Source organism: Sphingobium soli, from assembly GCF_020782245.1.
Classification (GTDB): Bacteria; Pseudomonadota; Alphaproteobacteria; order Sphingomonadales; family Sphingomonadaceae; genus Sphingobium; species Sphingobium soli.
Genome location: NZ_JAJGNP010000014.1, coordinates 1 through 57,671, shown reverse-complemented (window position 1 = coordinate 57,671; position 57,671 = coordinate 1). Strand labels below are relative to the sequence as shown.

54 protein-coding genes and 3 pseudogenes (1 of these 57 running past the window's edge) are annotated in these 57,671 nt (G+C 64.1%); 36 read left to right on the top strand and 21 right to left on the bottom strand.

The annotated features are described in order from the left end of the window. The 7 genes and pseudogenes from LL253_RS15040 to LL253_RS15010 form a co-directional block, all read left to right on the top strand. A protein-coding gene (locus LL253_RS15040) for a PRTRC system ThiF family protein (RefSeq protein WP_030090570.1) crosses the window boundary here: on the top strand, positions 1-50 show its 3' end. It extends 709 nt beyond the left edge of the window; 50 of the gene's 759 nt are visible here — the last part of the coding sequence; the start codon falls outside the window, past its left edge; it ends in the stop codon at positions 48-50. A 93-nt stretch (positions 51-143) separates the two neighbouring features. After that, on the top strand, positions 144-788 hold the full coding sequence (locus LL253_RS15035) for a hypothetical protein (protein ID WP_030090571.1): 645 nt from the start codon (positions 144-146) through the stop codon (positions 786-788). Between the two features lie 20 nt (positions 789-808). Further along, on the top strand, positions 809-2,092 hold the full coding sequence (locus LL253_RS15030; protein ID WP_228227685.1) for a hypothetical protein: 1,284 nt from the start codon (positions 809-811) through the stop codon (positions 2,090-2,092). Positions 2,093-2,110: 18 nt separating this feature from the next. Next, positions 2,111-2,947 (top strand): Mom family adenine methylcarbamoylation protein, encoded by an 837-nt coding sequence (locus tag LL253_RS15025; protein WP_030090573.1) that lies wholly within the window; start codon positions 2,111-2,113, stop codon positions 2,945-2,947. 56 nt (positions 2,948-3,003) lie between these two features. Then, a pseudogene (locus tag LL253_RS15020) lies at positions 3,004-3,360 on the top strand (hypothetical protein); the annotation flags it as partial. Positions 3,361-3,599: 239 nt separating this feature from the next. After that, complete coding sequence (locus LL253_RS15015; RefSeq protein WP_048939410.1) at positions 3,600-4,097, top strand: TIR domain-containing protein; 498 nt, start codon at positions 3,600-3,602, stop codon at positions 4,095-4,097. Positions 4,098-4,146: 49 nt separating this feature from the next. Continuing rightward, positions 4,147-4,701, top strand: coding sequence for a toll/interleukin-1 receptor domain-containing protein (locus LL253_RS15010; RefSeq protein ID WP_048939385.1), 555 nt, complete (start codon positions 4,147-4,149; stop codon positions 4,699-4,701). A 16-nt stretch (positions 4,702-4,717) separates the two neighbouring features. Here the strand turns inward: LL253_RS15010 and LL253_RS15005 are convergent, their stop codons facing one another. From LL253_RS15005 to LL253_RS14995, 3 genes are read right to left on the bottom strand one after another with little or no spacing between them, the layout of a single operon-like run. Further along, positions 4,718-5,374, bottom strand: a complete 657-nt coding sequence (locus LL253_RS15005) for an SLOG domain-containing protein (protein ID WP_048939386.1) — start codon at positions 5,372-5,374, stop codon at positions 4,718-4,720. A gap of 2 nt (positions 5,375-5,376) precedes the next feature. Next, on the bottom strand, positions 5,377-6,537 hold the full coding sequence (locus tag LL253_RS15000) for a toll/interleukin-1 receptor domain-containing protein (protein WP_048939387.1): 1,161 nt from the start codon (positions 6,535-6,537) through the stop codon (positions 5,377-5,379). A gap of 5 nt (positions 6,538-6,542) precedes the next feature. Then, positions 6,543-7,031 (bottom strand): TIR domain-containing protein, encoded by a 489-nt coding sequence (locus tag LL253_RS14995; RefSeq protein WP_020819452.1) that lies wholly within the window; start codon positions 7,029-7,031, stop codon positions 6,543-6,545. A 203-nt stretch (positions 7,032-7,234) separates the two neighbouring features. Between LL253_RS14995 and LL253_RS14990 the strand changes: the two genes are divergently transcribed. The 13 genes and pseudogenes from LL253_RS14990 (at position 7,235) to LL253_RS14930 (ending at position 17,000) form a co-directional block, all read left to right on the top strand. Next, on the top strand, positions 7,235-8,377 hold the full coding sequence (locus LL253_RS14990; RefSeq protein WP_048939388.1) for a tyrosine-type recombinase/integrase: 1,143 nt from the start codon (positions 7,235-7,237) through the stop codon (positions 8,375-8,377). Beyond that, positions 8,370-10,187, top strand: a complete 1,818-nt coding sequence (locus LL253_RS14985; protein ID WP_228227684.1) for a site-specific integrase — start codon at positions 8,370-8,372, stop codon at positions 10,185-10,187. Before LL253_RS14990 ends, LL253_RS14985 begins: the two co-directional genes overlap by 8 nt. Positions 10,188-10,191: 4 nt before the next feature. Further along, entirely contained in the window at positions 10,192-11,994 is a 1,803-nt protein-coding gene (locus LL253_RS14980; protein WP_048939390.1) for a site-specific integrase, read from the top strand. After that, positions 11,978-12,442: a hypothetical protein gene (locus tag LL253_RS14975; protein WP_048939391.1), complete on the top strand. Its 465-nt coding sequence runs from the start codon at positions 11,978-11,980 to the stop codon at positions 12,440-12,442. Before LL253_RS14980 ends, LL253_RS14975 begins: the two co-directional genes overlap by 17 nt. A 103-nt stretch (positions 12,443-12,545) precedes the next feature. Next, a pseudogene (locus tag LL253_RS14970) lies at positions 12,546-13,148 on the top strand (hypothetical protein); the annotation flags it as partial. Beyond that, positions 13,145-13,495 carry a DUF3768 domain-containing protein gene (locus tag LL253_RS14965; RefSeq protein ID WP_030090586.1) on the top strand — a complete coding sequence of 117 codons (351 nt, stop codon included), beginning with the start codon at positions 13,145-13,147 and terminating at the stop codon, positions 13,493-13,495. The pseudogene LL253_RS14970 and the gene LL253_RS14965, both read left to right, overlap by 4 nt. A gap of 45 nt (positions 13,496-13,540) precedes the next feature. After that, entirely contained in the window at positions 13,541-13,735 is a 195-nt protein-coding gene (locus tag LL253_RS14960; RefSeq protein ID WP_083216155.1) for a hypothetical protein, read from the top strand. Continuing rightward, positions 13,732-14,061 carry a hypothetical protein gene (locus LL253_RS14955; protein ID WP_062787874.1) on the top strand — a complete coding sequence of 110 codons (330 nt, stop codon included), beginning with the start codon at positions 13,732-13,734 and terminating at the stop codon, positions 14,059-14,061. The genes LL253_RS14960 and LL253_RS14955 overlap by 4 nt, the downstream gene beginning before the upstream one ends. Before the next feature lie 73 nt (positions 14,062-14,134). Next, positions 14,135-14,455 (top strand): DUF7673 family protein, encoded by a 321-nt coding sequence (locus LL253_RS14950; protein WP_228227683.1) that lies wholly within the window; start codon positions 14,135-14,137, stop codon positions 14,453-14,455. Positions 14,456-14,618: 163 nt separating this feature from the next. Further along, positions 14,619-15,131, top strand: coding sequence for a DUF736 domain-containing protein (locus tag LL253_RS14945; RefSeq protein ID WP_062787872.1), 513 nt, complete (start codon positions 14,619-14,621; stop codon positions 15,129-15,131). Between the two features lie 190 nt (positions 15,132-15,321). After that, on the top strand, positions 15,322-15,582 hold the full coding sequence (locus LL253_RS14940; RefSeq protein ID WP_037505398.1) for a type II toxin-antitoxin system Phd/YefM family antitoxin: 261 nt from the start codon (positions 15,322-15,324) through the stop codon (positions 15,580-15,582). Between the two features lie 3 nt (positions 15,583-15,585). Next, a complete protein-coding gene (locus tag LL253_RS14935) occupies positions 15,586-16,023 on the top strand; it encodes a hypothetical protein (RefSeq protein WP_030090590.1) in 438 nt (145 codons plus the stop codon). Between the two features lie 656 nt (positions 16,024-16,679). Continuing rightward, entirely contained in the window at positions 16,680-17,000 is a 321-nt protein-coding gene (locus LL253_RS14930; protein WP_062787869.1) for a single-stranded DNA-binding protein, read from the top strand. A gap of 32 nt (positions 17,001-17,032) precedes the next feature. Here LL253_RS14930 and LL253_RS14925 read toward each other — a convergent pair whose 3' ends face one another. Continuing rightward, positions 17,033-17,389, bottom strand: coding sequence for a hypothetical protein (locus LL253_RS14925; RefSeq protein WP_066703409.1), 357 nt, complete (start codon positions 17,387-17,389; stop codon positions 17,033-17,035). A gap of 512 nt (positions 17,390-17,901) precedes the next feature. On the opposite strand from LL253_RS14925, the gene LL253_RS14920 reads away from it, so the two are divergent. Together LL253_RS14920 and LL253_RS14915 are read left to right on the top strand one after the other, a co-directional pair. Continuing rightward, on the top strand, positions 17,902-18,876 hold the full coding sequence (locus LL253_RS14920) for a DUF2493 domain-containing protein (protein ID WP_150289887.1): 975 nt from the start codon (positions 17,902-17,904) through the stop codon (positions 18,874-18,876). Between the two features lie 211 nt (positions 18,877-19,087). Continuing rightward, positions 19,088-19,666 (top strand): hypothetical protein, encoded by a 579-nt coding sequence (locus LL253_RS14915; protein WP_030090593.1) that lies wholly within the window; start codon positions 19,088-19,090, stop codon positions 19,664-19,666. A 72-nt stretch (positions 19,667-19,738) separates the two neighbouring features. Here LL253_RS14915 and LL253_RS14910 read toward each other — a convergent pair whose 3' ends face one another. After that, positions 19,739-19,903 (bottom strand): hypothetical protein, encoded by a 165-nt coding sequence (locus LL253_RS14910; RefSeq protein WP_157077779.1) that lies wholly within the window; start codon positions 19,901-19,903, stop codon positions 19,739-19,741. A gap of 731 nt (positions 19,904-20,634) precedes the next feature. Here LL253_RS14910 and LL253_RS14905 point away from each other — a divergent pair. Continuing rightward, positions 20,635-20,862, top strand: coding sequence for a hypothetical protein (locus LL253_RS14905; RefSeq protein ID WP_062787863.1), 228 nt, complete (start codon positions 20,635-20,637; stop codon positions 20,860-20,862). Between the two features lie 113 nt (positions 20,863-20,975). Here the strand turns inward: LL253_RS14905 and LL253_RS14900 are convergent, their stop codons facing one another. Further along, positions 20,976-21,194: a hypothetical protein gene (locus LL253_RS14900; RefSeq protein ID WP_030090596.1), complete on the bottom strand. Its 219-nt coding sequence runs from the start codon at positions 21,192-21,194 to the stop codon at positions 20,976-20,978. 658 nt (positions 21,195-21,852) lie between these two features. Between LL253_RS14900 and LL253_RS14895 the strand changes: the two genes are divergently transcribed. The 7 genes from LL253_RS14895 to LL253_RS14865 all read left to right on the top strand — a co-directional run bounded on the left by LL253_RS14895 (position 21,853) and on the right by LL253_RS14865 (position 31,891). Then, positions 21,853-22,143, top strand: a complete 291-nt coding sequence (locus LL253_RS14895) for a hypothetical protein (protein ID WP_030090597.1) — start codon at positions 21,853-21,855, stop codon at positions 22,141-22,143. Beyond that, on the top strand, positions 22,133-24,427 hold the full coding sequence (locus LL253_RS14890; RefSeq protein WP_030090598.1) for a type IV secretion system DNA-binding domain-containing protein: 2,295 nt from the start codon (positions 22,133-22,135) through the stop codon (positions 24,425-24,427). Before LL253_RS14895 ends, LL253_RS14890 begins: the two co-directional genes overlap by 11 nt. A gap of 3 nt (positions 24,428-24,430) precedes the next feature. After that, a complete protein-coding gene (mobF, locus tag LL253_RS14885; RefSeq protein ID WP_150289886.1) occupies positions 24,431-27,490 on the top strand; it encodes a MobF family relaxase in 3,060 nt (1,019 codons plus the stop codon). 46 nt (positions 27,491-27,536) lie between these two features. Further along, positions 27,537-27,737 carry a hypothetical protein gene (locus LL253_RS14880; protein ID WP_066703418.1) on the top strand — a complete coding sequence of 67 codons (201 nt, stop codon included), beginning with the start codon at positions 27,537-27,539 and terminating at the stop codon, positions 27,735-27,737. A 268-nt stretch (positions 27,738-28,005) separates the two neighbouring features. Further along, entirely contained in the window at positions 28,006-28,419 is a 414-nt protein-coding gene (locus LL253_RS14875; protein WP_228227682.1) for a hypothetical protein, read from the top strand. A gap of 177 nt (positions 28,420-28,596) precedes the next feature. Continuing rightward, positions 28,597-30,255: a hypothetical protein gene (locus tag LL253_RS14870; protein ID WP_150289885.1), complete on the top strand. Its 1,659-nt coding sequence runs from the start codon at positions 28,597-28,599 to the stop codon at positions 30,253-30,255. A 13-nt stretch (positions 30,256-30,268) separates the two neighbouring features. After that, entirely contained in the window at positions 30,269-31,891 is a 1,623-nt protein-coding gene (locus tag LL253_RS14865) for a hypothetical protein (protein ID WP_139181863.1), read from the top strand. Here the strand turns inward: LL253_RS14865 and LL253_RS14860 are convergent. The 5 genes from LL253_RS14860 to LL253_RS14840 all read right to left on the bottom strand — a co-directional run bounded on the left by LL253_RS14860 (position 31,888) and on the right by LL253_RS14840 (position 38,116). After that, entirely contained in the window at positions 31,888-32,370 is a 483-nt protein-coding gene (locus LL253_RS14860) for an SOS response-associated peptidase family protein (RefSeq protein WP_240334147.1), read from the bottom strand. The two genes, LL253_RS14865 and LL253_RS14860, sit on opposite strands and share 4 nt — an antisense overlap. Before the next feature lie 35 nt (positions 32,371-32,405). Further along, a protein-coding gene (locus LL253_RS14855) for an IS3 family transposase (RefSeq protein ID WP_150289884.1) occupies positions 32,406-33,775 on the bottom strand; the annotation gives its coding sequence in 2 pieces (ribosomal slippage) (positions 32,406-33,421 and positions 33,421-33,775; 1,371 coding nt in all). Positions 33,776-33,814: 39 nt separating this feature from the next. Further along, positions 33,815-35,911 (bottom strand): PHP domain-containing protein, encoded by a 2,097-nt coding sequence (locus LL253_RS14850; protein ID WP_228227681.1) that lies wholly within the window; start codon positions 35,909-35,911, stop codon positions 33,815-33,817. After that, positions 35,908-37,350 carry a DUF6504 family protein gene (locus LL253_RS14845; RefSeq protein ID WP_456115076.1) on the bottom strand — a complete coding sequence of 481 codons (1,443 nt, stop codon included), beginning with the start codon at positions 37,348-37,350 and terminating at the stop codon, positions 35,908-35,910. Before LL253_RS14845 ends, LL253_RS14850 begins: the two co-directional genes overlap by 4 nt. 34 nt (positions 37,351-37,384) lie before the next feature. Next, entirely contained in the window at positions 37,385-38,116 is a 732-nt protein-coding gene (locus LL253_RS14840) for an ImuA family protein (protein ID WP_066701115.1), read from the bottom strand. Positions 38,117-38,404: 288 nt separating this feature from the next. Here LL253_RS14840 and LL253_RS14835 point away from each other — a divergent pair, with 288 nt between their 5' ends. Continuing rightward, on the top strand, positions 38,405-38,824 hold the full coding sequence (locus tag LL253_RS14835) for a hypothetical protein (protein WP_315850630.1): 420 nt from the start codon (positions 38,405-38,407) through the stop codon (positions 38,822-38,824). Here LL253_RS14835 and LL253_RS14830 read toward each other — a convergent pair. From LL253_RS14830 to LL253_RS14805, 6 genes are all read right to left on the bottom strand, one after another. Continuing rightward, positions 38,810-39,028: a hypothetical protein gene (locus tag LL253_RS14830; protein WP_066701117.1), complete on the bottom strand. Its 219-nt coding sequence runs from the start codon at positions 39,026-39,028 to the stop codon at positions 38,810-38,812. The two genes, LL253_RS14835 and LL253_RS14830, sit on opposite strands and share 15 nt — an antisense overlap. Positions 39,029-39,289: 261 nt before the next feature. Then, positions 39,290-42,526 (bottom strand): efflux RND transporter permease subunit, encoded by a 3,237-nt coding sequence (locus LL253_RS14825; protein WP_150289964.1) that lies wholly within the window; start codon positions 42,524-42,526, stop codon positions 39,290-39,292. Then, complete coding sequence (locus tag LL253_RS14820) at positions 42,523-43,671, bottom strand: efflux RND transporter periplasmic adaptor subunit (protein ID WP_150289963.1); 1,149 nt, start codon at positions 43,669-43,671, stop codon at positions 42,523-42,525. Before LL253_RS14820 ends, LL253_RS14825 begins: the two co-directional genes overlap by 4 nt. Beyond that, positions 43,668-44,936 carry a TolC family protein gene (locus LL253_RS14815; protein ID WP_066701120.1) on the bottom strand — a complete coding sequence of 423 codons (1,269 nt, stop codon included), beginning with the start codon at positions 44,934-44,936 and terminating at the stop codon, positions 43,668-43,670. The genes LL253_RS14820 and LL253_RS14815 overlap by 4 nt, the downstream gene beginning before the upstream one ends. Before the next feature lie 54 nt (positions 44,937-44,990). Then, positions 44,991-45,359, bottom strand: coding sequence for a hypothetical protein (locus tag LL253_RS14810; protein WP_066701121.1), 369 nt, complete (start codon positions 45,357-45,359; stop codon positions 44,991-44,993). 58 nt (positions 45,360-45,417) lie between these two features. Beyond that, positions 45,418-46,755 (bottom strand): MFS transporter, encoded by a 1,338-nt coding sequence (locus LL253_RS14805; protein WP_066701122.1) that lies wholly within the window; start codon positions 46,753-46,755, stop codon positions 45,418-45,420. A 91-nt stretch (positions 46,756-46,846) separates the two neighbouring features. On the opposite strand from LL253_RS14805, the gene LL253_RS14800 reads away from it, so the two are divergent. The 5 genes from LL253_RS14800 to LL253_RS14780 all read left to right on the top strand — a co-directional run bounded on the left by LL253_RS14800 (position 46,847) and on the right by LL253_RS14780 (position 50,808). Further along, on the top strand, positions 46,847-47,116 hold the full coding sequence (locus LL253_RS14800; RefSeq protein WP_066701123.1) for a metal-sensing transcriptional repressor: 270 nt from the start codon (positions 46,847-46,849) through the stop codon (positions 47,114-47,116). Positions 47,117-47,252: 136 nt separating this feature from the next. Then, positions 47,253-48,104 (top strand): chromate resistance protein ChrB domain-containing protein, encoded by an 852-nt coding sequence (locus LL253_RS14795; RefSeq protein ID WP_066701124.1) that lies wholly within the window; start codon positions 47,253-47,255, stop codon positions 48,102-48,104. Continuing rightward, a complete protein-coding gene (gene chrA, locus LL253_RS14790; protein WP_066701125.1) occupies positions 48,101-49,516 on the top strand; it encodes a chromate efflux transporter in 1,416 nt (471 codons plus the stop codon). The genes LL253_RS14795 and chrA overlap by 4 nt, the downstream gene beginning before the upstream one ends. Before the next feature lie 31 nt (positions 49,517-49,547). Continuing rightward, positions 49,548-50,273 (top strand): superoxide dismutase, encoded by a 726-nt coding sequence (locus LL253_RS14785; RefSeq protein WP_083216031.1) that lies wholly within the window; start codon positions 49,548-49,550, stop codon positions 50,271-50,273. A gap of 331 nt (positions 50,274-50,604) precedes the next feature. Next, positions 50,605-50,808, top strand: a complete 204-nt coding sequence (locus LL253_RS14780) for a hypothetical protein (protein ID WP_066701126.1) — start codon at positions 50,605-50,607, stop codon at positions 50,806-50,808. 8 nt (positions 50,809-50,816) lie between these two features. On the opposite strand, the gene LL253_RS14775 is transcribed toward LL253_RS14780, so the two are convergent. From LL253_RS14775 to LL253_RS14760, 4 genes and pseudogenes are all read right to left on the bottom strand, one after another. After that, positions 50,817-53,630, bottom strand: a complete 2,814-nt coding sequence (locus LL253_RS14775; RefSeq protein ID WP_066701127.1) for a conjugal transfer protein TraG N-terminal domain-containing protein — start codon at positions 53,628-53,630, stop codon at positions 50,817-50,819. A gap of 18 nt (positions 53,631-53,648) precedes the next feature. Continuing rightward, positions 53,649-55,103 carry a conjugal transfer protein TraH gene (locus LL253_RS14770; protein ID WP_066701128.1) on the bottom strand — a complete coding sequence of 485 codons (1,455 nt, stop codon included), beginning with the start codon at positions 55,101-55,103 and terminating at the stop codon, positions 53,649-53,651. Beyond that, positions 55,103-55,930 (bottom strand): conjugal transfer protein TraF, encoded by an 828-nt coding sequence (locus LL253_RS14765; RefSeq protein WP_083216030.1) that lies wholly within the window; start codon positions 55,928-55,930, stop codon positions 55,103-55,105. The genes LL253_RS14770 and LL253_RS14765 overlap by 1 nt, the downstream gene beginning before the upstream one ends. Positions 55,931-56,213: 283 nt before the next feature. Further along, positions 56,214-57,581 (bottom strand): annotated as a pseudogene (locus LL253_RS14760) (conjugal transfer protein TraN); the annotation flags it as partial. Positions 57,582-57,671 lie beyond the last annotated feature (90 nt).

Here is a 57,671-nt window from a genome sequence, read left to right as displayed (position 1 = left end):
ATATCGCCACCGGGCAGGCCGTGCCGATCCCGCTACCGATCGCTGCTTGAATCTTCGGTCGAGCCCGAGGCCGGCCACGGGAGAAAGGGGAGGGGGAGAGGGCCGTTTGAGCGGATTTTCGCTCAAGACCGGAGGGCCATCCCATGACTTACGACGTCGCCATGCGCCACCAGCAGGCGCTCGACCCCAGCGCGCTGATCACCGTCGGCACCACCCTCCACGCGATCGGAGCCGCGATCAAGGATTGCCGCAACGCCGGCAAAGACGCCGAAACCGATCCCGCCGTGATCCTGCTCGTTCGCCACCTCAGCGCAGTGTGCGAAGATCGTCCGTCCAATCTCGAGCTTCGGCGCACCTGCATGGACCAGATCGCCGAAATCCGCCGAACGCCGGTCCTGCGCAACCTCGCCTATCGGGGCGTGAGCCATGACGAGGCCGCCAAGCGGCTCTTCCATTCGGAGGGCCGCACCGCAATGCGGCGCCTCGCCGACGCGCTGGGCCTATGCGACGGAACCTATGACATCCGCTCCAGCAAGGGCGGCCCTGCGGTTTCCGGCGAAATCACGCTCCATGGCGAGGAAGCATGGGTGCAGCTCTCGCTTGGCTGTTCGGGCCCGGGCCGGGAAGTCCTCTATCGCCGGGTTCGTGGCCGCGATGATCACTGCGGCGCGCGCAATCACTGGGCATCGGTCAATGATCTCATGGCGCCCGACCGTTTCGCCGACCGTCTGCGGCGCGACCTTCGTCTCACGCCGCCGGTCGAACAGCCGATGCGCCTCTTCGCCTGATCTCGACCGAGGCCGACCACATGATCCATGTCGAAAAAATCCCGCAGTTCGACCCCTGTTCGACTGCCACCTGGCTGGCCCGGGGCCGCGCACCGGAACATGCCGAAGCGATCGCGAAAGCCTGGCGCGACTTTCCGGACCTGGCGCCGACGGCTTCACCTGAAGATCGCATGGCGCGCACCCGCGCGCGCGTCCAGGCGATGAAGCCCGTCAACGACGCGATTGCCGCGCATAGCGAGGCCGAGCGCCAGGCGCGCAATTTCAGCTTCACCGAGGAGCGCGCCGTCTCAGGACGCGGTGATGACCGCGATGCGGCGATCCTGCGTGGACGCGATCGTTATGGTTATGACTGGAATCTCGCGATCCGCTATGCCGATGGCTGGTACGCGGCCCATGTAGGTTGGAACCATTGTTCGCCGTCCAAGGCCGCAGAACGCCCGGCCTATGACTGCGGGTTCGCCGACGGCGGCGGCGACGTTGACGATCTCTTCGACGCGGCGCGCCGGGCCAATCGCGCTGCCGAACGAGCGCCCATCTCGATGCAGTCGCGGGGTGCGGTGCGATCGCTACCCTCGGACTGGCCGAAACCCAGCGACCGGCCCCGACCGACACCATGGTCGCGGCGGGTTATCATCCTGGGCGATCATCCGGCGGCGGCGCTCGGCCGAGGCGATATTTTGGAGCGCTATCGTAAGACAGGCGGCCGCTGCGGCGGTCACGCCATCATTCTCACCGCCACCAAGGGCTTCATATCCGGTGTGACCGCGCAGCCCGAGGCCGAGGAACTGACGGCGGAGCGGGCCGACGAGCTCATTGCCAGTCCCGAGCAGGAGGACCTGCTTCGCGCGCTCCTCGCCGGCATCGACATCGAGGATATCCTTGTCGCGCTGCACGGCGAATATCTGCGGGTTCTCGATACCCATTCGGCCGCATTGCCAACCTGTCGGAATCGCGAACGCACGCGCAACACGCCGCTGCAGGTCAAGGCGCACGCGAAACTCTGGATGGATCGAGGCCGCGAGGCCGGGAGCAATGTCGGCGCTGGCCACATCCGTTGGTCCAAGGCGACCAAGGGCCTGACTGCGAAGCTAGGCGAGCTGACGGCGCGCTATCAGGGGCCGGCGCCCGGCAAGGGGCATCTCGTCTCGATCGAACAGGACGGCACCCTCGCGCACGGCTTCATCGACCCCGGCGGGAAACCCCTCGCGCCGACGCTCATCGTCGGCAGCAAGGCCCGGTTGCGCGACGAGATGGCACGCGCGCTCCGCCTGTTCGGCGGGGCGACGAGATTTGCCGCCCGCTAACATTCGAGGATCCAAAACATGGAAACGAGCCGCAGCCAGCGCTGGCGCGAGCGCCGGGCGCTCTGGGCCCGCGATCTCACGGTCATCGATCCCAAATCCTATTCCGTCGAGATCATCGGACACGATGCCGCGCGCGCTTTCATTGCCCGCCATCATTATCTGCCGACCTATCCTGCGGCGCAGCTCGCGGTCGGGCTCTATGGCGCCGGGGCAGTCCTGGAAGGCGTCGCCGTCTTCGCCGTTCCGGCCACCGGAGCCGTAATCACGCGGCACACCGGCTTTGCCGATCCGCTACGCGGCTGCGTGCTCGCCCGCCTGATCCTGACAGACGCCGTGCCCCAGAACGGGGAGAGCTTCTTCGTCGCGCGGGCCTTTCGCCATCTGCGCCGCGAGAAGCCCGGAATCGAGGCCGTGGTTTCGTACAGCGACCCAAGCGCCGGACATATAGGCCGCGTCTATTGCGCGCTCTCGGCGGCGCACCGCGCCATTACGAGGCCGCGAACCGTCCTGCGCGCCGGCGACACAACGATCGCGGGGCGCACGCTCTCGAAGATCCGCCTTGGCGAGCGAGGCCATGCCGGCGCCATCGATCAGCTCGTTTCGCTTGGCCTGCCCAGGCCGGAGTTCGGGGAGATGCCTGCGACATGGCTTTGGCGGCTGCAACGCGAACGCCATCTCGTGCGCCATCAGCAGCCGGGTCTCTACGCCTATTGCTTCGAGCTCACCCGCGAAGCCCGCCGGCACGGCCGCGCACTGCCGCGACTTCCCTATCCAAAGGCCCTGCCGTTGGCGCACCCCACCTTTCAGTTCGATCTTCGCATCGAGGCCGAGAACCGCACAGCCGGCCGAGAATGAGGGGAGGGGGATCTTGAGGGTTGCGGCGATGGGCCGCGATCGAGGCCGAGAACTCCATGCACATCCCAAGCAACAGACGAGCGGTCGATACCATTCTGGTCGCCGCCCCGCCGCCCGTGGTCCTGGCCTATGGGATCGGTGTCGATTCCACGGCGCTGCTGATCGAACTCGAGGCGCGCGGCGAGGCGCCAGACCTGGTGCTGAGCGCCGATCCGGGCGCGGAGAAGCCCGAGACCTACGAATATCAGCGGATGATCGCCGCGTGGATGCACGCGCGCGGGATTCCCTATGAGATCGTCCGCTACGTGCCCAGGCGCTTCAAGCACTGGCCGCCCTATTATTCGATCCTCGCCAATGTCCTGACCAATGCGACTTTGCCGAGCATCAGCCTGGGACGGCATAGTTGCAGCTTAGGTCTACCCATTGAAACTGTCTCCTTTGCGCGCGATGAGGGACGGGCCGACCGCCGCGCTAACCCAAAGAGCTGGCGGTGGTCGGCCCGTCCCTCGCGTCGCGCAGCGACGCTTAAGCGTCGCATGAGGCGCCGCACAAAAATGCCGCGCTTGTTATTCAAGCCATTCGTTTCCGAATCGATTTCTCTAGCGGAACGATGGCCGCCTCTGTAGAAGGTCGGAGAACAAAAGGGGGCCTTATGGCGCGGCGCGTTTTCTTCAGTTTTCACTTCGCGAACGATTTTTGGCGTACTCAGCAGGTGCGTAACATCGGAGCCCTCGAAGGGCAGACTCTTTGCACTGCGAATGCTTGGGAGGAGGTCAAGCGGAAGGGCAAAGCCTCCATCGAAAAATGGATCGATGACAACATGTACGGCAAGAGTTGCGTGGTGGTGCTCGTCGGTTCGGAAACAGCGAACCGGCCATGGGTGATCCGCGAGATCGTCAAAGGTTGGGACGCAGGCAAAGGCGTGGTGGGTATCCGGATAAACAAACTTCTTGGTCACGATGGGAACTCGTGCGTGGCAGGCAGCAATCCATTTGATGAAATAGGCTACGCCAATACAGGGAAGAAGCTTTCTTCCATAGTGAAGCTCGTCTCTCCTTCCGGAGCAGATAGCAAAGCCGCCTATGACTCGATTAAGAATGGGATCGAGACTTGGATTGAAGAGGCCATTGCGATCCGAGCAAATAACTGAAGTGCAGAGAATCGGAGATTTTGCGCGGAATTAAGAGCGGGCGGCAAGAATGATAGAATATATTACCAAATCCGAGCTTCGTAATTTCGCTGGCAAATTGAACATCAACGAGCAGGTAAACCTCAGGAAATCTGCTTCTTCTCGGGCGCTGTCGGGTGCTACATTTCTTTCGCACTCAAGCAAGGACGATGATCTCGTCGTTGGCGCCATTCGTGTATTAGAAGGGCACGGCGCCAAGGTTTATGTCGATGAAATCGACCCGGAAATGCCCCCATACACGACGGAGGAAACGGCAGGGCTGTTAAAGAGCCGTATTCGTCAGACCAAGCGCTTTGTCCTTCTTGCAAGCAAGAACAGCAAGGACAGTCGTTGGGTGCCCTGGGAGTTGGGCGTCGCGGATGGGTATAAAGGGTTGACGAAGATCGCGCTGTTCCCGGCATCCGACAGCGCGCATGAGCAGGCATGGGCGTCGTGGGAGTATCTGGGATTATACCGCCGCATCGTCTGGGGGGATCTACAGGGTCATCAAAAGCGCGTCTGGATGGTCCTCGACGAGAAAAGGAACACAGCTACCGAGCTTAGCGAGTGGCTGGCTGGTGAATAACGAGTTCCCGTCCCGTTTAAGCAGTGGCAGGGGGTTGCCAAAATCGCTTCTCAACGACATCCGGTTGGAGAGTTGGACTTTCGAAGCGCTCCTCTCGGACGGAAACGTCAAGGTGGCGGTGAAATAACGCAACATAGTCCCGGTCTTCCGCTAGGTCGGGCGATAGAGATTCAACCTGCGCCCCAACTTCAAGCGTCGCGCCGCCCGTGGAGACTACTGGAATCACTGCAGCGTCCGGTTGCAGGCGTCGAAACATTTCATATTCCTGTACAATCCCGCCCATACCCCCAATGAAAACTGCCGCTTTGAACTTGTGTTCGGAAAACATACGCTCGCGCATGGCCAGCAAGCTCTTCTCCCGATCCTTCTCAATCTCGTCCGTATAAACCACGTTGTTGAACCGCTCATTATCCTCGGGATACTCGTCCTTGAAATGGCGAGACTGGTAGAGCCGGACCCAGTGTCCGTAATTTATTCCTATGTCTTGCGAGACCACCCAGATCATTGGTGTTATTGCGGGTTGACCACCCCAAACAAGCAGCCTGCGTCCTAGCGTGACGTGCACCAAAGCGGAGACTGCGGCTGTAATCGCGACACTGTCAGCGGTCGCCGCATATTGTGGGCCTCGCTTCGGATCCGGCACGCCTGCCGAAAGAAAAATGGCCTCAGTCATGGTCAGTTCTCCCATGCCGCAAGAGCCCATCCGGCTTCGGAAACTTTAATCGTGCGGACCGCGCGAATATGCTCCCCAAGCCATCGGAGATGAGCATTCCATGCATCACGGATGCCGATATGATCGTAGACCAGTACCGGTATCTCCTGCTGTTCCGCTCGTCGCGCCTTATCGGCCACATCGTTCAAAATTTCAGCCGTGGGGATTCCGACGATCGGATATGCCCAGATCTTTTCGCCGTCCAGCAACCGCACGGCGACGGCCCGATGTGCGCCGACGCCTTCCACTGACGCACCAATTTTCTCGACGTCAGCGCGAAGTTTGCCGGTAATCGACATATATCGAGATGCGATGCTCCGGCTTCGTAGCCGCTCGACCTCCAGGACGATTGTATCCGCCGTTTTGGCTACTATTGGGCCATCTGGCCCCTCGAGTTCCTCTGGATCAAGATATATAGTCTCTGCAAGATCGGTCAGCTTGTTTGGCGTATGCTCAGGCCAAATTACACGAAGGACCTGGATCTCTTTCGCGCGCGCTCTTCCTATTTCCTGTCGAGTCCAGCGGCTATCGAAATAGGTAGGCGTGTCGAGCATAACCATAACATCAGAATCGACGAGCCTATGCCAAAGCACATCTTGGAACGGATCGCCGGGCCTAATGTCGTGCGTGTCCAAGAATACGTCGAATCCGCGGGACGCAAGGAGATCGTGAAGTTGCAACGCTGCTGCTCGGGATTCCACGCGCCGATAGCTCACAAAAACCCGTCGCTGTCGACGAAGTAAGCCCACGCATTCCAGCATTGCTGACGCGAGTTCAGTCATATTTGGATCGTCAGCGCGCCGCGTTAGCCCATTGATGGGCTGGAGAAGCGGGGGGATGTGAGCATTGAAGTCTGCGCCAGCGGCAATCGTTGGAATGATGGGCGCACTGGCCCGGATCAGGTCTTGGGCCGCTTCGAGATCTTGCTGGGCATTTCCTCCAAAATACGCACACGCGAATGCTGCTGGCTTGTGCCGCTCACCCAGCGTTGCCGCATTATGCACAACTACATCGTCCCCCAACGTCAATCCGAAGTCGGAAACGATATCCGTGAGCGTCGCTGTCAGTGTTGCACGCTCCTCTGGCGTTGCCGCACCAAGTATGGCCAGTTCATAGATACTCATTGGTGTCAGCGACCGGCCGCTTTTGCCGCAGTTTCGATCCAAGCCGGCATGTTGGCATAGCCGTTATCCCGGACCCAATCATATGTCCCGTATAGGTTCGACAGCGGAATATCTCGGCCATTCTGCTTTATTGTAAAATAACTGAGAGGGTTGGTCCCCTGTCGATCAGTTCCAAGTTGCGGATCTTTTACGCTATGGATGTCGATGGCCAATAGGCCTTTCCCAAGCTCGTAACTTCTCTTGATCTCGTGCCGGACCCATTCGCGATCATACGTCTCTGCGCCGAACAGCACCACAGTCACGGACGTGCCTTTGAGCTGCTCTTCGATCCATTTTTCTATGCCGCCCGCGCGTCTTTTTGCCTCTTCGAACTCTGCCTTGTCATAGAAAGGCTGCGCTTCGCCACCTGGACGAACCACCCAGGAATTGCGGACTTGCACGACCCGTCGAACGTCACGGTCATAGTGAAAGCTAAAGAATACCCGACGCGCCACCGCTTCCCCCCTCGATCATCGTCCACTCATATCAAGGCGGACGCCAGGTGTCAGCAGGCGCGGTGAGTGCTTGGGGTAGGCTGGTCGAAGCGACACCCTTCGGCATGGCGAGGAAAGCGCCCATTCCATCGAAATGCGTCGGCCAAATCGAGCATGTTGCGCTACTTTCGAAATCGCACCTGTGCGGGCGAGGGAGATGGCCCGTGGTATCAGTGATTCGGGCTGCCTCTGGCGTGCCCAATGTCCCCGCTGGCTTCCCGATTCTGTTCGACGCCGACATGGCGATCATCGAGCCGGCCTTCGTCTGGCTCATGGAGCATGCAGAGCTAAGCGGCCGTGCCCACGCCTCCGAAACCGTGCGGACCTACGGCGAGCATCTCCACGACTGGTTCGACTCGCTCGAACAATCGGGGATCGAATGGCGCGAGGCCGACGAACGCGTCATCGCCGCCTATCGCAACCGGATGCTGGAGAATCCCAGCACGCATACCGGGCGGCCCTATGCCCGGACCACGATCAATGCGCGTGTCTCGACCGTCTGCCGCTTCTATGGCTGGGCGCTCGATAAGGGGCTGATCGACCACTGCCCGTTCCGGTTGACCGAGAAGATGACGCTGATGCTCGACGGCGCCTATCGCCCAGGCTTGCAGCGGCGCCAGGTCAATGAGCTGATCGTCTCACGCCCGGAAAAACTGCCGCGACCGCTGCGTGCCGACGAACTGGCACGGCTGTTCGCGCATCTGAGGCCTACCGCCCGACTTGCCGCGCAATGGGCGCTTGGGGCGGGTCTGCGTCGCAAGGAGCTTTGCGCGCTCGCCCTCGACCAGATCCCGGATAGCTGGCCACTCTACCTCGACAGCGATCCACTTGTCGGCGTGCCGCTCCATATCACCAAGGGCGACCGGCCAAGGACGGTCTATCCGCCGCTTCGGCTGCTTGATCATACACACTGGTATGCGGGCGAGGATCGCGCCCGGATCGTCCGCGGTATCCGCCGTTCCGACCGGGGCTATCGCGCGCCGCCTAATCTCCTGCTGAACGAGCATGGCCGCGCCATGACGCGAAAACTCCTGACGGCGCAGCTCGCGGAAGCGTTCGCGGCCGCGGGACTTCAGGGCACGCTGCACTGGCTGCGGCACACCTTCGCGATGGCGATGCTGGCCCGCCTTCAGATCCAGGCCCGCACCAATCCCGATCTGAACCCACTCAAGGTGGTGCAGGTGCTGCTCGGCCACGCCTCGATCACGACCACCGCGATCTATCTGCGCTGCGTCGAGTTGCACGAGCGCGACTTGAGCGAGAGCCTCGCCTATCTTTATGGTGAGCTGATCCCCGCCGATGGCTAGAGGCCGCCTCGATCGCACGCTGAGACTCGATCCGGCACCGGCGAACCATCCGGCGGAGGTCGTCGAGATCCAGTTCCGCGACGAATGGGGCAAGATCGTCCAACGCTTCGACCCGGCGCTGTTCGGGTTGCCGGACGATATCAGCGCCGCCATCGCCCGGGCTTTCCGCGATCATGATATGGCATCCAGCGTCGCGACCCGCACCGCGCGCTGGTTCGCGCTGCGCGTGTTCGGTAGGTTCCTGCGCGAAGACGCGCGTGTCAGGCGCGCGGCAGACCTCGACACGGCAACGATCCGCCGGTTCATCACCTGGCTGGCGATGCCCACTGACGGGCGCAGGCGTGGCGTCCGCTCACAATCCGGTCAGTTCGGTATGATCCGGCCCGTCCTCAAGCGCGCGATCGCGGACAATCCAGGCTTGTTCGCACCGGGCTTCGCCGTTCCCAACAATCCGATCCCGCTCGCCGGCGTCCAGCGGTTACCGCAAGACCGGCTGACACCAGCCGCAATGCGCGCCCTGCTGGCAGTCTGCTATGCCGAGATCGACACGGCATGGGCCAAGTTCCAGCACGGGCAAACCATCGTCAATCTTCCGAACGTGCCGCTCCATAGTGGGCGGACCGCCGAACGGGATCGCTGGATCTGGAAGCTCCATCGCCGCGGCCACGGCATCATGCCGACCGACCGAGGCTTGGACCTTAACAAGCCCGATCGGCAGAGGATCGCCGAGGTAGGCGGGTTCCGCGAGCTCGAGGGTTATCTCCACCTCACGACCGACACGCTGGTTGCGTTCTATATCGTGCTGCTGATCCAGACGGCGGCCAACGCCGGTCCGCTGCGCCAGATCAAGCGGGACTGCCTCGTGCCGCATCCGCTCGAGCGGCATCGCGTCATGGTCGAGTGGGTGAAACCTCGTGCCGGCGGCAAGGTGAAGCGCATGCAACGGCGCTCGTTCGACAATCGCCGACCCTATGCGGCGCCGCGCCTGATCGAAAAGCTCCTTGCGATGACGGCGCCCCTATTACCGCATGTGGAGCCGTCCAAACGCGACCGGCTGTTCCTCCACCGCTTCCTCATGACGACAGGACGCCTCGAGCGCGAGCATCACGCCGGTCATATCGTGCAGGCCACGTTGCGATCGGCAATGTTGCGCTTCTACGAACGGCATAATGGCGCGATCGCCTCCTGGAACGATGCGCATCCGGGCAAGTCCCGTTCCTTGCTTCCCGACTTCTCGCCCAAGCTGTTCCGCAGCAGCATGGCAAGCGCCCACTACACAGCGTCGCAGGGCGATATCATGGCGGCCAAGGCGGTCCTCAATCATGCGAATGTCGCCACCACCGACATCTATGTCGATGGCGAGGCCGTCCGCCGCCTCGAACGCGATACGATCGCTCGGCTCCAGTCGCTGATGATCACATGGGTCACCGGCGAGACGCCCGCCCATGACTCGCAACATCAAGGGCCGGATACCAGCGCGCGGGTGACGGCGCTGTTCGGCCACGACTGCCTTCGACCGGTCGACGGCGGGCAGGCACAGCCTGGCCGCGTGTGCCCGAAACTGGGAGGCTGCCTTGCCTGTCCAGGCCTAATCGTCCCGATCGACCCGGGTCATCTGGCGCGCATTGTCCAGGCCACCATGCATCTTGAAGCGGCGCGGGAACGCATCGACCCGATCCGGTTCAGCCTCTTCTATGCCCCCAGCCTTCGGGCGCTGACACAAGACCTGCTGCCGGCGTTCCCGCCCGAAATGATGCCGGACGCGGAACGGCACATACCCGCCTTGCCGCCGCTGCCGGACCTGGAATAGCCTCATGGCCTCCGTCCCGACATCCACGCCTACCCAACTTCCGGCGCCATTGCTCGGAAACGAAGGCGTCCCCGCCGCCACGACGTTCAACTGGGGCTTCGAAATGCCGGACGGGAGCCGGTTCACGGACGATCAGTGGACGCCGCTCCGGCACGCCGCCGAACTGTTCCTGTTCTCGCTGCGGGCCGATCCGCCCGAAGGGCGGATGCCACTTCGCAAGGAAACGGTCGATGGTCACTTCAGCCACATCCGCTTCCTCGTTCGATGGATGGCAGCCGAGAACGTCCGATGCTTCAAGGATCTCGATCAAGACGCCGTCGACCGGTTCGTGGCCATGTTGCGCGCCCGTCCCGGCAGGAACGCTTCACGGCTCTCCCTCAGCACCGCCGAAGGCTATCTCGGCACGATCCGCACGTTCCACATGCAGCGCGACAAGCTGGACGACGCGCCGCTGATGGCGCCGCCTCGTGCCGGTTCGGTTGGGAAGCGGCACTGGAAACCTTATGGCGGCCATCCCTATACGCCCGACGAGATCGCCGTGCCTCTCATCAGCGGCGCTATGGAACTGCTCGGTGACCCAGCGGACCAGATACTCGCGCTGCGCGATCGCCTCGAAGATCTGTATGAGAAGTTTCGACAACAGCATCAGGGGCGAAGGCTCCACTGGCATATCAGACGCGCCATGTTGGCTGAGCCATGCCCCCACGCGGATCTGTATCCGAATCCGGAATGGCCGCTGCGCCGCCTGACGTTCATGCTCGATCGCCTTGGCGACGCCTGCTTCGTCGTCATCGCCTATCTCGTTGGCGCGAGAGCCTCCGAAATACTCAGGCTTGAGGAGGGTTGCCTCGAACGGCGCGCGGCCGACGGAGACGGCGAGGAACACGTCTATCTGGTCGGCACGATCACGAAGACGTCGCTGACGGAACATGGGGACGTCCATCGCTGGCTCGCGCCCGAGCCGGTCCAGCGGGCGATCCACATCCTCGAACGTCTCTCCGCTCCGCTTCGCGAACTTAGCGGGAAGAGGAACCTCTGGCTCCACCAGCTCGGCCGGGGACGCTCGCCGCTTCCGACGATGATGCCCGTCGCTCGACTGCGATCACCCATGGTCAATATCCGCTTGAACGAACGACTTGCGCCGTTCCTTGCCTTGCCGGAACACCAAGGCGGCACCTGGCACCTGACCACCTATCAGGGTCGCAAGACGTTCTCACGGTTCATCGGGCGGCGCGACCGCACCGGCCTGACGGCGCTGCAACGCCATCTCGGCCATGTCCACCGCGCGATGACCGACCGGGCCTATGTGGGCACCGACTTCGAGCTTGCCCAGCTGATCGACGACCAAGCCGCCGAAGAAACCCGCAAGGCGCTGGAAGACCTGCTCCTGGCGCCGAACGTCGCCGGGAAGGCGGGCGTCATGCTCTCCGAGCGATCGCCGTTCCGCGGGCGCACGCTATCGAGCGACGTCGATGGATATATCACCGAGATCCTCGCCGGCACGGATATGCGCCTCGGCGTATGCGACTGGGGCTACTGCCTCTACCGCCGGGAGACCTCCGCTTGCCTCGGCGGCGAGCGCGAGCCGAACCCGGTGCTTCGCACACAAAGCACCTGCTCGACTTGCGCCAACTTCGCCGTGACCGACCGGCATAGGCCGGTCTGGGAAGCGCGGCTTGAACGAAACACCGCATTGATCCAGCGCGATGACCTCGATCGCGAGAGCCGAGCACTTGCCGAAGCCCGCATCCAGGAATCTCGCCGTATCCTCGACCAGCTCGACGAAGGAAATGCCGGTGACGTCTGAATCTGACCTATCCACCCCGCAGGCCCGTCGCCGGGCGAACACCAATGCACGTCTGCGCGAAGCCCTTGGCGTCCTTGCCAAAGACCCGTCCGCCGCGCCAACGGTCGCCGCTCTTGCACGAGCAGCCGGGGTCGGCCGCAACATCATCTATACGCACCATGCCGACGTTCTTGACGCCCTGCGCGAGCTTCAATCGCAACGTGAGGGCGCCACTGAAATGGCCGCCGGCGATGCCGATCGCACACGCTCTGCTCTTCGGCACGTGGAAGCCAAGAACATCGCCCTCGCAACACATAATGCCAGCCTGCTGAAGCGCGCCCTCGAGGCCGAACAGCGCGCGGAGCGCCTTGAACGCCGCAACGCGCAACTCGTGCAGGAACTCGATCGGATACGCCTGCCCGTCCCTATCCGCATCAACGCCGAAGCGCCCGATCCCTCCACTGCCTGAAGGCGGTCACGCCCTAATCGGGCGTCTTGGAAGGGGAGGAGGACTGGGGATGTCGGAAATGCGGGCTTTGCGGAGCCAATAAGACAGGTCGATGCAGACCTAATGCAGTCTCAAATGGAAGGTGGCGCCGCAAGACGCTTTCCTGAAGCAATGGGCACCGGCTCGCGCCGCATGGGCGAATGGGCAGAAGGTCGAGCGGCTGATCGGCTACGACACGTCGCCCTCCGATTCCCGGCGTCATGCCCATGCTGCCGGGCTGGACGATCCGCTGTTCCAGTGCCGCTATCCGCTGCGCGAATGGAACTGGACGCGCGATCGCTGCATCGCCCGGATCGAGGCCGCCGGTCTCCCGGTGCCGCCCAAGTCGAGCTGCTTCTTCTGCGGCGCCATCCGGCCCGATGAAGTACGCGCCCTGCCGGCGTGGTGCCTTCGCTTGATTGTCCTGATTGAGGCCCGCGCCGAACCGCGCCTGCGCACCGTCGAGGGATTGTGGCGCCGATCGACCAGGACCCGGCCCGGCAGGATCACCGATTTCATCCGCGCCGAGCGGCTGCTCCCCGAGGCCGAGATCGACGCGATCCGTCGCGATGCGCCGACCGATCTCATCCGTTTCCAGGACGCCGCCAGCATCGTGCCGATCGCCGAGCGGCCGACGATGGAAGAATGGATCGCGAGTTTCAACGCCGGCTTGATGGAGGCAGCATGACCAGCACCATATCCCGGATCGCCGAGCTCAATGACCGCGTGCGGCTCGGCCTCGATCGAAACGCGCGGATCGTGATGACGGCGACCTGTCTCGCCACATTGGCAGGCGGCGACCGCATCGTCAGCGAAGCCGTCGCCCAGGCCGCGGTACTCGCGGCCGTCCGGCGCTACGAATTCAAGCCTGATGACGGCCCGGAACGCAACTACGGGCAGTTCGAGCTCGAGGGTCACATCGTCTGCTTTCGCATCGATTATTACGATCCCTCGCTCGAATGGGGCTCGGAAGATCCTGCCGACGCCGCGGTGACCGTCCGTGTCCTGACGATCATGCTCCCCTGCGACGATTGAGCCGATCAGTCGCCTCGCCAATTTCCAACCAAAATGGAGGTAATCTTGCGCCGCATCACACCCGCGACGTCCGAGGACGGACAAGCCATTGCGATTGCCGTTGAACGCCTGCGCGAAGCCCGTAACCTGCTGCGCAGGGCGGGCGCGCGCCGCGCGGCATCGGCAGCAGGTCAGGCCATCAACAGCGCCGAAGGCGCCGCGCGGCACGTCGCGCACAGAATGCGGAGGACACACGCATGAGCAGGCACATTCTCCCGCCCAAGGCCGGCCATCCCGACGTCATCTGCGCGGCGGTAGGCTGGGACCGACCGCTCCAGACCTATTATGCTCAGGTGTGCTTTCGCACCGATGATGAGCCCGATGAAGGGGAAGCGCTGATCTGGCGGGGCACGGAACCGGGCGAGCTTCCCACGCCCGAGGCCGCGATCGCCGTTATCACGCCCTATGCGGAAATCCCGCCGAGGCTTGCCGAACAGCTCCTCGCCGACATGACCGCGACGATCGGCGAGAAGGATGGCCGGCACCAGGCCGAGGTCAAGCGGCGGCTGTTCGGCTCGATTCATTAGGATCGGGCCGTTCGAGGCAGAAACGCTTGCGCCCGGGTGTCGCCTCGATACCCTCTGCGCGCGGAGAAAACCGATGACGTCCGTACCGACAGATTATGATTCCGCCCGTGCGGCGCTGACACGGCTTATCCCGCTCGCCATGGGCGACACCGGGCAGGCGCGCCGCGTCGCGAACTTTCTGATGGCCTGGTGGAATGACCCGGAGCTTGGTCAATTCGAGATCGCCGACATGTTCGGCCTCGACATCGACGTGGCAAACGACATCACGAGCGTGATCGGCTTTCTCGGCCAGAACGACCGCGGCGCCGTCTATATCGACGGTCTCGGTTTCGCCGAAGAGATGCAGGATGTCATTGCCCTGTGGCGGCCATCGGCAAGCGCTCCCCAGACTTGACACGCATCGCGTGATTGCGAGGCCCTGAAGTACCCGACGGCGCCGAAGTGGCGCGTCGGAGCGGCGCTGGCGCGCCTTACTCGGCCGAACGGCCGAGGAGAGGAGCGGGTGAGAGAAGGTGTTCGGACAAGGGGTTCGAGCGCACTTTCTCAGGAGACTTCCCATGAACATCGGCACCATCACCCAGAACGCCAGCGGCACCTACACCGGCAAAATCTCGACGCTCACGGTCGCGATCGTCATCGCCCTTCGCACCGTCCATTCCGCCAATCCGCGTGCGCCCAAGTTCGAGATCCTCGCGCTCTCGGCGGCACGCCAGTGGGTCCAGGTCGGCTCACTGTTCGAGCTGGCGTCCAATGCGACCGGCGAAATGTTCCTCAACGGCAAGATCGAGGATCCCAGCCTCGACAAGCCGCTCTACATCTCGGCGTTCCGTCAGGACGACGGCTCGTACAACATCGTCTGGTCGCGTCCCAACCGCCGCCGCGATGCGCCGACCGACACCGCCCCGGCCGACGACAGCCTGCCGCCGCTGCCCGGTGCGGACGAGCCGGCCAAGCCGAACGGCCTCGCCGGTACGGATGGCCTGGGTGAATCCTCGGCCGAGGGCGCGTTCGGCGGCGAGCCCGCGCAGGGCAATGGCCGCCGTCGCCGCACGCCCGAGATGGCCGACTGACGATCCTCTCTCCCTGCCGCGCGCGTCCCTCCGGCGCGCGGCAACCCCGCAGGGCTCGTTTGCCTCACGGCAAGCGGGCCCTGCCTTCGTTTCCCTGTGACCGTGTCCTCAGCTATCGTCCTCGCGCGCGCGACAGAGAGGACTTGAAATTTATCCGGAAACTCCGTACTTTCCGGACAGGAGAATCACCATGCCCCAGACTGTCAGTTCCGTTGAGGCGTCAAAGGCCTTCGGCCGCATCAGCCGCCAGGCGCTGGTTGCGCCCCTTACCATCACGCATCATGGCCACGATAGCCTCGTGTTGATGTCGGCCGCCGAATATCAGCGGCTCAAGCGGCGCGATCGCGAGGTCTTCACGTTGACTGACGTGCCGGAGGAAATCGTGGAGGGGGTTCGAGCGGCGCGAGCGCCGGCAGAAGCCGCTGCCTTCGATCACGAGGTCGAGTCCTGACGAGTGCAAATTCCCGATCCAGTTCCCGGCCTCGTAATTCGCTACTCGTATCTCTGGAGCCATGAAGCAAAGGCAGGTCACGAAGAAGGCAGCAAAGACCGTCCCTGCGCCGTGCTGCTCGCGACGACAAATAAGGCAGGCGCCAAGATGGTCACCATCCTGCCAGTGACCCATACGCCGCCGTCCGACACGAGCCTTGCCGTTGAAATTCCGCACGCGACGAAGGTTCGTCTCGGGCTCGATGATGATCGCTCGTGGGTCGTCCTCACGGAGCTCAACTATTTTCAATGGCCCGGGCCCGATCTTCGGACGGTGCCCGGAGATCCATTGGGCGAGGTTGCATACGGTCAGCTTCCAACCGCCTTCTACGAAACCATCCGCACCCGCTGGCTCGCCGCCTACGACGCCGGCAAGGTCACGCAGGTCAAGCGTACCTCCTGACCAGTATCGGCCGCGCCCGCATTTGCCACGCGGCGCGGATCATCGCGACTTCGGAGTGAGAACACATGGGAACGAACCAGCGGCACGGCAATCGGGCGGTGAGCACGGCCGAGACCTTGAGCGACAAGCAGCGGGCCGATCTCGCGGGCGCGCGACCTACGGACGAAGAGATCGCCGCCGACCGATGGGCTGATGAGCATGATACCGCGCGCGAAAGGTCCCGCCGCGCGAAACTCCGTCTGCCATTTCGCGCCTGAGGCCGCCGAGGCCGAGCAATACGAGGCTCTGCCCTCAATCCCGATCGCTGCGTCTAGCGGGCCTCGCCGAACGGGCTTGCCCGTGACCGATTGCTGAGCACGAACTCCTGAGGGCGCTCCGCCGCCGGCGCCGGGGTCAAGAGCAGCGCGCCGCGCGATCGTCCATCGGGTAGAGCCCCGCCGCGGCCAGCAGCCTTCCTTCGCCTGTTCCTGACACCTGCGGCGAGACGAAGACGTCCCGCAACCCCATCCGGTCGCCCGTGTTGCCGCTTCGCGGCTGCCCGCGCCAACTCCCTCCAGGGGTTCCCCTCCGCTGACGCTACGGTGCGGACCCTCTCCGCACGCCGCTCTTCGGTGTCACCGGCGGGAAGGCCGCTGGACCCAACGAGGAGCACTACCATGAACAACGTCAATCTCGCCGGCCGCGTCGCCAAGGACCCCGAGACCCGCGGCGCCGTCACCACCCTCATTGTCGCGACCGATCGCGTGAAGCTCAGGGACGGCAAGACCTATGTCGACGACGCCACCGGCTACACCGCCAAAGAGACAGAGTTCCACAAGGTCACCTGCTTCAACGGCCTCGGCAAGGCCGGCGCCTCGCGCAAGAAGGGCGATGTCGTCGCCATCACCGGCCGGCTGCACTATTCGAGTTGGGAGGATCGCGACGGAGTCACCCGGTACGGCTGCGAGATCATCGCCGACAAGATCGACTTCTTCTGACCCGGTAGAGCGGCGCCTGCGGGCGCCGCCCTTCAGCTCAACTGGCCCGGGAAGTTCGCGCGTCGCCCCGTCTCGAGGTTGTGGACCATGTTCTCGACGCCGATCGCGTAGAACTCGCCGACATGGAAGCTCGCCCCATCCCGGAGCTTCCACTCCTGATCGGTGACGACCTTGATCACGCTGTTCACCAGCGCGATCACGTCCTGCTCCGCCAGCGGATAGAGGATCGGCTCGATCTGCCACAGGCGGTCGCCATGAATATCACGTTGCCGCAGGAGCTGCTGATAGACGGCGAGTTTCGCCACCAGCCCCGGTGGCTCATTGCCATGCAACAGTGCAGCATATCGCGATAGACGCTCCTCATAGTTCGCCTGAATCTGGGCCTTCACTCTTCATTCCTTCAACATTGCCTGCGGCGTCGGTGCTCGATCATTTGGCGCATCCCGGCCCTTCGACAGGCTCAGGCCGGGACCGGCGCTCTACTCGCCTGCGGCTCCCGGAGCCACGGCCTTGCCGCGTCTCCGCCCTGCCGGGTTACGATCACCTTGCGGGGGTGATGGGGAGGGGGTTTCTCCTGGGACAGTATGGAGCGATTTGCTGTTAACCCGGCCGCCGCGCGGCCGGGGCAAATCCAATTCTCTCTCTAACATCTCGGTATCAGACAAGCTTCATCGCCGTAGTGTGATGTGCCTTGGGGGGCTTTCTCAAGGATGCGCGGTCCCCCCAATTTTCCCGGGACCGTCGCTGCGCTCTGGCCCCAAGAAAATCGGTTCCCCCACGCCCCGCCGAGGCGGCGCGGGGACTTGTCCCCGCGTCCCTGACAAAGCCCCGTCGGCCCATCCGATGAGATTTCATCTTTCATCCAATCCCGGATGAGAGATCGACTTGTTCGGAGGCTTTTATGACTTCTTTCAACAATTTCGCCGACCTTGCCAGCTTCGTCGCCGCGTCGCGTGAAAATGACGGACTGACCCAGACCTACGAGGGCGCGTTCATCGAACATAGCGAGATGGCCAAGCTCAGCATCGTCGAAGCGCCCGAAGCACTTGACATGCCCGATCCCGAGCAGGTGCGGGCCGCCACCGAGATGATGATGCAGACCATGTTCGACGTGCTGCGCGACACCCGCATGGAGCCGTTTGCGGCCGATCTGGCGTGGGGTTTCGCCAACAGCTTCCATGTCGTGGCGAAGCGTATCGAGGGCCGCGAGGATGACGCCGCCAAGAAGCTCGGCGATCTCGCACGCAGCTATGATCCGTCCGAGATCTACGCGACCGAACTCGAAGACACCCAGCTCCTCTGCCAGACCCTCCAGGGTTGCCGCGAGGCGATGGAATGCATGCGCGACCATGCCGCCGAGGTCTATCGGGTCGAAACCGGCAAGCCCTTCTCGCCGGTGCGGGGAAGCCGGGTTTCCAGCGCGCTTACCGCATCGATGATCGAGGCCCGCGACTATCTTGCCTCGAAAGCCCGGGAGCGCCGCGAGCAGTTCGCCCCCGAAGGCCCGGTCGTGGCGTTCTCCGGTGGTCAGGTGTGGGAGGACGTGGACCTGCTCTGGAACGGTCTCGACAGCATCAAGGCACGCATCCCGGAGCTGATCCTCGCGACCACCGCGCAAGCGAAGGGCTGCGATGCCGTGGCGCACGCATGGGCGGCATCGCGCGGCGTCAAGGTCATCCAGTTCCGCCTCGATCGCAGTCAGGGCAACCGCGCCGCCTTCGTCCGCAATGACCGCATTCTCGGTCTCAAGCCGGTGGAAGCCGTCATCTGCGAAGGCTCGGGCATCCAGCAGAACCTCGCCCAGAAGCTGCGGCAGGCGGGGGTGCCGCTGCACATCGTCCGCCTCGCGCACCAGCGCACCCAGCGCAGCGCGTGAGTGCTCGCTTGGAGGGGCTCCGGCTTCGGCCGGGGCCTCTCCATCTTTTTCTGCGGGGACATGCGGCGCTCAGGGGCATCGAGCCCCTTCGCGCCGCGGGGGACTGAGCGCTGGCGCGCTCGCGCAATGGCCACCATTCGCACCGACTTCGCCCCGCCAGGCGGCCAGAGGGGAGAAGGGACGGGTGCTGCGTTCAGCAAGGGAGGACGAGATGTCCATTGTGTTTCGCATCACCACATCGGCCGACCATCAGGAACGCCAGACCGCCGTCATCAACGCCCGCCAGCTCGCCGCCTTCCGGGAATTTCTGCGCGGCCAAGGCGAGCGTCTCGACATGACCCTGCTGGATCCGGATTTCGCGGAGGACGACTATCTCTCCTATCGGTTCGAGGCGCGTGTCTGCCCGCTGGCGCTCGCCAGCATCGCACGCATCTTCGACTATCAGACCGATGTCATCACGGTGCTGGATGAGGCCCAGTTTCGCGGCCGCCGGGTCAGCGTCTATCGCGAGGGCGACACTGGCCCGATCACCCTGTCGGTCGGGCTGACCTCCGATCTCGGCCTCGAACTCGATCTGGCCTATCAGAATGCGTTCGCGCTGCTCGAAGGGCTTGGACTGCGACCGGAGAGCGTCGGCGAAATCCCGGTCGACAATGTCCGTGCCCGCCTCGCTGATCCCGCGATCCGGCGCAGCGTCGAAGCGCAGGGTGCAGCCCCATACCTGTCCCGGCTCGACCGCCTGATCGCGACCGGAGATCTTGACGACAGTTCCCGTCTGGAATGGGCATAGCCTCCGCCCGGACCAGACGTCGCGAAGGGGCGCGTCGCCGCGCGCGGCGCGCCCCGCAATGCCGCTGCGAGCCTATGCCGCGACCGGCGTTCGCGGTGTCAGCAGGGTATCGATCGCGCGCTGCAATTGGTCGGCGGCATCGACATCGTTTGTCGCCGCCAGATACTCTTTGGCCTGCCGCATCAATGCCAGCGCAAGCGCCCGTGTCACCGTCGGGTCCGTCTCCGAGAGGTCCATATCGCTACCTCGAGCGCGGTCCATCCTCGCGAGCTTCCGGGCCGTCGCTCCTCCCCGGAGAGCTCCCGCGCCGTGCGCGGGAGCCGGGGCTGGTAACACGTCGAGACATGCGCCTACGCTTTTAGTGCCAAGGCACCTGGACATGTGCGCAGGCACCCCGGCGTGAGATCACACCGAGCTGCCTTTCTCGACGGGATTACCAGTCCCGGCGCCGCAGCCTTCGCAGCGCAATCCGGCGCCTAACACAGACCTCCTGTGACACCAAGGCGAAGTCGTTTCGGCCCTGTCCAGCACCCTCCCGGATCAGTGGATTGTCCATCCGCTCCGCCCGCTGGCCGAGATCGGTGAAGGGTCCGTGCACGCCGTTCTCATAATTCGCAAAAGCCATGATGGGGCGGCGTTTCATCGTGACGACACCGGCTCGCTCGCGTGCCGCACGGACCCGTCGGTCCGCGCGCCGCTACGCCTTGCCGGAGGCGCTTCCCCGAGAGGAAAAATCTCTCACAGTCTTCCCATTCTGTCGGGCGGACGAGACCGTCTCAAGCCCGGCGGGGCCCCACCATTTTCTTCGGCGGATCGGGCGCTGCGCATCAATCTCGAACGACGGTGGCCGCCGAAGAAAATCGTGACCCCCACCGCCGCTTTGCGGTCGCCGGCAAGCCGGCGAGGCCTGACACGGTCCCGCCCGCCCGACGCCATTCCCCTGTCATTCAAGACGACAGGAGACGAACATGCAGACGATCACGAACATCGCCGCCGCCGATCAGCACGCCGCCTACTTCGCCGCCGTCGCCAATGCCGAGCGCCGCGCGATGCACAGCTACTTCGACCAGCATGTGGTCGAGGACGATGAGCTGGGGTTCCTCGCCATTGACGAGGGCGACTACGGCGCGCTCGGACAGGCGATGATCGACCGGATCGTCTACACCGCGCCGGGCGGCATCATCGACGAATTCTGAACGATAGGGGAGGGGCTGCGGCCTCTCCCCTTTTTTTGCTGGGAGAGGAACGGTCACGGGGGGCATCGAGCCCCCCATGACCGTGCCGCGGCGTTGCCGCGGCGGGGGATGATTCAGGCCTTGAGCCGCTTTTCGACTTCCTCGAAACCCAGTGTCTTGATGCGGGCCGTCAGATCGGCGAGCCGCTTAGGTTCAAGCTTCAGCAGTCCGGATTTCTCGATCGTCGCGATCGCCTGCTCGCGCTCTTTCTCTTCGAGCTTCCTGCGCCGCTCTTCCAGCCGGCGCTGATCCTCTTCGAGAGCCTGTCTCTCCTGTTCCAGTGTCTTTGCCATAGGTGCCTCTTGTGAAGGCTAATCGGGCTATGAACTGGCTGAACATAGCGCTGGTTGGTGAGGGCAGGAAGAAGAAGATTCATGGGGCTGGGCGCATCGGGCCTGCGCCCGACGACGGCTCTATTCGCTAGGGCTCCCGATGCCCTTCAGGCAACGAGAGCCCAACCTCACGGAGCCAAGGCATGCGCCTTGTCTCCGCCCTTCGGGTCACGATCCTCGCCTTTCCAACGCGGCCCTTTGGCCGACGTTGATGCTGCGCATCGGGGCTTTTCGCGCCCTGATCGGATCGGTGACACCGGCCTCGCGCGTTCCGCCTCACGGCGGCGCGTACCTCGCCGGTCCCGGCAACCGGCTCCTCTCCGACGACATCGTAACAGGCCCAGGGACAGGGGATCGGGCTCTTGGGATTAGCACACCCTACGCACCTGAAGGTGCATGAGTTCCGTTGTTTCACAACGGGTTAGCGCGGAAGGAAAGGAGACTACGTTGTAGTACGAGCTGGTGGGCGGGCAAAAACGGCGGAAATCAGCCATTCGCGCGTAGTCTGTGAGACTACGGCCTGCTGGTCCATGACGATCAACTTGCCGGAACCGGGTCGCTCGGCTATAAATAGAGCCATTCTTCAGTCCCCACCAGCCTCCCTGCTAGGAGGTTGGTCTTGGCTACCAGTTACCGGCATTACAACGTCCGCCTGGAGCGCGCCCAATGGGACCGCCTCAGCGTGATCGCCGCCGAACAGAAATTGAGCGTCGCCGACGTCATCCGGTCGGCCCTCAATGTCTTCCTTTCATCCTCCGACGTGCTGACCGCGAGCCAGCGCCGCCTGGCCCGGATCAGCGAGTTCCAGCAGCTCGTGCTCGACGTCATTCTGCGCGAGCAATATCCTGAGCTTCGCGACCGCCTCGTTGCCGAAACCGACAAGCGCCTGGTGCAATATCATGGCGCGTGAGGACATCCGCTCGAACGGGAAAAACATCCCGCTGACCCACCACTCTGCGCGCGGCCGCGTGCAGCGAAACTCGGGCAATTTCACCCGCGGCTCACAGCTTCTCACCCACGAGATGCTGATGTGGTTTTCGGGCGCGCGGCTGCCCATCATGGTCTGGTTCTTCGCCTTCCTCGCGGCCTGGTTCGTCATCCTCTCGATCCGCCTCGACGAGCACGGATTCCAGCTCGTCTGCATGAAGATCTATTCGGCGCTCTGGAACTGGGTCGACCTCAATCCCAACAAGCGCGTCAACGTCACCCTGCCCAATGGCGAGATCTACAAAACGGTCATGCCCGTGGTGCCCTATATCCCGGCCGTGCAGCAGGCCTGGGAGACCACCATCCGGGCGCTGATCGGCTCGATCCTCGTCTCGGTTTTCGTGGTCGCGCCACTCACCATCTGGTTCGTCGACATCTCGCGCAGGCGTGGGCGTTCGATCCTTCAGGAACGCCATGAGCGCGGCGCCATGCTGGTCGATCGCGCCGTGCTGGTCTCCGAAATCGCGCAGCACAATGCGGAAAAATTCGCGGAGGACGCGCGCGAGTTCTTCCCCGGCCGCTCGTCCGCCGCCGTGCTCAAATTGCCGTTCGCGACACGGAAGGCGGGCGGCATCCACCATCCCTATACGCTCGCCGGCATCCCCTATCCGCACCGCCTCGAGCAGTCCCATTCCATGCTGATCGGCACCACCGGCGCGGGCAAGACCACCGAGCTCAGGAGTCTGGTCAGCCAGATGCGCCAGCGCCAGGACAGCGCCGTGATCTTCGATCTCACCGGCGCCTATGTCGAAGCCTTCTACGATCCCATGCGCGACACGATCCTGAACCCGATGGACCAGCGCTGCCCGGCCTGGTCGATCTTCAACGACTGCTCGACCTACAGCCATTTCACGTCGGCCGCCGCGGCGCTCATTCCCTCCGATGGCGGCTCGTCCGAGCCCTTCTGGGCGCTCGCGGCCCGCACCCTGTTCATCGAGATGTGCGTCCGGCTTCAGGAGCGCGGCCAGACCACCAACCTGGCGCTCGCCGAGAACCTGATGACCGCCGATTTGAAGCGGGTGCATCGCTTCCTCGCGAACACCATCGCCGACCCGCTGACCGCCCCGGAAGCGGCCCGCATGGCGGAATCGATCCGCGCCGTCTTCAACACCAATGCGCAGGTCCTGCGTTTCCTGCCCGACGAAGGAGAGCCGTTCTCGATCCGGCACTGGATGACCACCGAGCGCGCGCCCGGATCGATCCTGTTCGTCACCTCCGACTACGACGATCTGGAGATGAACCGGCCGCTGCTGACGCTCTGGATGAACATCGCCATCACCAGCCTCATGACGCTGCCGCGCACGCGCAGCTTGCGGACCTGGTTCATGTTCGATGAGGTCGGCGCGCTGCACCGCCTGCCTGCGATCGAGAAGGGCCTGCAGACCGCGCGGAACTTCGGCGGCGCAATGATCCTGGGGCTCCACAGCTTCCAGAAGCTCGTCGAGGTCTATGGCGAGGAAGGCGCGCGAAATCTCGCCTCGCTCGCCCGCTCCAAGCTCATCCTCGCGACCAGCGAGTTCAAGACCGCCGAGGAGTGCTCGCAGTACATCGGCAACCGCGAAGTGCGGCAGATGGATGAGGCCTATAGCTACGGCTACAACAACAATCGCGACGCCTCGACCCTGACTCCGCGCAAGCAGGTCGAGCCCCTCGTGATCCCCGACGACATCACCAACCTGCCCTCGATGCACGGGTTCGTGAAATTCCCCGACGGTTTCCCGGCCGCGCGCATCCTTCTCGAATGGAAGAACTACCCCATCGTGGCGCCGGGCTTCCTGAAGCGTCCCGTGATGCAGCCCGTCCGGTCCAAGCGCGGGGAGGAGATTTTCGACGAGGAGGGCGGTGAGGCCGGCGGCAGGGACGGCGCCGTCCAGATCGTGGATGAGGTGGTCGAGCCAACCAATCTTGCGAAGGAAATGGCGGCGCGGATCCTGCAGTCGCCGAGCGAGGACCAGGCCGCCGAAACCCATCGTACCGCCCCGCGTAGCGATGACCGGCCGGTGCCCCCGCAGGCGAAGGGAGCGGGCGGCGGCAAGGAGGACGGCGCGCGCGGCAGGGACGCCCAGCAGGAGACCGGCCAGCGGCCCGCCGACGACCGGCGCGGACCGTCACCGCAGGCGCCGCAAGTCGAGGATCAGACCCTCATCGAACTGCGTCAGGGCTTCGCCGCGGGCCGTGACCAGGACGATCTCGACATGGGGATCTGATCCATGCTCTCGGTCGCCGCCGTCCGTTCCGCATCAGGCGCCGCGAACTATTTCGCGAAGGACGACTTCAAGGACAATTACTACACGGCCGATGGCTCCTCCGAGGTCAGTGCCTGGGGCGGGGCAGGGGCCGAAGCCCTCGCGCTTGAAGGCGAAGTCAGCCGCGAAAGCTTCGAGCAGATTCTGAGCGGCGTCCTGCCGAGCGGAGAGGGCGTCGCCCAGGTCGAAAACCGGCGCAACGGTGTCGACCTCACCTTCTCCGCGCCCAAGTCCGTGTCGGTCATGGCCTATGTCGCCGGCGACAAGCGGGTGCTCGCCGCCAACATGGTCGCGGTCCAGAAAACCATGGCCTGGGTCGAGAAGAATCTCGCCGAAGGGCGCAAGGACGTCGAGGGTCGCAAGGTGCCGGTGCCGACCGGCAAGCTCGTCTATGCGCTGTTCCAGCACGACACCAGTCGCGCGCTCGATCCGCAGGCCCATGTCCACTCCGTCATCGCCAATCTGACCCAGATGCCCGACGGCAAATGGCAGGCGCTGCACGCCGACAAGATCTGGTCGAATAACGCGGTCGTCGGGGCGATCTACCACGCCTACCTGCGCGCCGGGCTGGAGAAGCTCGGCTACCAGGTCGAGCTCAAGGGCAAGCACGGCACGTTCGAGATCATGGGCGTGCCCAAGGCGATCATCGATGCCTTCAGCCAACGGCGCGAGGCGATCCTCGAGAAGGCGGCCGAGCTCGGCATCGTCTCGGCCAAGGGGCGCGACGGCGTGACCACCACCACCCGCGATCCCAAGCTCAATGTCGAGGACCGCGACGGGCTCCTCAAAGGATGGATCGACAAGGCGGCGGAGCTCGGGTTCGACGGCAAAGGACTGCTCGCCTCGGCGCTGGCCCGGGCAGGGCAGGGCGCCGCCGACAACAAGCTGGAGCGGGGCTTCCGGGCGGTCACCGACGCGATCGCCGGCGCGCGCGATCTCATCGGCGGCTTCCTTCGCTCGCCCGATCCGCTGATCGACAGCGGCCTTGCCCGCGCCACCAAATCGCCGGCCGTCGCCCGGACGCAATTGGCGGTAGCCTCGGCCGTCCGCATCCTCGCCGAACGCGAGGCGGCGTTCGACGTCAACAAGCTCTCCAAGACCGCGCTGGACCTCGGCCTGAAGGGCGTCACCATCGAGACGGTCGAGCACCGGATCGAGCAGCTCTACGACAACCGCCAGCTAATCCCCGGTGTCGCCCGCGCCGGCGACAAGGGCGTCCGGATGGTGACCACCCAGGAGGCGCTGCGCACCGAGGAAGCCGTTCTCAAGGCGGTCGATGCGGGCGTGGGCAAGGCGGTGCCGATACTCCCCGCGCAGGATGGGCCCGCCCGCCTGCAGGAGGTCGCCGATCGCCCGCTCAATGCGGGGCAGCTCGCAGCCGCGACCCTGATCCTCTCCTCCGAAGATCGGACCGTGACTGTCCAGGGCGTCGCCGGCGCCGGGAAGTCGACCATGCTGCAGGCGGTTGCCCGGATCGCGGAAGGCGAAGGCAAGGATGTGCTGGGCCTGGCCTTCCAGAACAAGATGGTCGCCGACCTCGCCGAAGGGGCCGGGATCAAGAGCCAGACGATCGCCTCGTTCGTGCTCGCCAACGAGCGCTACCTGACCGAGCGCGATACGCCGCGCTACGAGGAGGCGCGCGAGCGGCTCGGCGGCGCGATGCTGGTCGTGGACGAGACCTCGATGGTCTCCAGCGCCGACATGCTGAAGCTTCACAGCATCGTCGAGGCGCTCGGCATCGACAAGCTCGTGCTGGTTGGCGATCGCCAGCAGCTCTCCTCGATCGACGCCGGCAAGTCCTTCGCGATGATCCAGGCCGCCGGCGGCACGATGGCCCGAATGGACGAGAATATCCGTCAGCGGACCGACACGCTGCGCACCGTCGCCGCGCTCGCCAATGTCGGTAAGGCGGGCGAGGCGATGAAGGTGCTGGGCGATAACGTCCACGAAAGCGCGAACCCGCCCGAAGAGGCCGCCGACAGGTGGCTCGCGCTGGGGGCGGACGACCGTGCCGCGACCCAGGTGTTTGCGTCTGGCCGGGAGTCCCGCGCCATCATCAACCAGCGCATCCAGGACGGCCTTGCCGCCGAGGGCACCGTGCGGGGCGAGGGCATCCATCTCATCGTCTATGACCGCGTGAACCTGACCCGCGAGGAGCTTCGCTACGCCGCCAGCTATCGGCCCGGCCTCACCCTCGATGTCGGCCGCGGCGGCGCGCAGGACGTCGGGCTCGCGCAGGGACGCTATGACGTCTCCAGGGTGCTGCCCTCGGGCAAGGTCGAACTGGTCGATGGGCGCCGCAAGATTCGCTTCGACCCGCAGCGCCTCTCGCCCACCGAAAAGCGGGACCGGCTCGAACTCACCGAGAAGAAGGATCTGCATGTCCGCGAGGGGGATCGCATCCGCTGGACCGCGAACGACAAGCCGCGCGACCTGCACAACGCGGCGCTCGCCCGGATCATCTCGGCCGATGCCTCGGGCATCACCGTCGAGACGGCGGGCAATCAGACCCTGACATTGGCGCCGGGCGATCCGATGCTCTCGCGTTTGGACCTCGCCTACGCGCTCAACATGCACATGGCGCAGGGCATCACCACCGACAAGGCGATCACGGTCATGGACAGCCATGAGCGCAACCTGTCGAACCAGCGCCTGTTCAATGTGGGCGTGACGCGGGTGCGCGACGAACTCACCATGATCGTGGACGATAAGGAAAAGCTCGAACGCCAGCTCGACCACAATGCCGGCAACAAGACCTCGGCCCTAGAGACGGTCGGCCGCCTCGATATCGACGGCAAGAAGGGCGGCGCCAAGCCGGTGAAGTTCGATCCCGGCCCGATCGACGGGATCAACCTCGCGGATCAGCCGGACATCCTCGCCGATCTTCCCCCCCTTCCGGACGGGCCGCTTGAGCCCGCAGCACCGATCAAGGGCGACGGCCTCAAGGCGCCCCCGGATCTCAAGCCCGAAAAGGCAGACCTGCTGCCGCCGCTGCCCGAGCGCAGCCTGGGCCTTGATCTTTGATGACGAACGGTCGGCGCGGTGCCGGCTGAAAGCAAGGAGAGTGACGATGGCATGGGATTTTGACGAAGGCGGCAAGTTCGGCAGCGAGAAGGCCGCCGAGGACTATGCCCGGCGCAACGGCCTCAGCAATGCGGACTTCCGCACCCGGCGCAAGGGTGATGAGGTCGAGCTGGAGATCCGCCGCTCCGCCATCGACGGCCGAAACCTTCGTGACGCGGGCGAAGGCCGCAAGGGCGGTTGGTTTTGATCCGGACGTCGGCGGCCCGGACATTCGGCAGGAGGCGGCTGTCCAATGGGCATCGATGATCGCGACTATATGCGAGCGCGCCACAGACAGCGCGCCAACCGGACGAGATGGAACGAGGGTAGGGGGCGGATCGAGGCGGCCTGGCTTGATCCGCGCCACCAGCGATATCGCCGACAACCGTCTGCGGCGGCGATCGCTGTCCGTTTCGCCCTGCCGGTGCTGAGCCTGCTGCTGATCCTGATCCCATTCTATGGGGACGCGCAGCGTCATGGCTGGATTCCTGATCTCGAGCCGGCGCAGCCGTTTCCGGAGCGGGTCGGTTACGGTTGGGGCCAATGTTATCGGTCTGATCAAACGCAGCAATCTCACGATCGAGGCAGCCGATTCCAACACGGTGGTGCAATTGGTGGACCCGGATACGAACGCCCATGCACTGTCGATCTATGTTGCCGCCAATGACCGGGTGTCCCTGCCGGTGCCTGCGGGTACGTACCGGGTCCGCCTGATCGAGGGGCGGAAGTGGCACGGCGCGAGGCGCTATTTCGGGCCGAACACATCCTACGAGACGGTGGCCAGTCTGATAGAGTTCACGCCGACGATGGGTCACGTCATCGACCTGCATCGTCGGCCCGGCGGCAATCTGGAGACGCGGATGATGGGCTCTCGACCAGCGCCGCTTTGACCGGGGCGGCCCGCCCCACCAGAACCTAAGATGCCATCAATGACACTTTACCCCGAAACGCCTGGTAGAGTGTCATTGATGACAATCATTCGACGAGGGAAAGTGCGTCCATGATGCTTGGGCCAGGCAGGCATGTTAGCGAGGGCGACCACCATAACGACGAGAATCGCTACCTGAATGCCGCACCAAATCTTCTATTCCTGGCAAAGCGACACGGAGAACCGGATCGGTCGCGGCTTGATTCAGTGGGCGCTGGACCGCGCCATTCGAACCGTCAATGCGGACGCCGACGTTGATCCCGCCGATCGTGAGCTTCGCGCCGATCGCGACACTGTGAATGTGCCGGGCATGCCGCCGCTCGCGGACACCATCTTCGGAAAGATCGACCGGGCGGTCGCCTTCCTGTCCGACCTCACGCACGTTGCCACGCGCGCCAAGGGCCAGCTCTCGCCCAACCCCAATGTCCTGCTCGAGCATGGCTGGGCGCTAAAATCGCGCGGGTGGGGCAGGATGATCGGCGTCATGAACACAGCGATGGGCCATCCCGACGAGCATCCTCTTCCGTTCGACCTCACCCATTTCAAACGGCCGATCCTCTTCCACTGTCCGGCCGACGCGACCGACGAGGAGCGCCAGGCGGCGCGGGCAGGGCTTCAGAAGGATCTGGAGAGCGCTCTTCGCCTGATTCTCGACGACGAGGTTCTTATGGCGGCTGCGCCGCCGGCCGAACCTCACCCTCATGATGTTGAGCTGTTGCAGCGGTATCGCCAGCAAATCCCGGAGCTGCTGCGCCAGTTCCTGCGCGAGCATAATTTCGGGACGCCCTATCCGCGCAAGGCACTCGATCCCCTCGATGATATGGCTGCTACCTGGGCGGGCGCTGCCTTCGATTTCGAGGACACCGCGCTACAGGAGGCCGCCATGGCGCTTCGCGCGGCGAACACCTCTCTCATGGAGCTGGTCTATGAGCGCATCCATGTGATGGACCGGAACCCCAACATGGTCTGGCCGAAGACCGACTATGACGTGCGGCACGGCACGCAGCAGGTCACCCTGGATGCGATCCGGGAACTCAATGCGCGCGCCGGAACGCTGATCGGCGCGATAGATGCGTTCGAGAAGGTTGGGCGCTCCCGAATTCGTGTCGCGCCGCCGGCGCCAACGGCGCCGCAGGTGGATCCCCGCTGGGAGGCCGCGCGGACCGCGATTTCAGAGCTGGCGGCGGACCGGATGCGAGGAGGGCTTCCCGAGATCGTCGCCATGCCCAGCATGACGCTGCGCATTGTGCCGCTCGCTGCGATGGATCGGCCGGCTCTCGATCCAAAGACCGTCCTCGCTGCGGCGCTCCGCTTTCCGCCTGACAGCCAGGTCCGGGTTCAGTCAGATTCGGATGAGCGCCAATGGTGGAGCTATGGCCTGCCGCTCATTCAGACCGAAAATAACCCGGAGACCCGGTGGCGCACGCGCCTTGTTCGACCCGGCCTGATTGAATTCGAGGCGATGATCGGCGCCCGGATCGACGATGATCCCGAGATCCTGGTGAATGGTCGCGAGCTGGAAGCATCGATCGCCGCCCATCTCGAGCGTCTTGCCGCCGTGCTCGCCGACGTGGGCCTGGCCGGTTCCGGCCTCGTTTCCATCGCATTCCGGGGAGTGGAAGACGTCCAGTTGACGCGCGCCCGCGGTGGCGGTCGCAAGATCCGAAAGCCCGAGCTGTTCCTGCCTGAGCTTCAGGTGACCGATCTTGCCGCGCCGATGCAGCCGCAGCTGCAGGAGCAATTCAATATCCTCTGGCAGGCGTCGGGCTGGGCCGACGGCTCGCCGTCGTTCGACTGACCGGGTGCGCGCTGTGGAGCTCAAGCCCCCGTCACCGGAAGAGGGAGATGCCGGTCTTCAGGCGTTCCGTGAGGCAGCCAAGCTCCATGAGGATACGTTGCGCAGCCGGATGTCCCGCGAATTCTATCGAAAGGACCTGGCAAAGTGGCAGAAACTCTACGCGACGCTCGCAGGGAAACGCGCGGCAGGCTCGGCAACGGCCGTTCATTTCACTCGACTATCGGCGCTCTGCGGTGAGCTGCTGACAGAATATGGACCGGAGGCGCCGCCCAAGAAGCGGGTGCCCAAGGCGGTGGAGCCGGTGCCGTTGAGCTATCCCGACTTCCCCGACGACATTACCCATCGCATTCACTTCCTCGAAGGGCCGGGGATCCGGCGGCAACGCGCCGTTAAGCTTTCCGTCCATGCGCCGGGCATCTTCCGGCAGATCTCGGCGCGTGGCCGCGTCCTGCTCTCGATCGGGGTCCGTCAGGATCAGGTCCGGCTGTTCGAGCGCATCGTTGAAGCTATCGGCGATCTCGCCATGGCTGATTACGCCGCCGCGGGATTCGACATCGGCTATGTGATGCGGCCCGATGGAATCGCCCAAGGTCAGTCCTGGACGCCCAATCCCCTCGATCCAGCCTTGCCGACTGCCCGCGTATGGGAAGACAATCAACGGGCCCGGAGTTACGGATTGCAGGCACGCCTGCTTGGCGACCAATGGCGTGGCGCTGACGGCACCGGCCTCCCAGGTGATCTTCCGGATGTCGATGGCGAACCTTGGGATCCCGATCCGCATTGGCAGCGCGTTCTTGAACTCACACAGGCTGATCGGCTCGACGAGGCACTTACGCTGGTCGAGGCGGTGCCCGGCCGCGATCGTGAGCCTCTGTTCGACGAGGTCATCTATCTCAGATTCCTGACAGGATCGCCGCTGCGCGCGCAGGATATTCGCGTACTGGCGCGCAAACATGCGGAATCATCGCTCATTGCGGGGCGTCTGCTGGAGGAATTCGAGGCATTCCTGGGCCATCTCGATGCGCAATTCACGCTGGAGCCGCCTGTCCTGGAGGAAATGATCAGGCTTCGGCCGGATTTCGGGTCGACCATGATACCGCCCATGCCGCCCGCTTCGGATTGGGCCGCCTATCGGCGTCATATGGCGCAGTTCACGAACCACGGTGCGCGGCGCGGCCGGATTTTCTCCATCAACATCGGGGCCGCCGACACCGGGGCATCCGCGTTCTTTGCGACCGCCATGGTCGCTGCCGAAGAGGCGTTCCGCCGCGAGAGGTCGATTCCCGAGATCGGACGGGGCTGGGTGTCCGAGGTGGCGCTGCTCGATCTGGTTCGAACCCTATGGCCCTCCGCGGTCCATCAATGGCGCCCGGCGTTCCTCGGCATGCAGTCCGTCGATATCCATGTGCCGGAGCTGGGCCTCGCCATCGAGTATCAGGGGCAGCAGCACTACGCGCCCGTGACGCTCTTCGGCGGCGAAGAGGGGTTCAAGCTCACGCAATTCCGCGACGAGAAAAAGCGCGCGCTGCTGGCTCGCCACGGTGTGCGGCTCCTTGAATGGCGCTTTGATGTTCGGATCACCAGGGCAGAGCTGATCGCTCAGATGGCGGCGATGGAAATCCAGATCCCGGACTAGACGGCAAGCCTCTTCTGCCTCGGGCCGCCGTTTATTTCCTCGACGATGAAGGTGCGGGCCGGCGGTGTTTCGAGAAGGTCGATCTCTGGGAGCAGGTGGTCGAGCCATTGCATGCGTTGCCGGCGCAGGATGATGGCATCGTGTCGATCCTGATAGTGGCTGACTTCAGGATTGGCCGCGACGGTGATGACCCGGAAGGACAGGGGCCACTCTGCCATGGCCGGCTCCCAGATCGCCGCGAGATAGAAGAAATTGCCGTCTTCGAGCCGCACCCGATACTGCTTGCCGCCGCTAACGGTCATGTGGAATTCCGAGGCGGGCACCAGACAGCGCTGGCTGGGGAAGATCTGGCCCTCCGAGCGCACGAAGCGGAAGGAGGCCCCGCCGCTGAAGCGTGGATTGGAGCCCCACCGGGCCTCGACCATTTCCATTTCTTGCATTGTCCGTCGTCGGGACATTTGGCGCAGATGGTTGCGCAGAGAAGAGGAGATCGGGCCTCGTCTGGGGTTGATGTTTAGGCGGCGAGCTTGCGGTGAAGCAAGCGTCGCTGTTCGATGGTCTTTCGCTTGATGCGTTTCCTCCGTTCGATAATGGCGGCGGCCCTGCCGAAATAGGCGTCGGCCGGTGTCACGTTGTCGAGGCTCTCGTGATAGCGGCGATGGTTATAATGCTCGACGAAGGCCTCGACCTGCCGTTCGAGATCGCCAGGCAGGAAGTAGTGCTCCAGCAGGATGCGGTTTTTCAGGGTCTGGTGCCAGCGCTCGATCTTGCCCTGGGTCTGGGGATGTAGCGGAGCGCCGCGAACATGGCTCATGTCATGGGCTTTGATCCAGTCGGCGAGTTCGCCGGCGATGTAGCTCGGTCCGTTGTCGCTGAGCAGCTTTGGTTTGTGCCTGACGGTGGCGTGGTCGCAGCCTGAGGCTTCGAGCGCGAGTTGCAGCGTGTCGGTCACGTCCTCGGCCCGCATCGTGGTGCACAGCTTCCAGGCGATGATGTAGCGCGAGAAATCGTCGAGCACGGTGGAGAGGTACATCCATCCCCAGCCGATGATCTTGAAGTAGGTGAAATCGGTCTGCCACATCTCGTTCGGGCGGCTGGTCTTGCGATGGAACTCGTCGGCCGCCTTGACCACGACGAAGGCCGGGCTGGTGATCAGGTCATGCGCCTTGAGCAGGCGGTAGACCGTTGATTCCGAGACGAAATAGTCCTTCTCATCGGTGAAGCGCACCGCCAGTTCGCGGGGCGACAGATCGGACTGCTCCAGTGCCATCTCGACGATCTGGTCCTGAATGGCGCCGGGGAGGCGGTTCCAGACCCGGCTCGGCGCGGAAGGACGATCCTCCAGCGCCTCGGGGCCGCCTTCGAGATAGCGATCATACCATCGGTAGAAGGTCCGCCGCGCGACGCCCAACTGGTCGAGGGTCCGCTTCGCCGGCAGGTGCGACTGCTCGACGATGCGGATGATCTCCAGCTTCTCGGATCCCGGATACCTCATTCGGGGTCTCCCCCATCCGCGATCATGCTTTTTTTCAGCAGCCGGTTTTCGAGCGTGAGGTCGGCGACGGCCTCCTTCAGGGCACGCGCCTCACGGCGCAGATCCTGTACCTCGCCGCTCGTCGCGGCACGGGCGGTGTCGCCCGCCAGCCGACGCTTCCCGGCCTCCATGAACTCCTTTGACCAAGTATAATACAAGCCCTGGGCAATGCCCTCCTTGCGGCACAGCTCCGCGATGCTGTCATCGCCGCGCAAGCCCTCCAGAACCACGCGGATCTTGTCCTCCGCCGAGAAATGCCGGCGTGTCGCGCGCCGGATATCCTTCACCACCTGTTCGGCCGACGCCTTGGGTTTGCGGGCCGATTTTACGCTTGAGGATTTGGGCTTCATCTTCGTTCCTTCGTCACTACGACGAAGCCCAAATCCTCCTTACATCACAACCTCAAATCTGTGCCATTGGCGCTGACGGCGGACAAGCTTGAACGTCGCCATCGCGCGCCGAAGCAGATCCGCTTCGCTCGGTGTGAAGCCAGCGCATTCGATGGCCACGCGCATCGCCTGCTCCTGAAACAGCGGCACCCCCAAGGTCTTCTCGAGCACGCGCCGCAGTTCCTCGGTCGGATAGGTGACGGCCTCCTCGCCGTTGCGCCGGCGACGATAAGGGTGGACCATATCGCCCTGGATCGGCCCGGGGCGCACGATCGCCACCTGAATGACCAGATCATAGAAGGTGCGCGGCGCCATCAACGGAATGGACGCCATCTGTGCGCGGCTCTCGATCTGGAAGACACCCAAGGTATCGGCCTTGCGGATCATCGCGTAGGTCGCCGGATCCTCGGCGGGGATGGTCGCGAGATCGAGCTTCAGGCCCTTGTCATTCTCCATGAACTCGAACGCCCGCCGCATGCACGACAACATGCCCAGCGCCAGGACATCGACCTTCATGAAGCCCAGGAGATCGATATCGTCTTTGTCCCATTCGATCACCTGTCGATCTTCCATCGCAGCCGGCTCGATGGGCACCAGTTCGTCAAGCCGATCGCGCGTCAGCACGAATCCGCCAGGATGCTGCGACAAATGGCGCGGCGTATTGATGAGCTGACGGGCCAATTCCAGGGTCAGCACCAGGCGCCGGTCGGCGAGGTCCAGATTGAGCTCTTCCGCGTGTTTTTCCTCGACGCCATCCTGGCTCCATCCCCAGACGGACCCGGCCAGACCCGCCGTCATGTCCTCGCTCAGGCCGAGCGCCTTGCCGACTTCGCGGACCGCGCCCCGCGCGCGATAGCGGGTCACGACGGCCGTCAGCGCCGAGTGCGTCCGCCCATAAGTCTCATAAATCCACTGGATCACTTCCTCCCGGCGCTCATGCTCGAAATCGACGTCGATATCGGGCGGCTCGCGCCGCTCGGCCGACACGAAACGCTCGAACAGCAATTCCGAGCGCACCGGATCGATCGAGGTGATGCCCAGCACGTAGCAAACGGCACTGTTCGCGGCCGACCCACGTCCCTGGCAGATAATCTCGCGCCGCCGCGCTTCGGTCACGATGGAATGGACGGTCAGGAAATAGGGCGCATACTCAAGGTCCGCGATGAGCTTCAGTTCGTGCACCAGTTGCGAGCGCACCTTGTCATCGACCCCCTCGGGATAGCGGTCGGGGGCTTTCTCCCAGGTCAGCCGCTCCAGCTCCTCCTGCGGCGTCCGGCCGGGCACATTGATCTCATCCGGATATTGGTAACGGAGCTCCTCAAGGCTGAAACTGCACCGCGCTGCGATCTCGAGCGTGCGAGAGACGGGCGACGCATCCTTGAGATAGCGACGGAACAGCCGCTCCATTTCCTGGCCGGTCTTGAGATGCCGATCGGCGAACCGCTCGCGCCGAGCGCCCAATTCGTCGATCGTGCATTTCTCCCGGATGCAAGTGACAACATCCTGCAGCATGTGGCGCTCCGCCGCGTGGTAGAGCACGTCATTGGTCGCGACCGTAGGAACGCGAGCCGCAGCCGCCAGGTTCGCGAGATCACGCAGCCGGATCGCATCTTTCGGTCGCCGCCGGATCGTCAGAGCCAGATAGGCACGGTCGGCGAAAATCCGTTTCGTCCGCGCAAGGGCGGCCTCGGTGCCGACGTCTGCCCGGTCAGGACTCAGGATCGCGATGAGCCCGTCATTCCATTGTTCGACATCCGACCAGTCGAGATGACAGGCTCCCTTGCCGCCGCGTTCTTTGCCGATGCTGAGCAGTCGGCACATTCGGCCATAGGCTGCGCGATCCGTCGGATAGAGCAGTAGCGCCGTGCCGTCGCTCAGATCGATCCTGCATCCGATGATGGCACGAACGCCGGTGGTCCGTTCGGCATCCCAGGCCCGGACGATGCCGGCGACCGATCCTCGATCAACGACGCCGAGAGCAGGCAATCCGAGCAATGCGGCCGCGGCGAACAGCTCCTCGGGGGATGATGCGCCCCTCAGGAAGCTGAAGTGCGTCGTAACCTGCAGCTCGACATAGTTGGCGTCGACCTCGCTCATGCGAACGCACCGTGGATGAACCAGCGCATGGTGCCCGTAGCCGGATTTACGCCGTCACCGAGCCGGAACAGCCAGTACCGACCGCCTGTCTCGGTCTCGACCTGATAATAATCCCGGACGATCAGCGCCTTGTCGGCCTCATTGCCGCTCTCGCGCCACCATTCGCCGTGCAAGCGTTCCGGACCATCGCCTCGGGTCACCCGATAGCGCTTTCGACGCCACACGAAGAGGCGAGGGGCATCGTCTGGCAGCAGGGCGACCACGTCGATTGGCTCGGGTCGATCCAACATGCGGGCGGGGCGAGGGAGGTCATCGTCCCACTGGGCGCCGCTATCTTTCGCAAGGGCGGGCATCGTGGTGATCGAGCGCTCAGGCATACTGCTCGCGTGCGGTGCCGCCCGATGCAGGCTCCGTGGACCAAAACGGTTGGCGAGCGCATCGACCAGAGAGGCGAGGTTCGGCCCGCGTCGCGGGCTTTCCAACCCTTCATCCTGTTGGGCCGCGAGCGCGTCAGCCAGCGGCGTCACGAGGGTCATTGCCTCAATGCCAAGCCCTGGCTCGACCGTCTCGATCTTAGCGCACAGCAATTTCGCGAGATGGCCTGCGTCGCGGGATGCGGTTGCGGTCCCGATGCGGATCGCCTGATTGTGGCCGTCCACACGGTGGAAATAGCAATCCAATCGGCGAGCACCCTTGCCGATACAGGTGAGCTGCCCCACCACATCGGCAACGAGATCGCCGATCACCTGGGCGAAGGCTTCAGGTGTCGCGATCGGCTCCATGAAACCTCGACGGGCCCGCGGCAGATGTTCAGGGTAGATCGGCTCGATCGGCTCGGGCACGAAGCCGAGCGCCTGATCCAGCCGCCGATGCAATTCGCGGCCGAACCGTTTGGCGAGAGGGCCGCGCGGCGCACCGATGAGCTGTTCGATCCGCTCAAATCCGAGCTTGCGCAAACCTTCGACCTCGCGTCCTGGCAATCGCAACGCCGATATCGGCAGGATGGAAATGGCAGTGCGGTGTCCGCCCGGCTCGATCGTGACCGGCCGGCCGGCGGGTACATGCCGCGCAACGGCATGGGCGCAGCCTGCAGTGTCGGCCACAGCGATCTGCAGAGCCAGCCCCGACGCGGCAACACGGCGATGGAGATCCTTGAGCAGCGCCTTCTCGGTGCCAAAGAGACCCGCGCAGCCGGTGATGTCGAGCCAGATTCCGTCGGGCGCATCCGGTGATACGAAGGGTGAGTATCGGCGGCCCGCCCATAGCGCGAGATCGCGAAGTCCCTGCAGGTCGCCCTCCGGGTCGGCATCGACGACCTGCAATTCAGGGGCAAACGCTCGGGCCTTCGTCACGGTCATGCCGACGCGGACACCGAGCGCCTTAGCCTCGGCATCGACGGCAGCAATGACTTTCCTGCCGTGATCGGGCACCGCGGTCACCAGCGGAAGATCAAGGACCAGGCCGTCACGGCACTCAGGCGACAATTTTGCGATCTTCCGCCGCAGCCGGTCGGTCGACCAGTGCGGCAGGAAGAGCGATACGACCCGTCGCATCGCACGCCTCCACGATCCAGGCGTGCGGATTACCACCGCGCACACGTTCCAAATCCACATGCCAGCGAGGGCGACCCAGGCTCGGCAGACCGAGATCTTCGCTTGGTGAAGCGGTGATCCGCCAGCGTGTCATCGCTGCCGTCCCTTCGGCGACCTGTTCGGCCTTCGCCGCGCGACGAAACACGAAGGCCGCTACACCCGAGCTTTCCGCCGCCAATTGCAGGCGCTTCGATGCAGTAGTCGAATATTTCCCGACTTCGCCAACCACACCGGCGATGCCAGGGTGATGCAGGCACTCCTCCATCGCGAGCAGGACATTGGTGTCGCTGCCGGCCTCGACATAGATGACCCGATCTGGATGAAGACCGGCGAGATGAAGGGCAGGGGCAAACAGGTCGCGCCAGCGCAGGCACCAGAAGACGGGACCTTCCATTCGCGCCAGGATTCCCGCCAGAAAGACCGTCGCACTCGCCTCGTCCGCGAGATCGGGACTGCCCATCATTTCATGGAGAGCACCTGCAGCAATGCCTCCGCCCGGCAATCGCTGATCCAGTTCGTCGATGCCGAACGGGATCGCTTCGCGCTGAACGCCTACGCCCTCGATACGCGCGATGCGCGCTCGCAAATCTTCAAGGACGGTTGATTGACGCATGGCATTCAGGAGACTCGGGACTCGTTGATTCGTTCCTTATTTGTTCCTGTTCCCGGCGATGAGTCAAGCAGCTCAAATGCACCGCTTCCGAAGCCTGTGGAATCCGCCAGAAAAAAAGCGCCTTCGGTCCTTTGTGGGATTCACATCCACCAAAGTGCATAGTAGATTCATGCTATGTTCCATCAGGCAGACCTATTCGAAGCATCCGTCGAACCCGCGCGAGGGATGGACACGCCGGGGCTTTTGGCGGCGATCGCCGCAGCTTCGCCGCGGCCAAAATTCTCCTACATGCTCCTCCAGCTCCTGGAGGAAGTCGCTGACGAAAAGGGCAGGGCTGGACCGAGCGTGATGGTGAACGGCGACGCCGTGCCTGTCCGCGACTGGCTGTGCGATGCGCTGGCTCCGATCGCGCAGCGTACACCCTGGCGCCGTTCGACGATCGAAACCGTGCGGTCGGCACTTGAGCAGGCTGACGAACTACCGGCCGATCCGACACAGGCTGACCGTGTCATTGAAGAAAGGGTCCGTGAGCGGGTTCGCCAATCGGGCCGCTGCAATGTCAGCCGCGCAGTGTCGGATCTATGTCGGGGCGGCCTCCTGCGACGCCACTATCAGGGCTATCGGGTGGATCATCAAAATCGCGGCGCCCAGCGCGAGGCAGTCTACACGATCATGCCGGACACCTTGGCGGCGCTACGCCGGCGATGAGCTGCCGCTGATCGCAAGATCGGCTTCTACTGCGGTCGCGCGCATCAGGCGATCGGGCATCTCCAACAACTTCACGGCCGCCGCGGTGATCGCTTCGGCTTCGGTGGGATAGGATTCGGCCGAGCTGATCGATACCCCATCGGGCAATGCGACCGTTGCCTGAAATCCGTTGCCTTTAGGTGTCGCGCTCAATCGGACTTCCATGAAAGGTCTCCGCGTTGTATCGGGACTGATATTCTTATAAGATATTGATATTTAACATAATTCTTATTATCGCTCTAAGAATTTGTAAGCGCAACTTCGAAAAGAGACACCTCCGCAATTTCCAAATGAGACTCGTCTCTTGAGGACGCCCCTGCCGCGATCCAATGCTGCTCTTCGAAGCCCGACTTATCCCGCCAACCAGCGGACGGTCAACTTAGCTGACCGTCCACTCCTCGGTAGTGTAGCCTTCGTGGCCCGCCGTTAACTCTGGACAGCGGCGTCGATCTTGGATCGTTGATCACGGCGGACTTGCCACCGAGCAGCAAGAGCCGTGATCGCCGGCAAAACGAGCAATGTGAGCACGGTCGAGGTGATCAGTCCGCCGATGACCACGGTCGCGAGCGGCCGCTGGACTTCGGCACCCGTACCGGTTGCCAATGCCATCGGCACAAATCCGAGACTGGCGACTAACGCCGTCATCAACACGGGGCGCACGCGCTGCATCGCGCCACTGACGATGGCGTCTTCCTCGCCCGCCCCTTCTTCGCGTCGCTTGCGGATCGCGCTCATCATGACAAGGCCGTTGAGCACCGCCACGCCCGACAGCGCGATAAACCCGACCGCCGCGGTGATCGAAAACGGGATGCCGCGCAGGAGCAGCGCGAACACGCCGCCGGCGAGCGCCATCGGCACCGCGCTAAAGACGATCGCTGCCGGCACGAGCCCGCCGAGTGCCATGTAGAGCAGTGCGTAGATGGCAACGAAGCAGATTGGCACGACGATCAGCAAGCGCAGCCGGGCCGATTGCAGGCTTTCGAATGTGCCGCCCCAGGCTGTATACATGCCGGGCGGAAGATCGAGGTTGCCGATCTTCGCCTGCGCTTCCTGCACAAATCCGCCCAGATCTCGGCCGCGGACGTTGACCTGCACGACCACCATGCGCTTGCCGTTCTCGCGGCTGATCTGGTTCAGCCCCTGGGTGTAGCTGAACCGCGCCACTTCGCGCAGCGGGATCGAGCGGGCAATCTGGCCATCGGCCGCGGGCAGCATCACCGGGATGGCGCCGAGCGTTTCAAGATCGTCGCGCTGGGCGTCGGGCAAGCGAACGACCACCGAGAATCGCCGGTCACCTTCAAACAACAGCCCCGCCTCACGGCCTCCCAGTGCTGCGGCGACGGTACTGGCGACCTCCTCAACCGTCAGTCCGTAGCGCGCCGCCGCGAGCCGATCGATCTTCACATCGAAGGTCGGCGCACCGTCAGTCTGTTCGGCGCTGACGTCGCCCGCGCCGGGTATCGTGCGCAATACGCCGGCGATGCGCTTGGCCTGCGCGCTCATCGCATCAAGATCGTCGCCGTAAAGCTTGACCGCGACATCGGCGCGCACGCCCGCGATCAGCTCGTTGAACCGCATCTGGATCGGCTGCTGGATCTCGGTGCGGTTGCCGATCAGCGGCTTCATCCGCTCCTCGATCCGCCGCAGGATATCCTCCTTGGTTTTGACCTCGGCGGGCCATTCGCTCTCGGGCTTGGGGATCACATAGGTGTCCGAGGCATTGGGTGGCATCGGGTCGGTGCCGAGATCGGCGTTGCCGTTCTTCGAGAAGACCAGCGCCACCTCGGGCAGCGTCTTCAGGGCGTTTTCGATCTGCAGCTGCATCTGGGTCGACTGGTCGATCGATGCGGAGGGCACGCGGAAGTTGGTGACGGTGATGTCCTTCTCGTCGAGCTGCGGCATGAACTCCTCACCGAGGAACCCGAACGCGAACACAGCCGCGGCAAACACGCCGACCCCACCGAGAATGAACGGCATCGGGCGCGCGACCGCCTTGTCGAGCAGCGGGGCGTATTTCTCCTTGAACCAGCGGATCGGCTTGACCTCGGTCTCGCTGACCCGGCCCTTGATGACGATCGCGATCATGGCGGGCACGAAGGTGATCGACAGCACGAATGCGCTGGCCAGCGCGACCATGAGCGTGATCGCCATCGGCGAGAAGGTCTTGCCCTCGACCCCCTGGAAGGTGAGCAGCGGCACGAACACGAGGAAGATGATCAGCTGACCATAGACGGTCGGCCGGACCATCTCCTGCGCCGCCTCGATCGTCTCGCCCATCCGCTCCTCGAGCGTGAGCAGACGGCCTTCATGCTCCTGCCGCTCCGCAAGGCGCCTGAGCGCATTCTCGACGATGATGACCGCACCGTCGACGATCAGGCCGAAATCGAGCGCGCCGAGGCTCATCAAATTACCTGATACGCCGAGCCCATTCATGCCCGCCGCCGTCATCAGCATGGTGATCGGGATGACCGCCGCCGTGATCAGCGCGGCGCGGACATTGCCGAGCAGCAGGAACAGGATGACGATGACGAGCAGCGCGCCTTCGACCAGGTTCTTCTCGACCGTGGCAATAGTCGCGTTGACCAGTTTCGAGCGGTTATAGACCGGCTCGGCGAAAACGTCAGGTGGAAGGGCCTTGTTGATTTCGGTGAGCCGCTCGGCCGCGCTGTTGGCGACGATGCGGCTGTTCTCGCCGACCAGCATCAGCACAGTCGAGATGACCGCTTCCGATCCCATGCGGCTGCCCGAACCGGTCCGCACCGCGCCGCCGATGACGACCTGACCGACATCCTTGACGCGCACGGGGACGCCCGCGCGGGTCGCGACGACGGCCTGCTCGATCTCGTCGATCGATCTGAGCCGCGCATCGGCGCGGACGAGGAAGCTCTCGCCCGCGCGCCGGACATAGTTGGAGCCGGCCGAAAGGTTCGCCTTCTCCAGCGCATCGGCGAGGTCGGTGATCGATAGGCCGTAGGTCGAAAGCGCATTGAGGTTCGGCTCGACCAGATATTGCTTCACATAGCCGCCGTTTGAATCGACGCCGGCGACGCCTTTCACGTTGCGCATCTGCGGACGGATGATCCAGTCCTGCACCGTGCGCAGATAGGCCGCCTTGGCGAGTTCGGTGGTGAGCCGCTCGCCCTCGGGCGTCAGGTAACTCCCGTTGGACTGCCAGCCGGGCTTGCCGTCGGTATGTTCGGCGCCGCCCTTGCCGTCGGGATGCCGGAACGCGACCGAATAGAAGAAGATCTCGCCAAGCCCGGTGCTGAGCGGTGCGAGGTTGGGCTGGATGCCGGCAGGCAGGCTGTCCTTGGCCTGGGCGAGACGCTCGGTTACCTGCTGTCGCGCGAAATAGATGTCGGTCGTGTCCTCGAACACCGCCGTCACCTGGCTGAAGCCATTGCGCGAGAAGGACCTGGTCATCTGCAGGCCCGGAATTCCGGCGAGCGCTGTCTCGACCGGGAAGGTCACCTGCTTCTCGATATCTACCGGTCCAAGCGTCGGCGCAAAGGTGCTGATCTGCACCTGCCGGTTGGTGACATCGGGCACCGCGTCGATTGGCAGCTTGGTGATCTGCCAGGCGCCGAACGCGACGACCAGCAGGGTGAGACACGCAACCAGCCAGCGGCCGCGCACCGAGAGTTGGAGGATGCGGCCGATCATTCCGCCGACTCCTTCTCGAGTTCGGCCTTGAGCAGGAAGGCGTTGATAGTCGCAATCGGCGTGCCGGCCTTTAGCCCAGATACGATTGCAACCAGTCCGCCGCTGCGGCTGCCGACCTCCACATTGGTCGCCTTGAAGCCGTTCGCCGTGCGGACGAACACGACCGTTCGGTCGCCGACGGTCTGGACCGCGTCCTGCGGCACCATCACGCCATCCTTGGCGGCGCCACCGCTGCCGAAGATGCGGGCCTGTATGAGCTGGCCGGGTGCCAGCATCGACACGCCGGCACTTGGTTCGATGACCACCGTCGCACCGCGCGTGTCGGGATCGACCACGCCCGTCGAAGACCGCACCCGGCCTTCGATGATCTGGCCGTCAGCCAGGCTGAGTTCGACGCGATCTCCCGCACGGACACGCGGCGCATCGGCCGACGGCAGGCTCGCCGTGATCTGGAGACGGCTGGGATCGGCCACTCGGAACAGCTCGGTCTCGGCCGAAACGAACTGGCCAAGGTTGGCGGGAGCTGCGGTGACACGACCTGAGACCGGGCTGGCTACCACCACCGATCGCCCGTCACGCGCGACCCGCGTTGCGCCGGCGGCAGCGCTGGCGCGCATTGCGTCGGCGCGGGCGACCGCGAGGTTGGCTTCAGCCGTTTCATAGTCCGCGCGCGGCGAGACGCCCTGCGCGAGCAGGCTGCGCTCGCGCGCCAGTTGCCGGGCCGCGAGCGTCACCCGCGCGGAGGCAGCAGACTGGTCTGCGGCGATCGCCGAGGCATCGCGACTCTCGACCAGCGCCAGCGTCTCGCCGGCGCGAATGGGATCGCCGATCCGCTTGAAGATGCGGCTCACCGTGCCGGCGGCGCGCGAGGTCAGCACCGCCTCCGCGTCGGGCGTCGCCTCGAGCGTTGCGGATGCCGCGATCGCCGCGTCGAGTTCGCCCGAGGCAGCGGGCGCGACCGAGATCTGCGAGGTCTTGATCGCCTCGGCGGTCATCGCGACGCTGTCCGATGGCGCGGCCGATTGTTCGGCGGCTGCTTCGACCTGTGGTGTGGGAGCGGTCAGGCGAGCAATGCCGAACCCGGCGCCGGCAGCCAGCACGAGCGCCAGCGCAGCGCCGGCAGTGAGTTTCTGATTGGCGTTCATTGGATGGGTTCCCCCGTGATGGTGCGGCCAGCGAGGCGGGCTAGGCGTGCGCGCGCTTCGAACCGGGCGGTTTCGGCGTCGAGAACGGTGCTGCGGGCGGTGCCGAGACCGTGGCGGGCGGCGAGCAGTTCGACGAGCGGCGACTTGCCTGCCTCATAGGCGATGCGGGCGAGACGATAGGTCTCGTCGGCGGTGGCAAGCGCGCCGCGCGCGGCGGTCACCCGGCTTTCAGCGGCGGAGAGCTCGGCGGCCGCCGATTGCGCTTCGGCACGGGCCTCGGCGCGTAGCACCGCAAGCCGGGCTTCGGCGGCATCGACCTCGGCGCGCGAGGCGGCGATGTTGCCGCGGTTGCGGTCGAACAGGTGAAGCGGAATGGTCACGCCGCCGAGCACCGCGGTCGCACCCTCATATTCCAAGCGGCGCACGCCCACGCTCGCGGTGATGTCGGGTGTCGCACGGCGGCTTTCGACATCGAGCCGGCGCGCTGCGGCCGCGCGTTCGGCTTCGGCGACGAGCAGCGCGGGACTGGCCGTCGGATCGACTGGGCCAACCATGTCCGGGCTGGGACCGGTATCGAGCAGCGATTCAGCGAGGCTGGCAAATGGCGCATCCGCTCCGACCAGTGCCGACAGCCGGACATAAGCGGAGATGCGGTTCGCTTTGGCGAGATCGAGCTGGGCGCTGACCTCGTTGAGCGCCGAGCGTGCCTGGAGCGCGCGGAGCCGCGTTTCCTTGCCCGCACCGACCAGCGCTTCGGCTGCCTTCAGGTCGCTCTGCGCTTCCTCGACTTCGTCTTCGGCAAGGCCAACGCGCCGGTCACCGATTTCGGCGGCGGCGTAGGCGCGTGCGAGATCATAGGCGAAAACGACCCGGGCATCGCGGTCGCGAGCACGCGACGCGACCACGCCGGCTTCTCCGGCAGCGATCCGTGCCGAGCGCTTTCCGCCCAGTTCGATCGGCTGGCTATATTGCAGCGTCGTCTCGGCGCGCCCGAACCCGGAATAGGGTGACGATCCCGCCACATTCTCGGTCATCACATTGATACTCGGATTGGGCCGTGCGCGCGCCTGATCGCGCAGCCCTTCGGCCTGGCGGACGCCGGCTTCGCTTACCGCGAGCCGCGGAGCGTCCTCGCTTTCACGCAGCAGCGTGGCGAATGGCGGCGCTACCTGCGCATAGGCGCTCTGGGCGACCGCCATGAGGCAGGTCGCGGCCAGCATGCCGGCAACCGCACGCCGCGGCAGCCGGCCTCGAAAGGCTTGCATCGGTATTTCCCCTTGAAGGCTTGAAGATCGGGCGCGCCAGACGGGCGCGCGACTTCAGCCTCGCGGGGGTCTCAGGAGTCCGTCGGGGTGGATCGCGCCGGGCGCCTGCGGGCCGGCAATGCTCCACTGGAGCGGCACCGGCTTGAGCATCGCAGCCAGCACGGGCTGGCGCGGTACATCGATCGTCTGGATCACGGCGTGCGCCGCCATGTGCAGGACATCCGCCATGTCGGGCGTCTTGCTTGGCGCATGCTCGTGATGATCGCGATCGACACTGGTTGCATGAACTGCGGCATGGCTGTGCGGCATGCCATCGTGCCACGTCGATAGCGCCAGCACGCCGATCATTGCGAACAACGCCATAAGCGCGGCGACGCGCCCGAGCGCGCCACCGGAGCCGAAGCGCCGCGTGGAGATCGACATTGCTGTCATACGACAAGACCTATCGCGAGAGCTGTGAACTCACAAGACGAACGCGCGATCATTGGCGCGGCCAATGCTGGTGCAGATCGTCGATCACGAAGACATGGCTCTGGTTGCCGCCGCTATGATCTTGGCGAAGATGCGGATGGTCCGGGCCAAGCGTCTCGTGATCATGCGCGATCTCTTGCGGATCGCTCTTCGGCCATAGCGCGACGGCTGCAAAGAACCCGATCCCGGAGAGACCTGCCATCGCGGTCAGCGCCGCGGGCATTCCAATCGTCGCGCCAAGCTGGCCGACCAGCGGATAGGCGATCAGCCAACAAACATGGCTGAGCGCGAACTGGGCGGCGAACAGCGCGGGCCGGTCTCCGGCGCTGGCCGAGCGACGCAGCAGGCGCCCCGATGGCGTGACGCTCATCGAATAGGCGATGCCGAGCAGCGGCCATGTGAGCAACAGCACCGTCCAGCCAATCCGCCCGCCGCCCGCGGTCGCGCCCCATGTGGCGAGGCCGGCGAGCATGACGGTCAGCAAGGCGGCGGCACTCACCATCACCGCGCGATCGGCAATACGATCGAGAACGCGCGGCAACAGCAGCGCCGCGAGCATCGAGCCGCCGCCATAGGCGGCAAGCGCCAGGGCGACCTGCGACTGGCCGAAGCCGAGTCCGCGGACGATGACGACGGTGTTGACGATGACCATCGCGCTCGCCGCGGCCGCAGCAAGCGTCACCGCGAGCAGGCCGCGCAGGCGCGGTGTCTTGAGATAGATACGGATTCCGCGGGTCGTCTTGTCGTAGATGCCAGTATCGGCCTTCGGTGAAGCGGCGCTCCTGGCGAGGCCTGATGAGACCACCAAAGCCGCCGAGGCGAGGAACCCGATCGCGGTCCCCGAGAACAGCCAGTGGAAATTGATGATCGTCAGCAATGCCGCCGCGAGCATCGGGCTGGTCAGGCTCTCCATGTCATAGGCCAGCCGGGACAGCGACAGAGCGCGGGTATAGTCGCCCTCGTCGGGGAGCACGTCGGGGATGGTTGCCTGGAACGTCGGCGTGAACCCTGCGGACGCGGCCTGCAGCACGAAGATCAAGACATAAACCTGCCAGACCTCGCTGACGAACGGCAGGCAGATCGCGACCGCCGCGCGGACCAGATCGAGCGCGACCAGCAGCGCCTTGCGCGGCACGCGGTCGGCGAACGCGCCGGCGATCGGACCAACGCCGATATAGGCGACCATCTTGATCGCCAGCGCCGTGCCAAGCACCGCGCCCGCATCACCACCGGCGATGTCATAAGCGAGCAGGCCGAGGGCGACCGTCGCCAGGCCGGTCCCGACCAGCGCGATGAGCTGGGCGAGGAAAAGATGACGATAGGTCCGGTTGGCGAGCACGGTAAGCACGCCCGCCCCATATCCCCCTGGGGGGATACATGTCTATCCCCCCAGGGGGATATTTTCTCGACAGTCGGTCGCCTGCATGCGATGCTATCTCATGGCCCACTATGCACACTCCAATCATCCGGCGATCATCAAGCGGCTGAACCGTGCCGCTGGTCACCTGAAAAGCATCGTCGGGATGATCGAGGAGGAGCGGCCGTGCGTCGATATCGCGCAGCAGCTCCAGGCGGTCGAAAGCGCGATCGCCAGCGCGAAGAAGGCACTGATCAACGATCATATCGACCATTGCCTCGTCCATGCCGAGGAGGGTGAAGGACCGGCGGAGGCGATCGCGCAGTTCCGCGCGATCTCCAAATATCTCTGACCAATGCGCTTTCTTGCGCAGAGCTTTCTTGACAGTCGCGGGCTCCGGAGGCTTATTCGCGGCATGGGGATCGCGATCACCCCATGAGGCGACAGGCTGAAGCATCGCGTCCTTCTTGATAACTCAAGGACGCATCATGCCTGCGCTCAATTCCATCCAAGTCGACAAACTATTTCGCCTGATCGGCACGCCCAAGGCGCCGGTCATCATCGATGTTCGCACCGACGAAGACTTCGCCGCCGATCCGCGCCTCATTCCCGGTGCGATGCGCCGACCCTGGGCCGAGGTCGCCAACTGGGCGGGCGGCTTCCGCGGCAGGCCGGTCGTGGTCGCGTGCTGGCAAGGCCACAAGCTCAGCCAGGGCGCTGCCGCATGGTTGCGGCAGGATGGCGCGGAAGCTGAAGCACTCGACGGCGGCGTCAAGGCGTGGGTCGATGCCGGTTATCCGCTGGTGCCCGAAGCGATCCTGCCAACGCGCGATCCGCAGGGTCGTACCGTGTGGGTCACACGCGCGCGGCCGAAGGTCGATCGCATCGCTTGCCCTTGGTTGATCCGCCGCTTCGTCGATCCGAACGCGGTCTTCCTGTTCGTTGCGCCCGGCGAGGTGGTCGGGGTCGCAGACCGGTTCGGTGCGGCGCCGTTCGACATCGAGGGCGACGGCATCCGCTGGAGCCACGACGGCGATCGCTGCACCTTTGACGTGATGCTCGACGGGCTCGGCCTGGCCGGGGTCAAGCCGCTTGCCCATCTCGCCATGATCGTGCGCGGCGCCGATACCGGGCGTCCCGATATCATTCCCGAGGCAGCGGGGCTGGTCGCGCTGTCGCTCGGTCTGTCGCGCATGTATGCCGACGATCTCGAACAACTCGACGCCGGAATGCTCGTCTATGACGCGCTCTATCGCTGGTGCCGCGATGCGACCGGGGAGACCCATGACTGGGTCTCGCATCAACCGAAAGGCGCGCGCGCGAAGCCGGTGACGGCATGAGCACCGCATCCGTGGAAGTGGGCGTCGCGTCGTCGCGGCAGCCGGGACCGGTCGCGCCGGTCACACTTGGCGAAGCCTTCTGGGTCTGGCTGCGCATCGCCGCGCTCTCGTTCGGCGGTCCCGCCGGGCAGATCGCGGTGATGCACCGCATCCTCGTCGACGAGAAACGCTGGATCGGCGAGCATCGGTTCCTGCACGCGCTCAACTATTGCATGCTGCTTCCCGGTCCCGAGGCGCAGCAGCTCGCTACCTATATCGGCTGGCTGATGCACAAGACGCGTGGCGGCATTGTCGCCGGCGCGCTGTTCGTGCTGCCCGGCGCGGTCTCGATCATGGCCTTGAGCTGGATCTACGCGCTCTACGGCCGGGTCGGCATCGTCTCTGCCTTGTTCTTCGGCCTCAAGTGCGCGGTGCTCGCGGTGGTGTTGCAGGCGGTCGTGCGGATCGGCAGCCGCGCACTCAAGAACACCATCATGCGCGGGTTGGCAGTGCTGGCATTCCTGCTCATCTTCTTCCTCGGCGTGCCGTTCCCGGTCATCGTGCTCGGCGCTGGCCTGATCGGCTATTTCGGTGGGCGCGCGGGGATCGCCGCGTTCCAGGTCGGCGGCGGGCACGGCGCGGCCAAGGGCGAGATCGTCGAGGATGCCGACACGCTGCTCGGCGAGGCGCTGCCCGCGCACGCCAATCCCACGATTCGTCAGTCGCTGCGCCAGGCGGTCGTCTGGATGGTGCTGTGGCTGGCACCGGTTGCGGTGCTCTTATTGCTCCTCGGGCGGACCAATGTGTTCAGCCAGATCGCCACCTTCTTCTCGACCATGGCGGTGGTGACGTTCGGTGGTGCTTACGCGGTGCTCGCCTATGTCGCGCAGCAGGCGGTCGAGGGCTATCACTGGCTCAGCCCGACCGAGATGCTCGACGGTCTCGGTATGGCCGAGACGACGCCCGGACCACTGATCATGGTGCTCCAGTTCGTCGGGTTCATGGGCGCCTATCGCAATCCGGGGATGCTCTCTCCGTTGCTCGCGGGGACGCTCGGCGGACTGCTCGCAACCTGGGTAACGTTCATTCCCTGCTTCCTGTGGATCTTCCTCGGCGCGCCGTTCATCGAGCGGATGCGCGGCAACAAGGCGCTCTCCGGCGCGCTCGCGGCGATCACCGCGGCTGTCGTCGGCGTAGTGCTCAACCTTGCCGTCTGGTTCGCGATCCACACGATCTTCCGGCAGGTGCGGCCGCTGCGGGCCGGCCCGATCGAGTTCGACATGCCGATGCTGACCAGCGTCGATCCGTGGGCGCTCGCCATCTCGCTTGCGGCGATCATCGCCATGTTCCGCCTGAAGGTCGGTATCTGCCTGACGCTCGGCGGCGCTTCGGCCGCAGGCGTCGCCCTTCACCTCGCCGGGCTGGTCGGATGACCGGCCACAGCCATTTCCAAAGGAGACGCCCATGACTGACCCCACGATTGATCGCCGCAACCTTCTCGCCGCCGGCGCGATGGTGACTCTTGGTGCCGCCGCCCTCGGTTCGGCCGAAGCCGTGGCACAGGCTCCGGCCGCGGCCGGTCCCGCCGGCAAAGCGTTCGCGCCGCAGCCCGTTCCGCTGCCGTTCGATCCGAAGTCGATCACCGGCTTGTCCGAGCGGCTGCTCGTCAGTCATCACGACAACAACTACGTCGGCGCGGTGAAGCGGCTCGGGGCGATCAGCACGCAGTTCGCGGGGATCGATCCGATCAAGGCGCCGGGGTTCACGGTCAACGGCCTCAAGCGCGAGGAACTGATCGCCTGGAATTCGATGATTCTGCACGAGCTCTACTTCGCTGGCCTTGGCGGAACGTCGCGCCCGGGTCGCATGCTTGGCCAGCTGATCGAGCGTGACTTCGGCAGCTTCGATCGCTGGGCAGCGGAGTTCACCGGGATGGGCAAGGCACTCGGCGGAGGATCGGGCTGGGTGCTGCTCCAGTGGAGCCACCGCGACAACCGGCTGACCAACCAATGGGCCTCCGACCACACCGCGACCCTCGCCGGGAGCACGCCGCTCCTCGCGCTCGACATGTACGAGCATGCCTACGCGATGGATTACGGCGCCAAGGCAGGAGACTACGTCGATGCGTTCATGCGATCGATCGCGTGGAGCCATGCCGACACGTTGGCCAGCCATTTCGGTGGCGGTTAAAAAGACGCCCGCCAACGAAGCTTTCGCTCTGTCTGTTCAATATTGAGGGAGCTCATCGCAGAGCGATGGTTCCTTTGGTTTGTCGACAGCGAGCGTCGTTATGAGCCGGGGCAGCGTTGAGCTGTGTGGAGGGCTCCACACTGCCCCGGCTCATAACGACGGTTGGGCAGCCCTATCGCCAGCGAGAGTCTCGTTTCTAACTTGCGCGAGAATGTCTCTTTTCAAAATTGGTTTAACAGAATTTGCGATTGTGGCACGTGTCCGCATCGGCCTATTCCGGTTTGAATGCGAAGTTACTCAATGATATGATGTCGGCGGTAGAAAGTCGCCCATGTTTGATACGATCACATACGCATTCACCAAAGATCTACCCGGCGGCCCAATCTATAGGCCGGCCGATCCGATGCCGCATGAGATCAATTCCGACGAGAGCGATGACGATACTAGCGAGCTTTCGCGTGGCCGCCTGATCGGTGGCGTGATTTCGCTTGTCCTGCTCGTGGCGACGGGTGCCTATCTTTACCTGACGCTCTGACCGGTCCTTTACTTCCGCAAGTTCGGATCGGTGAAGAAACCGCGATTGAGTTCGCGGCCGACCTCGGATTGTAGATCAACATTCGCGCCACCGCGATTGTTACGGGCGGCTTCCGCTGCCGCCCGATCACCGTCCAGCTTCGCCTGTCCATCAGCGATCATGCGGGCAGCGGCGCCAGGGTCGCCGCCTCCCCCACCGCTACCGATCCCGCTAACCCCGCGCGGATTATAGGAGCCGCGCACATCGCCGGCGTCGAGATCGATCCGCGACACGTCGACCAGCGACGGGTCCTTGATATCGCCGCTGATCTCGGACCAAAGCGCGTCTCGTTTTTCCTGTGCCCACTGTTGAATCAATTGGTCACGGACCGCGCGCTTCTGCGGCGTTAAGTCGGTCGCCCAAAGCTCGGGCGCATCAAGGTTGGGATGAAGGGCCTGTTGCAGCCTGTACCATTGCGCAAGATCCTGGCTCATATTCTCGCTGAGCTGCATCCCGTGCGATTCGGCGAAGCTCGCATCGCGCGCGAGGGATTGCGATAGCTCTTCCATACGCCGCGCGGCCTCGGAATAGGATCGTGCCCGCGAAAGGGCGTCCTCGGTGCTCACCGAGGACGATGACGTCACCGATGACCGGCTGAACGAGCCTGAACGAACATAAGTGCCGTCGGATGTGCTAGCTCCGCTGCCGTTGGAGTGCTCGTCGCGCACACCGCTTGAAGACGAGCTGGAGCTGTCGGAGGAACGCGTTTGATCCGTGCCATAGCGAAGATTGTCGACCTGTTGCCCGGTCTTGCTGACCCCAAGGGAACCGCCGACATTGGGAAGAAGTCCCCCGCCGCCTGCCCGCCCACCGCCACCCTTACGACCTCCGCCGCCGCCGATGCCGCCATTGATCCCGCCGGTCACCTGATCGAGCGTGCCGGCTGACCGATCACGGCCCATCGAGATCCGATCGGTCAACCCGGTCGAGGAGCGCTCCTCTAGGCCCTGCGAGCTCGACCCGGTAACACGATCGAACTTCTCGACATTTGTATTTGCGGTGGACCCGCTTCCAGATTCAAAGCCTCTGGATCGCTCGGACGAGACCCCAAACGCACTTCGGTTCGTGTGTGTGCTGGTCAGAATATCCTGCGCGGCATTCTCCCACGCTTGCGCTTGGCGATGCGCCGCGCTCGACATTTCCCGCCATTCCGCGACGGTGCCGCTGTTCATGGTTGGCGTGAACCCCAGCCGCGAGATCGCGCCCGACATGTCGATGACATCTTGTCCATTGCCGAAGCCCGACACCACGGCGCCGTTGTCCTGGCGCCAACCCACGCTGGTCGCACCGCCCGTGAAACTCGGCGCAATCGACCATTGGTCGCTCTGGCGCATGTTCGACGTCGCATTCGCCCAGCTCACATTGCCGTAAGAATAGTTTCCCGTGGTCTGTTCCAGCGCGGCAGCCTCGGCGGCGTTCTGTGCCGGCGCAAGCATCGAGGTCGCCTGGCCCGCGATCGACATCGCGCCCCGTGCAAGACCCGCGGCGAGAAATGGGATGCTCATCAGCATGAAGCCGGCGATCGTCGCAGTCTCTCCATTCACGGCGCCGATGCCGGCATAGGTGCCCAGCGTGACGCCGCCGGGCGCGACCCCCGCGGCGGCGGCCTCGGCTCTTGTCATGCAGATCATGTGCAGGATGACATAGAGAGGCCCCCAGGCTGCGAGATAGAAGAAGCCCATCGCATAGCCCTTCAGGGTCGCGAGACCCGTTTGCGGCATCAGGAACAATGGGAATATCACCGGGAACATCGCGAAGAAGACCACGGTCAGCACGATGTTGAGGATGGGCACCCAGGCCATCGCCTGCTGTGCGATCGAATTATAAGTGTTGCGTGCCTGAATGTCGGCGCGGGTCTGCGCGAAGGTGTCGATCGTCGCCGCGCCCGATCCGCCCGCCATGCTGTTGCGGGCTTGCATGAAGGCGTTGATCGCCGTGTTCTGCCGCATGGAATCGCTGTAGTTGCTGCCCGAGCCGGTGAACGCGGCATTGGCGATCGGCAGATCGTGCCTCAGCTTGTCGGCCGCCAGCGCGTTGCTCAGCTTCGGGTAAAGCTCCTTCCCCCAGAACGGCGTGTTCGCCTCGATCATCGGCGCCCACCGCGCATTTAGCATGTCGTAAGCCTGCCGGCAGGTGACGATCGCGCTGGTGACGGTCCCATCGCCCTGCCGTTCGAGCCATTCCTGCGATCGGGCTTCCGAGCCGGGACCGATTTCCGCCCAGAGATCCTTCGATTGCGCCAGGACGGTCAGCGACTTCCGGTAGAGCATCACGTCCCCGAAGACGCATTTCTTGAAATGCTCCTCAAGATTGGTCGAGAACTCGGCATCGCGGATCACGAAGTTGCGAGTGGCGTCGAACAGGCGCGCGCCATAGACCATGCCGTTGGTCGAATAGTTGAGCTCGCTCGGCATCACGAAAACGGTCTCGGCCGTCCGCGTCAGCCAGTCGCCAATCTGCGTGGTGAAACTTGCCAGAACACCAAGCCCGAGCGGCACGTTCGCGACCGTTGCCGGTGCCAGTGACGGATTGATCCGGTCGGTGACCTTCACGTCGATGGTCGGCACCATGAGGCAGAGATAGATCGCCGTCGATTGCAGAAACCAGTTCATCCACACGCGAAAGTTCATCGTGAAGGCGACGACGAGCAGAGAGTAGATGAGCCCCATCACCATCACGACGCGGAGGAGCGAGCGGTATCCACCTCCCCCGGACCAGGCAGCGACGGCGTTGAAGGTGTTGACGAGATATTCCCCGCCCCCGACCGTAAAGACCTCGAGCATCGCGCCGGCTCCCCTGCCCTAATTCAGCCCTTGTGCGTTCAACCCGCGCGAGAAATTGAGCGCGGACGCCATGCCCGGCGTCATCGAATTCTGGAGCGTGGATTCGAGCATGATGCTGCGATCGATGATCTGCATCGTCACCTGCAGCTTGTTGGAGAGCTTCACGTCACGCTGCGCGAATTTCTGCCGCGTCGCAGCGATTTGCTGTTTCCACTGCGTCGCGGTGGCCTGGTCGAACGTCTGATAGTGAGTCTGCGCCTGCTCGACGCGATCGAGCATGTTATCGAGCATCGCGGCCAGCAGATCGACTGCGACGATCTCTGAGAGCGTTTCGATTTCGCCGTCGGTCAGCGCGTAATGCGCATAGGCCTGGACTGACAGGATCTTGTAGAGCGGTACGGTCGCGAGGTTGAGGAGCTGCTTCTCCGAACCGTCGAGCGCGGTGTCCGTCCTGATCTTGCTGCTCATCGAGCGGATCATCCCTGCGATCCGCGGCCGCAACGCCGACGAGGCCGGCACCGTCAGGGTCTGCTCACCGACATCGTAGCAATCCGTGTCGTTGCACTTGAGCATCTTCACCGCCGGTGCGTTCGCCGTGCCGTCGAGCAGCGCCGTAACCACCGCCTCCTCGGCGGGCCCGAACATGATGACCTTCCCGCCTACGCTCGGATCGGTTGATGGCGTGGTGATCACCGTGCCGACGAGCGTCATGATATATTCGGAGAATGACTGGTCGAACGCCCCGAATTTGGCGGACTTCTTCAGCGCCTCCCAAGTGTAGTTGTGTGGCTCGCCGACGAGCTGGTCCTTCATGCTCGCATCGGTATTGCCAGCGATTGTGCTGTCCCGGCGGTTGCCGTTGTTGCAGCCTTGCCGTGAAGCGGCCCAATCGGAGAATATGCCCTGGCTGTTGCCGACCGCCTCGCAGATCGTCGAGCGGGTGGTTTCCATCTGCGGCCAGATTCCACCGACCAGCGCCTGCGCCGTCTCGCAGCTCGATATATTCATCTGGTTGAGAAGCTGCGCCTTCTGGCTGAACTCATCCATTACCTTCCCGATCTCTGGCGAAACGGAATCGATCGCGAGCTTGAAGGCGAAACCAAGGGCATTGTTGGCGGTCGCCTTCAACATCGCCACGATTTCCGAGGCGTTGATGAAGGAGAAGCTGCCTGCGAACAGGTCGATGCCGCCGCAGCCCGCCCGCGCGCTCGGAAGCTGCAGATTGAACGGCGAGACGCTCTTCTGCGGAAAGCGGGTCCACACGTTGCCAAGCGAGTAATAGCCCGCGGACTGACCCTGGAATGCCGTCGGCCCGGTGACATTTGCGGCGCCACCGGCATCGTTGAAGAAGCCGTTCATCTCAGACGCGACATCAGCGTGCGCGACGCCGACGATCGCGAAATGGGAAGCTGCGATTAACGCCAGACCAGAGCCGAACTTCCGGCGCAGGACGCCCTTTTTTGCCTGTGTCATCAATAGTCGCTCCCGACCTTGGTGTTGGTCAGCATGAAGATGCGGTCCATGATTTCGTCGGCGCTGAGCACGCCGTAGCCGACCGGAATCGTCCGCTTGGTCTGGGTATCGAACAGGACCAGCGCAGGCGTTTCATTGCCCGGCACACCCATTCGTGCCCGCTGCCCGGAATCGACGACGTAATTCGGAAAATCCCTGCTCGGCCCGCCGTCCATGGATACGGCCATCACCGTCATCCGATGACTATCGGTGACCGATCGCAGGATCGGCGCGAACACCTCGCACGCGCCGCAACTTTGGGCATAGAAATAGAACAGCCCGTAGCGCTGGCCGAGGCTGGTGAGGACAGCATCGCGGTCGGCCTTCCGATTATCGAGCCACAGACGCTTGCCGACCGTCGAAACCGGGCGTTGCAGCGTATAGTCGAGGTCCGGGTTCTGCCAGAGCGCGCGTTGCCAGGTGTCCGAGAATGTCGACGCGCGATCGAGCTGTTCGCGCTGGAAGCGGATATAGTTGATGACGTTCGCTTCCGTCGGCTCGAGGATGGCCTTGGCCTTCAGCTCGTCGAGTTGCTTGGCGATCGCGGCGATCCGATCCGTGGCGCGATCCGCTTCGACAGGCGTCGCCGGCTTGGCGTTGTCCATCGGCTTTGGCTTCGCGCAATAGAACCACTGCCCCAGCCTGCGCTCGCCGCAGTAGAATTCGTCCGGCCGATCCTGCTCGATGGTATCATTTCGGGCCGCGGGCGCGTCCTGGGCAAGCGCGGGCGCCCAAATCGCCGCCGAGAGAGCTGCCGCAAGGATCACCGTCCGGTCAAGAATTGCCATGTTCCGTCCCTCCCTCGGCCTTACCGGGCGACTGTGCAGGGCGTTCGCGGGGCGGGCTTTCTTTGCGCGCTTCCCAATCCGGTAAATGAACACAGCAATCGGCCACCGTTGCGGCGTGCCGGGAGGCGCACGGCGGGCGCGGCGACGGGCTCTCGTGCGCTGGCTGAAGCAGCAGCGCTGCCGCGATGACGGGCAGCTCAAGAAGCGGCATCGACATGATCATTCTCCCTGACTTTCTGGCTTCGGACGGCCTCCCCCCGGCGTGGTGCACATCTGACCCGCCTCATTTTCCGTGGAGGTCGTAGTAGGACTGAATTTTCGCCTGGATGTCCGTCATCGTCTGGACTTCGTCAGGCAGCTTCGCCGCATCCATGAAGTCCGCATACACCTCGGTGAAATTCATGACGGAGAGGTCGAGGCGGGCAAATTCGTCGACGGTGAAGCCCTGACACGTTTCCTTTTTGGCGCTCCCCCAAGGCTTGCCGAGCTGTGGCCGGCCCTGTTCCTGAAGCACGCGGCTGAGCTTGCTTTCAAAGCAGCAATAGGCGGTCCGCTTCGTTGTGCAGATGCCGAGGATCTTCGATGAGCAATAGGTTCCGAGATTGTGGCACAGACCCATCCGATCCTTGATGTCGAGCTTCATCTCGTCCTGCGAACAAGCGAACAGGGTCAGGAAGGGCGTCGCCAACGCGGCGATCGCCGCAGGCCCGCCGGCCAGTGCGGCTGCGCCTGCACCGACCGTCAGCAGGCCTGACGTTTTGCCGGCGCAGCAGTTGATGAGCCCGAACACCGGCTTGTGACAGGTCTCGCGATTGCCCTTGAAGACCGTGAAATTGGTCTCGTCGAACTCCTCACCGGCCTGGTCGATCGAATGCAAGGCGACGAGCGCATCCTTGAATTCGGTCGACGCCTCGCGAACGATCGGCTCGCAATCACCGTTGATGCAGTAGACATCGTCGCCGCAAATATATTGCGGTGCGTCGCTGGTCCCACTCAAGGGCGTCGGGCATTTATAAACCCGGTTTTCGACCTGACATGCGCCGCCGTTCGGTTCGTCATCAAGGCATTCGGTCCGCAAATAGGTGCAGGCCCGATTGCTCTCGAGGTCGCCGCAGTCGCTGGCGGGAGTCAGCGTGTGGCAGGTGAAGTCTCTTTTCCACGCCCAGCATGCCTGGGTTATCGGCACCCCATTGATGACGCGGGTCTCCGGGCCCTCGGTGCAAATCTCCCCCGCAGGATCGGCCGTGCACATGGCATCCGCTGTAAGAGGTCCACAGCCGTCGGCCCTCTTGACGGTGACCTGCGTGTCGGTCGTTTTGGCATGCCAATCCCGTCCGGTAATCGGGCTAGGGAGGAAGGCAATTCCCGTCAGGTCCTGGGAGCAAACATATTCGGTGGCGTTGTAATCGTCGCAAAATTTGTTCGTCGAAACGCCGTAGATGCGATGGGCGGCGCACGCCTGCATCACCACGCCAGTCGGACGGCATGTCCCGGCCGTTATATGCGGCGCCATCGAATCGTACCGTGCGAACGGGGTGCCGTAGGCGCTGTTGGGAACCACAAAGAATTTGAAGGCGTCGACCGTCGTCGTCTCCGGCACCATCGTGATCGAGCAGGAGCGCGGCTGGTCCTCGATCTTCGTGCCCTGATTGTTGATTTCCACTGAGAAGTGACCCGTCTGCGGATTATGTTTCGGGTGTCACGGGTGGGTCAACCCGTGGTTTTCTCTTTTGGGTTCTGG

Coding starts and splice junctions, on each gene's coding strand:
- LL253_RS15035 (WP_030090571.1), top strand. CDS start 144: ATGACTTACGACGTCGCCATGCGCCACCAGCAGGCGCTCGACCCCAGC.
- LL253_RS15030 (WP_228227685.1), top strand. CDS start 809: ATGATCCATGTCGAAAAAATCCCGCAGTTCGACCCCTGTTCGACTGCC.
- LL253_RS15025 (WP_030090573.1), top strand. CDS start 2,111: ATGGAAACGAGCCGCAGCCAGCGCTGGCGCGAGCGCCGGGCGCTCTGG.
- LL253_RS15015 (WP_048939410.1), top strand. CDS start 3,600: ATGGCGCGGCGCGTTTTCTTCAGTTTTCACTTCGCGAACGATTTTTGG.
- LL253_RS15010 (WP_048939385.1), top strand. CDS start 4,147: ATGATAGAATATATTACCAAATCCGAGCTTCGTAATTTCGCTGGCAAA.
- LL253_RS15005 (WP_048939386.1), bottom strand. CDS start 5,374: ATGACTGAGGCCATTTTTCTTTCGGCAGGCGTGCCGGATCCGAAGCGA.
- LL253_RS15000 (WP_048939387.1), bottom strand. CDS start 6,537: ATGAGTATCTATGAACTGGCCATACTTGGTGCGGCAACGCCAGAGGAG.
- LL253_RS14985 (WP_228227684.1), top strand. CDS start 8,370: ATGGCTAGAGGCCGCCTCGATCGCACGCTGAGACTCGATCCGGCACCG.
- LL253_RS14980 (WP_048939390.1), top strand. CDS start 10,192: ATGGCCTCCGTCCCGACATCCACGCCTACCCAACTTCCGGCGCCATTG.
- LL253_RS14975 (WP_048939391.1), top strand. CDS start 11,978: ATGCCGGTGACGTCTGAATCTGACCTATCCACCCCGCAGGCCCGTCGC.
- LL253_RS14965 (WP_030090586.1), top strand. CDS start 13,145: ATGACCAGCACCATATCCCGGATCGCCGAGCTCAATGACCGCGTGCGG.
- LL253_RS14955 (WP_062787874.1), top strand. CDS start 13,732: ATGAGCAGGCACATTCTCCCGCCCAAGGCCGGCCATCCCGACGTCATC.
- LL253_RS14950 (WP_228227683.1), top strand. CDS start 14,135: ATGACGTCCGTACCGACAGATTATGATTCCGCCCGTGCGGCGCTGACA.
- LL253_RS14945 (WP_062787872.1), top strand. CDS start 14,619: ATGAACATCGGCACCATCACCCAGAACGCCAGCGGCACCTACACCGGC.
- LL253_RS14940 (WP_037505398.1), top strand. CDS start 15,322: ATGCCCCAGACTGTCAGTTCCGTTGAGGCGTCAAAGGCCTTCGGCCGC.
- LL253_RS14930 (WP_062787869.1), top strand. CDS start 16,680: ATGAACAACGTCAATCTCGCCGGCCGCGTCGCCAAGGACCCCGAGACC.
- LL253_RS14920 (WP_150289887.1), top strand. CDS start 17,902: ATGACTTCTTTCAACAATTTCGCCGACCTTGCCAGCTTCGTCGCCGCG.
- LL253_RS14915 (WP_030090593.1), top strand. CDS start 19,088: ATGTCCATTGTGTTTCGCATCACCACATCGGCCGACCATCAGGAACGC.
- LL253_RS14910 (WP_157077779.1), bottom strand. CDS start 19,903: ATGGACCTCTCGGAGACGGACCCGACGGTGACACGGGCGCTTGCGCTG.
- LL253_RS14905 (WP_062787863.1), top strand. CDS start 20,635: ATGCAGACGATCACGAACATCGCCGCCGCCGATCAGCACGCCGCCTAC.
- LL253_RS14900 (WP_030090596.1), bottom strand. CDS start 21,194: ATGGCAAAGACACTGGAACAGGAGAGACAGGCTCTCGAAGAGGATCAG.
- LL253_RS14890 (WP_030090598.1), top strand. CDS start 22,133: ATGGCGCGTGAGGACATCCGCTCGAACGGGAAAAACATCCCGCTGACC.
- mobF (WP_150289886.1), top strand. CDS start 24,431: ATGCTCTCGGTCGCCGCCGTCCGTTCCGCATCAGGCGCCGCGAACTAT.
- LL253_RS14880 (WP_066703418.1), top strand. CDS start 27,537: ATGGCATGGGATTTTGACGAAGGCGGCAAGTTCGGCAGCGAGAAGGCC.
- LL253_RS14875 (WP_228227682.1), top strand. CDS start 28,006: ATGGCTGGATTCCTGATCTCGAGCCGGCGCAGCCGTTTCCGGAGCGGG.
- LL253_RS14870 (WP_150289885.1), top strand. CDS start 28,597: ATGCCGCACCAAATCTTCTATTCCTGGCAAAGCGACACGGAGAACCGG.
- LL253_RS14850 (WP_228227681.1), bottom strand. CDS start 35,911: ATGAGCGAGGTCGACGCCAACTATGTCGAGCTGCAGGTTACGACGCAC.
- LL253_RS14840 (WP_066701115.1), bottom strand. CDS start 38,116: ATGCGTCAATCAACCGTCCTTGAAGATTTGCGAGCGCGCATCGCGCGT.
- LL253_RS14835 (WP_315850630.1), top strand. CDS start 38,405: ATGCTCCTCCAGCTCCTGGAGGAAGTCGCTGACGAAAAGGGCAGGGCT.
- LL253_RS14830 (WP_066701117.1), bottom strand. CDS start 39,028: ATGGAAGTCCGATTGAGCGCGACACCTAAAGGCAACGGATTTCAGGCA.
- LL253_RS14825 (WP_150289964.1), bottom strand. CDS start 42,526: ATGATCGGCCGCATCCTCCAACTCTCGGTGCGCGGCCGCTGGCTGGTT.
- LL253_RS14820 (WP_150289963.1), bottom strand. CDS start 43,671: ATGAACGCCAATCAGAAACTCACTGCCGGCGCTGCGCTGGCGCTCGTG.
- LL253_RS14815 (WP_066701120.1), bottom strand. CDS start 44,936: ATGCAAGCCTTTCGAGGCCGGCTGCCGCGGCGTGCGGTTGCCGGCATG.
- LL253_RS14810 (WP_066701121.1), bottom strand. CDS start 45,359: ATGTCGATCTCCACGCGGCGCTTCGGCTCCGGTGGCGCGCTCGGGCGC.
- LL253_RS14800 (WP_066701123.1), top strand. CDS start 46,847: ATGGCCCACTATGCACACTCCAATCATCCGGCGATCATCAAGCGGCTG.
- LL253_RS14795 (WP_066701124.1), top strand. CDS start 47,253: ATGCCTGCGCTCAATTCCATCCAAGTCGACAAACTATTTCGCCTGATC.
- chrA (WP_066701125.1), top strand. CDS start 48,101: ATGAGCACCGCATCCGTGGAAGTGGGCGTCGCGTCGTCGCGGCAGCCG.
- LL253_RS14785 (WP_083216031.1), top strand. CDS start 49,548: ATGACTGACCCCACGATTGATCGCCGCAACCTTCTCGCCGCCGGCGCG.
- LL253_RS14780 (WP_066701126.1), top strand. CDS start 50,605: ATGTTTGATACGATCACATACGCATTCACCAAAGATCTACCCGGCGGC.
- LL253_RS14775 (WP_066701127.1), bottom strand. CDS start 53,630: ATGCTCGAGGTCTTTACGGTCGGGGGCGGGGAATATCTCGTCAACACC.
- LL253_RS14770 (WP_066701128.1), bottom strand. CDS start 55,103: ATGACACAGGCAAAAAAGGGCGTCCTGCGCCGGAAGTTCGGCTCTGGT.
- LL253_RS14765 (WP_083216030.1), bottom strand. CDS start 55,930: ATGGCAATTCTTGACCGGACGGTGATCCTTGCGGCAGCTCTCTCGGCG.